The sequence below is a fragment of the Pseudomonas sp. BS3767 genome (assembly GCF_900099665.1).
In the GTDB taxonomy this organism is placed as follows: Bacteria; Pseudomonadota; Gammaproteobacteria; order Pseudomonadales; family Pseudomonadaceae; genus Aquipseudomonas; species Aquipseudomonas cerasi.
The window spans coordinates 227,795-285,267 of the sequence record NZ_FNCX01000004.1; the positions used below are offsets into that span (position 1 = coordinate 227,795).

Annotated in this window: 51 protein-coding genes and 1 riboswitch (2 of these 52 running past the window's edge); of the genes, 21 read left to right on the forward strand and 30 right to left on the reverse strand. The window is 61.3% G+C overall.

What is annotated here, in order from left to right; all coding sequences use genetic code 11:
• The 5 genes from BLR16_RS14045 to hemE all read left to right on the forward strand — a co-directional run.
• Positions 1–376, forward strand: the final stretch of a protein-coding gene (locus tag BLR16_RS14045; protein WP_003432141.1) for an SPOR domain-containing protein. The gene continues 1,253 nt to the left of window position 1, outside the view; 376 of the gene's 1,629 nt are visible here — the last part of the coding sequence; its start codon lies beyond the left edge, outside the window; its stop codon occupies positions 374–376.
• A gap of 356 nt (positions 377–732) precedes the next feature.
• On the forward strand, positions 733–5,178 hold the full coding sequence (gltB, locus tag BLR16_RS14055) for a glutamate synthase large subunit (RefSeq protein ID WP_092194323.1): 4,446 nt from the start codon (positions 733–735) through the stop codon (positions 5,176–5,178).
• A 121-nt stretch (positions 5,179–5,299) separates the two neighbouring features.
• Positions 5,300–6,718: an FAD-dependent oxidoreductase gene (locus BLR16_RS14060; protein WP_010438787.1), complete on the forward strand. Its 1,419-nt coding sequence runs from the start codon at positions 5,300–5,302 to the stop codon at positions 6,716–6,718.
• A 424-nt stretch (positions 6,719–7,142) separates the two neighbouring features.
• Positions 7,143–10,403 (forward strand): dermonecrotic toxin domain-containing protein, encoded by a 3,261-nt coding sequence (locus BLR16_RS14065; protein WP_074806684.1) that lies wholly within the window; start codon positions 7,143–7,145, stop codon positions 10,401–10,403.
• Positions 10,404–10,542: 139 nt separating this feature from the next.
• Positions 10,543–11,607, forward strand: coding sequence for a uroporphyrinogen decarboxylase (gene hemE, locus BLR16_RS14070; RefSeq protein WP_003366016.1), 1,065 nt, complete (start codon positions 10,543–10,545; stop codon positions 11,605–11,607).
• Between the two features lie 60 nt (positions 11,608–11,667).
• Here the strand turns inward: hemE and BLR16_RS14075 are convergent, their stop codons facing one another.
• The 4 genes from BLR16_RS14075 to BLR16_RS14090 form a co-directional block, all read right to left on the reverse strand.
• On the reverse strand, positions 11,668–13,143 hold the full coding sequence (locus tag BLR16_RS14075) for an N-acyl-D-amino-acid deacylase family protein (protein ID WP_092194325.1): 1,476 nt from the start codon (positions 13,141–13,143) through the stop codon (positions 11,668–11,670).
• 3 nt (positions 13,144–13,146) lie between these two features.
• Entirely contained in the window at positions 13,147–14,007 is an 861-nt protein-coding gene (locus BLR16_RS14080) for a MurR/RpiR family transcriptional regulator (RefSeq protein WP_003432135.1), read from the reverse strand.
• Complete coding sequence (locus BLR16_RS14085) at positions 14,008–15,357, reverse strand: GntP family permease (RefSeq protein WP_003366023.1); 1,350 nt, start codon at positions 15,355–15,357, stop codon at positions 14,008–14,010. It lies immediately after the preceding gene.
• A 290-nt stretch (positions 15,358–15,647) separates the two neighbouring features.
• Entirely contained in the window at positions 15,648–16,916 is a 1,269-nt protein-coding gene (locus BLR16_RS14090) for an MFS transporter (RefSeq protein ID WP_074806878.1), read from the reverse strand.
• A gap of 115 nt (positions 16,917–17,031) precedes the next feature.
• Between BLR16_RS14090 and BLR16_RS14095 the strand changes: the two genes are divergently transcribed.
• Entirely contained in the window at positions 17,032–17,922 is an 891-nt protein-coding gene (locus tag BLR16_RS14095; RefSeq protein ID WP_003316669.1) for a LysR family transcriptional regulator, read from the forward strand.
• Between the two features lie 747 nt (positions 17,923–18,669).
• Here BLR16_RS14095 and BLR16_RS14100 read toward each other — a convergent pair.
• The 18 genes from BLR16_RS14100 to BLR16_RS14185 all read right to left on the reverse strand — a co-directional run bounded on the left by BLR16_RS14100 (position 18,670) and on the right by BLR16_RS14185 (position 34,163).
• Positions 18,670–19,896, reverse strand: coding sequence for a beta-ketoacyl-ACP synthase (locus tag BLR16_RS14100; RefSeq protein ID WP_058397759.1), 1,227 nt, complete (start codon positions 19,894–19,896; stop codon positions 18,670–18,672).
• Positions 19,896–20,624, reverse strand: coding sequence for a 3-oxoacyl-ACP reductase FabG (gene fabG / locus BLR16_RS14105; protein ID WP_003366033.1), 729 nt, complete (start codon positions 20,622–20,624; stop codon positions 19,896–19,898). Before fabG ends, BLR16_RS14100 begins: the two co-directional genes overlap by 1 nt.
• Entirely contained in the window at positions 20,621–21,076 is a 456-nt protein-coding gene (locus BLR16_RS14110) for a hotdog family protein (protein ID WP_003366036.1), read from the reverse strand. Before BLR16_RS14110 ends, fabG begins: the two co-directional genes overlap by 4 nt.
• Positions 21,073–22,269, reverse strand: coding sequence for a beta-ketoacyl-[acyl-carrier-protein] synthase family protein (locus tag BLR16_RS14115; RefSeq protein ID WP_003366038.1), 1,197 nt, complete (start codon positions 22,267–22,269; stop codon positions 21,073–21,075). The genes BLR16_RS14110 and BLR16_RS14115 overlap by 4 nt, the downstream gene beginning before the upstream one ends.
• Entirely contained in the window at positions 22,266–22,748 is a 483-nt protein-coding gene (locus tag BLR16_RS14120) for a hypothetical protein (protein WP_003366040.1), read from the reverse strand. The genes BLR16_RS14115 and BLR16_RS14120 overlap by 4 nt, the downstream gene beginning before the upstream one ends.
• A complete protein-coding gene (locus BLR16_RS14125) occupies positions 22,745–23,479 on the reverse strand; it encodes a class I SAM-dependent methyltransferase (protein WP_003432126.1) in 735 nt (244 codons plus the stop codon). Before BLR16_RS14125 ends, BLR16_RS14120 begins: the two co-directional genes overlap by 4 nt.
• Positions 23,476–24,723 carry an NAD(P)/FAD-dependent oxidoreductase gene (locus BLR16_RS14130; RefSeq protein ID WP_074806689.1) on the reverse strand — a complete coding sequence of 416 codons (1,248 nt, stop codon included), beginning with the start codon at positions 24,721–24,723 and terminating at the stop codon, positions 23,476–23,478. The genes BLR16_RS14125 and BLR16_RS14130 overlap by 4 nt, the downstream gene beginning before the upstream one ends.
• Before the next feature lie 54 nt (positions 24,724–24,777).
• Entirely contained in the window at positions 24,778–27,141 is a 2,364-nt protein-coding gene (locus tag BLR16_RS14135; protein ID WP_161437903.1) for an MMPL family transporter, read from the reverse strand.
• A complete protein-coding gene (locus tag BLR16_RS14140; RefSeq protein WP_003432120.1) occupies positions 27,125–27,739 on the reverse strand; it encodes an outer membrane lipoprotein carrier protein LolA in 615 nt (204 codons plus the stop codon). Before BLR16_RS14140 ends, BLR16_RS14135 begins: the two co-directional genes overlap by 17 nt.
• The gene (locus BLR16_RS14145) at positions 27,736–28,185 is read right to left on the reverse strand and encodes an acyl-CoA thioesterase (RefSeq protein WP_003432118.1); all 450 of its coding nucleotides are present in this window, start codon (positions 28,183–28,185) and stop codon (positions 27,736–27,738) included. The genes BLR16_RS14140 and BLR16_RS14145 overlap by 4 nt, the downstream gene beginning before the upstream one ends.
• Positions 28,186–28,250: 65 nt before the next feature.
• Positions 28,251–29,198: an LpxL/LpxP family acyltransferase gene (locus tag BLR16_RS14150; protein ID WP_074806695.1), complete on the reverse strand. Its 948-nt coding sequence runs from the start codon at positions 29,196–29,198 to the stop codon at positions 28,251–28,253.
• On the reverse strand, positions 29,195–29,929 hold the full coding sequence (locus BLR16_RS14155) for a glycosyltransferase family 2 protein (RefSeq protein WP_003366060.1): 735 nt from the start codon (positions 29,927–29,929) through the stop codon (positions 29,195–29,197). The genes BLR16_RS14150 and BLR16_RS14155 overlap by 4 nt, the downstream gene beginning before the upstream one ends.
• A complete protein-coding gene (locus tag BLR16_RS14160) occupies positions 29,922–31,604 on the reverse strand; it encodes an acyl-CoA synthetase family protein (protein ID WP_044308757.1) in 1,683 nt (560 codons plus the stop codon). Before BLR16_RS14160 ends, BLR16_RS14155 begins: the two co-directional genes overlap by 8 nt.
• A 10-nt stretch (positions 31,605–31,614) precedes the next feature.
• The gene (locus BLR16_RS14165) at positions 31,615–32,160 is read right to left on the reverse strand and encodes a COG4648 family protein (RefSeq protein WP_003432112.1); all 546 of its coding nucleotides are present in this window, start codon (positions 32,158–32,160) and stop codon (positions 31,615–31,617) included.
• The gene (locus tag BLR16_RS14170; protein WP_003432110.1) at positions 32,157–32,411 is read right to left on the reverse strand and encodes an acyl carrier protein; all 255 of its coding nucleotides are present in this window, start codon (positions 32,409–32,411) and stop codon (positions 32,157–32,159) included. The genes BLR16_RS14165 and BLR16_RS14170 overlap by 4 nt, the downstream gene beginning before the upstream one ends.
• A gap of 9 nt (positions 32,412–32,420) precedes the next feature.
• A complete protein-coding gene (locus BLR16_RS14175; RefSeq protein WP_003316688.1) occupies positions 32,421–32,681 on the reverse strand; it encodes a phosphopantetheine-binding protein in 261 nt (86 codons plus the stop codon).
• On the reverse strand, positions 32,656–33,468 hold the full coding sequence (locus BLR16_RS14180; RefSeq protein ID WP_044308707.1) for a lysophospholipid acyltransferase family protein: 813 nt from the start codon (positions 33,466–33,468) through the stop codon (positions 32,656–32,658). Before BLR16_RS14180 ends, BLR16_RS14175 begins: the two co-directional genes overlap by 26 nt.
• Positions 33,444–34,163 carry a beta-ketoacyl synthase chain length factor gene (locus BLR16_RS14185; RefSeq protein WP_003366073.1) on the reverse strand — a complete coding sequence of 240 codons (720 nt, stop codon included), beginning with the start codon at positions 34,161–34,163 and terminating at the stop codon, positions 33,444–33,446. The genes BLR16_RS14180 and BLR16_RS14185 overlap by 25 nt, the downstream gene beginning before the upstream one ends.
• Positions 34,164–34,471: 308 nt before the next feature.
• On the opposite strand from BLR16_RS14185, the gene BLR16_RS14190 reads away from it, so the two are divergent.
• Positions 34,472–35,251, forward strand: coding sequence for a ParA family protein (locus BLR16_RS14190; protein WP_003432106.1), 780 nt, complete (start codon positions 34,472–34,474; stop codon positions 35,249–35,251).
• Positions 35,252–35,437: 186 nt separating this feature from the next.
• Here the strand turns inward: BLR16_RS14190 and BLR16_RS14195 are convergent, their stop codons facing one another.
• The gene (locus BLR16_RS14195) at positions 35,438–35,842 is read right to left on the reverse strand and encodes a PAAR domain-containing protein (protein ID WP_003366077.1); all 405 of its coding nucleotides are present in this window, start codon (positions 35,840–35,842) and stop codon (positions 35,438–35,440) included.
• A gap of 262 nt (positions 35,843–36,104) precedes the next feature.
• On the opposite strand from BLR16_RS14195, the gene mdcA reads away from it, so the two are divergent.
• The 9 genes from mdcA (at position 36,105) to madM (ending at position 43,414) form a co-directional block, all read left to right on the forward strand.
• The gene (gene mdcA / locus BLR16_RS14200; protein ID WP_003432104.1) at positions 36,105–37,781 is read left to right on the forward strand and encodes a malonate decarboxylase subunit alpha; all 1,677 of its coding nucleotides are present in this window, start codon (positions 36,105–36,107) and stop codon (positions 37,779–37,781) included.
• Positions 37,781–38,656, forward strand: a complete 876-nt coding sequence (locus tag BLR16_RS14205) for a triphosphoribosyl-dephospho-CoA synthase (RefSeq protein WP_003432101.1) — start codon at positions 37,781–37,783, stop codon at positions 38,654–38,656. Before mdcA ends, BLR16_RS14205 begins: the two co-directional genes overlap by 1 nt.
• A 1-nt stretch (position 38,657) precedes the next feature.
• A complete protein-coding gene (locus BLR16_RS14210; RefSeq protein ID WP_003366083.1) occupies positions 38,658–38,957 on the forward strand; it encodes a malonate decarboxylase subunit delta in 300 nt (99 codons plus the stop codon).
• The gene (locus BLR16_RS14215; protein WP_065350810.1) at positions 38,950–39,801 is read left to right on the forward strand and encodes a biotin-independent malonate decarboxylase subunit beta; all 852 of its coding nucleotides are present in this window, start codon (positions 38,950–38,952) and stop codon (positions 39,799–39,801) included. Before BLR16_RS14210 ends, BLR16_RS14215 begins: the two co-directional genes overlap by 8 nt.
• Complete coding sequence (gene mdcE / locus BLR16_RS14220; RefSeq protein WP_044308705.1) at positions 39,798–40,598, forward strand: biotin-independent malonate decarboxylase subunit gamma; 801 nt, start codon at positions 39,798–39,800, stop codon at positions 40,596–40,598. The genes BLR16_RS14215 and mdcE overlap by 4 nt, the downstream gene beginning before the upstream one ends.
• Positions 40,592–41,230 (forward strand): malonate decarboxylase holo-ACP synthase, encoded by a 639-nt coding sequence (locus BLR16_RS14225; protein ID WP_003366089.1) that lies wholly within the window; start codon positions 40,592–40,594, stop codon positions 41,228–41,230. The genes mdcE and BLR16_RS14225 overlap by 7 nt, the downstream gene beginning before the upstream one ends.
• Entirely contained in the window at positions 41,227–42,162 is a 936-nt protein-coding gene (gene mdcH / locus BLR16_RS14230) for a malonate decarboxylase subunit epsilon (protein WP_003366090.1), read from the forward strand. Before BLR16_RS14225 ends, mdcH begins: the two co-directional genes overlap by 4 nt.
• Before the next feature lie 69 nt (positions 42,163–42,231).
• Positions 42,232–42,648 carry a malonate transporter subunit MadL gene (madL, locus tag BLR16_RS14235; RefSeq protein ID WP_003366092.1) on the forward strand — a complete coding sequence of 139 codons (417 nt, stop codon included), beginning with the start codon at positions 42,232–42,234 and terminating at the stop codon, positions 42,646–42,648.
• A gap of 1 nt (position 42,649) precedes the next feature.
• Complete coding sequence (gene madM / locus BLR16_RS14240; protein ID WP_003366094.1) at positions 42,650–43,414, forward strand: malonate transporter subunit MadM; 765 nt, start codon at positions 42,650–42,652, stop codon at positions 43,412–43,414.
• 66 nt (positions 43,415–43,480) lie between these two features.
• On the opposite strand, the gene BLR16_RS14245 is transcribed toward madM, so the two are convergent.
• Positions 43,481–44,407 (reverse strand): LysR family transcriptional regulator, encoded by a 927-nt coding sequence (locus BLR16_RS14245; protein ID WP_044308702.1) that lies wholly within the window; start codon positions 44,405–44,407, stop codon positions 43,481–43,483.
• Positions 44,408–44,561: 154 nt separating this feature from the next.
• Between BLR16_RS14245 and BLR16_RS14250 the strand changes: the two genes are divergently transcribed.
• Complete coding sequence (locus BLR16_RS14250; RefSeq protein ID WP_074806705.1) at positions 44,562–45,176, forward strand: PAQR family membrane homeostasis protein TrhA; 615 nt, start codon at positions 44,562–44,564, stop codon at positions 45,174–45,176.
• 106 nt (positions 45,177–45,282) lie between these two features.
• Here BLR16_RS14250 and BLR16_RS14255 read toward each other — a convergent pair whose 3' ends face one another.
• Together BLR16_RS14255 and BLR16_RS14260 are read right to left on the reverse strand one after the other, a co-directional pair.
• A complete protein-coding gene (locus BLR16_RS14255; protein ID WP_003366101.1) occupies positions 45,283–46,002 on the reverse strand; it encodes a 16S rRNA (uracil(1498)-N(3))-methyltransferase in 720 nt (239 codons plus the stop codon).
• Between the two features lie 134 nt (positions 46,003–46,136).
• Positions 46,137–47,543 carry an adenosylmethionine--8-amino-7-oxononanoate transaminase gene (locus BLR16_RS14260; protein WP_074806708.1) on the reverse strand — a complete coding sequence of 469 codons (1,407 nt, stop codon included), beginning with the start codon at positions 47,541–47,543 and terminating at the stop codon, positions 46,137–46,139.
• A 209-nt stretch (positions 47,544–47,752) separates the two neighbouring features.
• Between BLR16_RS14260 and BLR16_RS14265 the strand changes: the two genes are divergently transcribed.
• The 3 genes from BLR16_RS14265 (at position 47,753) to BLR16_RS14280 (ending at position 51,129) form a co-directional block, all read left to right on the forward strand.
• Positions 47,753–49,627: a flavin monoamine oxidase family protein gene (locus BLR16_RS14265; RefSeq protein WP_074806711.1), complete on the forward strand. Its 1,875-nt coding sequence runs from the start codon at positions 47,753–47,755 to the stop codon at positions 49,625–49,627.
• A gap of 347 nt (positions 49,628–49,974) precedes the next feature.
• Entirely contained in the window at positions 49,975–50,523 is a 549-nt protein-coding gene (locus BLR16_RS14275) for a cytochrome b (RefSeq protein ID WP_002551706.1), read from the forward strand.
• Positions 50,524–50,550: 27 nt separating this feature from the next.
• On the forward strand, positions 50,551–51,129 hold the full coding sequence (locus BLR16_RS14280) for a YceI family protein (protein ID WP_002551707.1): 579 nt from the start codon (positions 50,551–50,553) through the stop codon (positions 51,127–51,129).
• 277 nt (positions 51,130–51,406) lie between these two features.
• On the opposite strand, the gene BLR16_RS14285 is transcribed toward BLR16_RS14280, so the two are convergent.
• From BLR16_RS14285 to ahcY, 3 genes are all read right to left on the reverse strand, one after another.
• Positions 51,407–53,296, reverse strand: a complete 1,890-nt coding sequence (locus BLR16_RS14285) for an RNA helicase RhlE2 (RefSeq protein ID WP_003366109.1) — start codon at positions 53,294–53,296, stop codon at positions 51,407–51,409.
• Positions 53,297–53,607: 311 nt separating this feature from the next.
• Positions 53,608–54,453 (reverse strand): methylenetetrahydrofolate reductase [NAD(P)H], encoded by an 846-nt coding sequence (gene metF / locus BLR16_RS14290; protein ID WP_003346344.1) that lies wholly within the window; start codon positions 54,451–54,453, stop codon positions 53,608–53,610.
• A 150-nt stretch (positions 54,454–54,603) separates the two neighbouring features.
• Positions 54,604–56,013 (reverse strand): adenosylhomocysteinase, encoded by a 1,410-nt coding sequence (ahcY, locus tag BLR16_RS14295; protein WP_074806714.1) that lies wholly within the window; start codon positions 56,011–56,013, stop codon positions 54,604–54,606.
• Between the two features lie 23 nt (positions 56,014–56,036).
• Positions 56,037–56,147, reverse strand: a riboswitch (S-adenosyl-L-homocysteine riboswitch).
• Positions 56,148–56,367: 220 nt separating this feature from the next.
• Here ahcY and BLR16_RS14300 point away from each other — a divergent pair.
• The gene (locus BLR16_RS14300) at positions 56,368–56,763 is read left to right on the forward strand and encodes an acyl-CoA thioesterase (protein WP_003316713.1); all 396 of its coding nucleotides are present in this window, start codon (positions 56,368–56,370) and stop codon (positions 56,761–56,763) included.
• A 159-nt stretch (positions 56,764–56,922) separates the two neighbouring features.
• Here the strand turns inward: BLR16_RS14300 and otnI are convergent, their stop codons facing one another.
• Positions 56,923–57,473, reverse strand: partial view of a 2-oxo-tetronate isomerase gene (gene otnI, locus BLR16_RS14305; protein WP_074806717.1) — the 3' portion only. Its footprint extends 235 nt past the window's final position; 551 of the gene's 786 nt are visible here — the last part of the coding sequence; the start codon falls outside the window, past its right edge — the gene reads right to left on this strand; it ends in the stop codon at positions 56,923–56,925.

Consider the following 57,473-nt stretch of genomic DNA (forward strand, 5'->3'; position numbering starts at 1 on the left):
GGTCGCAACAGCCAAGCCTGCCCCGACTCCGGCTCCGGCTGCCAAGCCTGCTGAAAAACCGGCAGCGGCGGCGGCCAAACCGGCTGCCGGCGGTAGCTGGTACAGCAGCCAGGCACCCGGTCACTACGTGGTCCAGATCCTCGGCACCAGCTCCGAAGCGACGGCTCAGGCCTACGTTGCAGAGCAGGGTGGCGAGTATCGTTATTTCAAGAAAACCCTGCAGGGCAAGCCGCTGTACGTCGTGACGTACGGCAACTTTCCTGACCGTGCTGCCGCCCTGGCAGCCATCAAGGTATTGCCAGCCAAGGTTCAGGCTGGTAAACCTTGGCCTCGTACTGTCGCCAGCGTCCAACAAGAGCTCGGCGCCACTCGTTGAAGTCGCAGCGGCCCTACACGGGCCGCCCGCCGACCTACCTGACTTAACCCGCCTGAGCGCGCCGCATGTCGGCGCGCCTTGCGGCGTCTGCGTTACAAGCGCCTTACAGTCTCCCGTCGCGTCAGTCAGATTCACGAAGAAATACTTTGACTAGCACAGCGACCCGTTTTAAAACTTTCATAATTGCGACATTGATTATCAGCCAGTCGTCGTTAAATTTGTTAGCCCTTGTGTCGCTGTGTACAATGACCTCCGTTTTGCCTGTCCGAAGCTGGCGCACGTTCGGCGTGACAGGTAATTGGTTGAATTAAAAGGAAATTTGCCTCGAATAGAGGCAGCCTGGTGAGAAAGTGTCTATGAAAGCAGGTCTGTACCAACCAGATGAATTCAAGGATAACTGCGGCTTCGGCCTGATCGCTCATATGCAGGGCGAGCCCAGTCATCACCTGTTGCAGACGGCCGTTCAGGCCCTGACCTGCATGACCCACCGTGGCGGTATCAACGCCGACGGCAAGACCGGCGACGGTTGCGGTCTGTTGATTCAGAAGCCCGACGGCTTCCTGCGTGCGATCGCCAAGGAACACTTCGCCGTCGATCTGCCCCGCCAATACGCTGTGGGCATGGTGTTCCTCAATCAGGACGACGCCAAGGCCGACGCCGCACGCGAAAACATGAACCGTGAAATCCTCGCCGAGGGCCTGGATCTGGTGGGCTGGCGTCAGGTGCCGATCGATACCAGCGTTCTGGGTCGTCTGGCGCTGGAGCGCCTGCCGAAAATCGAGCAGGTATTCATTGGCGGTGAAGGCCTGAGCGATCAGGAATTCGCCATTAAGCTGTTCAGTGCGCGTCGCCGCTCGTCGGTGTCCAACGCCGCAGATACCGATCACTACATCTGCAGCTTTTCGCACAAGACCATCATTTATAAAGGCCTGATGATGCCGGCCGACCTCACGGCCTTCTTCCCGGACCTGAGCGACGAGCGTCTGCAGACCGCTATCTGCGTGTTCCACCAGCGTTTTTCCACCAATACCCTGCCGAAATGGCCGCTGGCGCAGCCGTTCCGCTTCCTCGCCCACAACGGCGAGATCAACACCATTACCGGCAACCGCAACTGGGCGCAGGCGCGACGCACCAAGTTCACCAACGATCTGATGGACCTGGACGAGCTGGGCCCGCTGGTCAACCGCGTGGGTTCTGACTCGTCGAGCATGGACAACATGCTCGAGCTGATGGTCACCGGCGGCATCGACCTGCTCCGTGGCGTGCGCATGATCATTCCGCCTGCGTGGCAGAACGTCGAGACCATGGACCCGGACCTGCGGGCGTTCTATGAGTACAACTCCATGCACATGGAGCCGTGGGACGGCCCTGCGGGCGTGGTCATGACCGAAGGTCGTCATGCGGTCTGCCTGCTCGACCGCAACGGCCTGCGCCCGGCGCGCTGGGTCACCACCAAGAACGGCTACATCACCCTGGCGTCGGAAATCGGCGTATGGGACTACAAGCCTGAAGACGTCATCGCCAAGGGCCGCGTCGGCCCTGGGCAGATCTTTGCCGTGGACACCGAAACCGGTCAGATCCTCGACACCGACGCCATCGACAACCGCCTCAAGTCGCGTCATCCGTACAAGCAATGGCTGCGCAAGAATGCCCTGCGCATTCAGGCCACCATGGAAGACAACGACCACGGTTCGGCTTTTTACGACAGCGAGCAGCTCAAGCAGTACATGAAGATGTATCAGGTCACGTTCGAAGAGCGTGATCAGGTGCTGCGTCCGCTGGGTGAGCAGGGCCAGGAAGCCGTAGGCTCGATGGGTGATGACACGCCAATGGCCGTGCTGTCGCGTCGTGTGCGTTCGCCTTACGACTACTTCCGCCAGCAGTTCGCGCAGGTGACCAACCCGCCGATCGACCCGCTGCGCGAAGCCATCGTCATGTCGCTGGAAATCTGCCTCGGTGCCGAGCGCAACATCTTCCAGGAATCGCCGGAGCACGCCTCGCGCGTGATCCTCAGTTCGCCGGTCATTTCGCCAGCCAAGTGGCGGTCGCTGATGAACCTGGAGCGTCCGGGCTTCGAGCGTCATATCATTGACCTGAACTACGATGAAAGCCTGGGTCTTGAAGCCGCTGTGCGCAGCGTTGCCGACCAGGCCGAAGAGGCCGTGCGTTCCGGTCATACGCTGATCGTGTTGAGCGACCGACACATCGCACCGGGCAAACTGCCGGTGCACGCTTCACTGGCGGTCGGCGCGGTTCACCACCGTCTGACCGAACAGGGCCTGCGCTGCGACAGTAACATTCTGGTCGAAACCGCGACGGCGCGTGACCCGCACCATTTCGCCGTGCTGATCGGCTTCGGCGCCTCGGCGGTCTATCCGTTCCTGGCTTACGAAGTGCTGGGCGACCTGATCCGTACCGGCGAAGTGCTGGGCGATCTGTACGAAGTCTTCAAGAACTATCGCAAAGGCATCACCAAGGGCCTGCTCAAGATCCTCTCGAAGATGGGCATCTCGACCGTTGCGTCCTACCGTGGCGCGCAGTTGTTTGAAGCCATCGGCCTGTCCGGGGAAGTCTGCGATGTCAGCTTCCGCGGTGTGCCGAGCCGCCTGAAGGGCGCGCGCTTCGTCGACATCGAAGCCGAACAGAAGGCGCTGGCTGCCGAAGCCTGGAGCCCGCGCAAGCCGATCCAGCAAGGCGGCCTGCTCAAGTTCGTGTTTGGTGGCGAATACCACGCCTACAACCCGGACGTGGTCAGCACTCTGCAGGCTGCCGTGCAGCAAGGCGACTACAGCAAGTTCAAGGAATACACCTCGCTGGTGGACCAGCGTCCGGTGTCGATGATTCGCGACCTGCTGCAGGTCAAGACACTCGATCAGCCCTTGAACATCGACGAAATCGAGCCGCTGAGCGAAATCCTCAAGCGCTTCGACTCGGCCGGTATTTCGCTGGGTGCCTTGTCGCCCGAGGCCCACGAAGCGCTGGCCGAGGCGATGAACCGTCTGGGCGCGCGCTCCAACTCCGGTGAGGGTGGCGAAGACCCGGCTCGTTACGGCACGGTCCGCAGCTCCAAGATCAAGCAGATCGCGACGGGCCGCTTTGGCGTGACGCCCGAGTACCTGGTCAATGCCGATGTGCTGCAGATCAAGGTTGCGCAGGGCGCCAAGCCGGGCGAGGGCGGGCAATTGCCGGGCGGCAAGGTCAATGGGCTGATCGCCAAGCTGCGTTATGCGGTGCCGGGTGTGACGCTGATTTCGCCGCCACCGCACCACGACATCTATTCCATCGAAGACTTGTCGCAGCTGATTTTTGACCTGAAACAGGTCAACCCGGCGGCGCTGGTGTCGGTCAAGCTGGTGGCAGAAGCGGGCGTCGGCACCATTGCCGCCGGTGTCGCCAAGGCCTACGCCGACCTGATCACCATTTCCGGTTACGACGGTGGCACCGGTGCATCGCCACTGACCTCGATCAAATACGCCGGCGCACCGTGGGAGCTCGGGCTGGCCGAAACTCACCAGACCCTGCGCGGCAACGACCTGCGCGGCAAGGTTCGGGTACAAACGGACGGTGGTCTGAAAACCGGCCTGGACGTGATCAAGGCTGCCATCCTCGGGGCCGAAAGCTTCGGCTTCGGCACCGCGCCGATGATCGCGCTGGGCTGCAAATACCTGCGTATCTGCCACTTGAACAACTGCGCCACCGGGGTAGCGACCCAGAACGAAAAGCTGCGCAAGGACCACTACATCGGCACCGTCGACATGGTGATCAACTTCTTCACCTACGTGGCAGAAGAAACCCGCGAATGGCTGGCCAGGCTGGGTGTTCGCTCGCTGGAAGAGCTGATCGGCCGTACCGACCTGCTGAACATCCTGCCGGGCGAAACCGAGAAGCAGCAGCATCTGGACCTGACACCCTTGCTGGGCAGCGACCATATTCCGGCCGACAAGCCTCAGTTCAGCCTGGTGGATCGCAACCCGCCGTTCGACAAGGGCCTGCTGGCCGAGAAGATGGTGGAGATGGCCAGGCCGGCCATCGAGTCGCTCAGCGGCGGCGACTACGAACTGGAGATCTGCAACTGCGACCGTTCGATCGGCGCGCGCATCTCCGGCGAAATCGCCAGACTGCATGGCAACCAGGGCATGAACAAGGCACCTGTCACCTTCCGCTTCAAGGGCACTGCCGGCCAGAGCTTCGGGGTGTGGAACGCCGGTGGCCTGAACATGTATCTGGAAGGCGATGCCAACGACTACGTCGGCAAGGGCATGACCGCTGGCAAGCTGGTGATCGTGCCGCCCAAGGGCAGCCCGTTCAAGACCAATGAAAGCGCGATTATCGGTAATACCTGCCTGTACGGTGCAACTGGCGGCAAGCTGTTTGCAGCGGGCACGGCTGGCGAGCGTTTCGCTGTGCGTAACTCCGGTGCCCACACTGTCGTTGAAGGCACTGGCGATCATTGCTGCGAATACATGACGGGTGGTTTCGTCTGCGTACTGGGCAAGACCGGCTACAACTTCGGTTCCGGCATGACCGGTGGTTTCGCCTACGTGCTCGACCTGGACAACACCTTCGTTGACCTCGTCAACCATGAACTGGTCGAGATCCAGCGTATCAGCGGCGAATCGATGGAGGCTTACCGCACTCACCTGCAAAGCGTCCTGAATGAGTACGTCGCGGAAACCGACAGCGAATGGGGCCGTAATATCGCGGAAAACCTGGACGATTACCTGCGTCGTTTCTGGCTGGTCAAGCCCAAGGCTGCCAACCTGAAATCGCTGCTCTCCAGCACTCGGGCCAACCCGCAATAACAGCAGCTGCGAGCGGCGAGCTTCACGCCGCACGTTAACAGCAGTGCGCCAATTGCCTGCGATCATGATTCCCGCAGCTTCAGGCTTGTAACCTGAAGCTGCTGCAAAGAGGCTCCAGAGAATGGCTGAACGTCTCAGTAACGACTTCCAGTTCATCGACGTCGGACGTAAAGACCCGAAGAAGAAACTGCTGCGTCAACGCAAGAAAGAGTTCGTGGAAATCTACGAGCCTTTCAAGCCCCAGCAGTCTGCCGATCAGGCGCACCGCTGCCTGGGCTGCGGCAACCCGTACTGCGAATGGAAGTGCCCGGTGCACAACTTCATTCCCAACTGGCTCAAGCTGGTCGCCGAGGGCAATATCCTCGCGGCTGCGGAGTTGTCGCACCAGACCAACACCCTGCCGGAAGTCTGCGGCCGCGTGTGCCCGCAGGATCGCCTGTGTGAAGGTGCCTGCACACTGAACGACGGTTTTGGTGCGGTGACCATCGGTTCGGTCGAGAAGTACATCACCGACACTGCTTTCGCCATGGGCTGGCGTCCGGACATGTCCAAAGTCGTGCCCACCGGCAAGCGCGTCGCGATCATCGGCGCAGGGCCTGCGGGCCTGGGCTGTGCCGACGTGCTGGTGCGTGGCGGCGTGACCCCGGTGGTGTTCGACAAGAACCCGGAAATCGGCGGTCTGCTGACCTTCGGCATCCCGGAATTCAAGCTGGAGAAATCCGTGCTGAGCCATCGCCGTGAAGTGTTCACCGGCATGGGCATCGAATTCCGGCTAAATACCGAAGTCGGCAAGGATGTCACCATCGATCAACTGCTCGAAGAATACGATGCGGTGTTCATGGGTATGGGCACCTACACCTACATGAAAGGCGGCTTCCCCGGTGAGGATCTGCCGGGTGTGCACGATGCGCTCGACTTCCTGATCGCCAACGTCAACCGCAACCTGGGTTTCGAAAAGGCGCCGGAAGACTTCGTCGACATGAAGGGCAAGCGGGTCGTGGTTCTGGGTGGTGGTGACACGGCGATGGACTGCAACCGCACCTCGATCCGCCAGGGCGCCAAGTCAGTGACCTGCGCCTACCGCCGCGACGAAGAAAACATGCCTGGCTCGCGCAAGGAAGTGAAAAACGCCAAGGAAGAAGGCGTGAAGTTCCTCTACAACCGTCAGCCTATCGCCATCATCGGCGAGGGCAAGGTTGAAGGCGTGAAAGTGGTCGAGACGCGCCTGGGCGAACCGGATGCCCGTGGTCGTCGCAGTCCCGAGCCGATTCCTGGCTCCGAAGAGATCATCCCGGCAGAAGCCGTGGTCATCGCCTTCGGCTTCCGCCCAAGCCCGGCGCCATGGTTCGAGCAGTTCACCATCAGCACCGACAGCCAGGGCCGTGTCGTGGCCCCGGAACAGGCGCAGTACAAGCACCAGACCAGCAACCCGAAGATATTCGCCGGTGGCGACATGGTGCGCGGCTCCGACCTGGTGGTGACCGCTATCTTCGAAGGCCGTAATGCGGCTGAAGGGATTCTGGATTACCTGGGCGTCTGAGTCTGGTGTTGCCGGGGTGTGTCGTTACTGACGCGCACCCCGACAACAAGCGTCTACCCTTCGTATGCACTGTGCCAATGTCTCTGACATCCCGCCCGGCACTTACTCTCTGGACTCGGTGTAACTCGCTCAGGAAGAGCGCTTCCACCGGGGAATGCAGTGATGAATAGTCGTTTTTGCCTGTTTCCTGCGCTTTGAATGCGTCAGGCGCGTGTGCGCTCGACGTGGCGGGTTTGAGATCTTCTGAAACAACCCCGATTCTCCGATCACGACCTGTTCGTAAGGGGCGCGATACTCGATTGTTAACGCCTTGTTTCTGCCCTCGGTTTCTGCTTTCGGAAGGCGTTACGCTGTTGCGCTTTCATCGGGATGCCAATTGCCGTGCAGGCACTCCCGCCATCCATGTCGCTATAAGGAAATAGCCATGTTGAAAGCCGCCCCCATGGGCAAACTTGCTCTATCCAAAGAACAGAAACTTCTCGGTCCGGACAGGTTCACGCCCAGTACGGTTGCCGTACGCGAACACCGGGCTCGAGAACGCGCGGACCGGATAATCGACCAATTCATCGGGCGCTTTACAGAGAAGAACTTTTTCCCTGAAGGCGGTGAAGATGCGTTATTCGCCTTGCTGGTTCAGTTGCCTGACTGGCCTGCCGACCTGTCTATCAGGATTCACAACGAAAACGACGAAGTGCTCGCGGTCTTTTTGAAAGGCAGCGATGAAAGCGCCGTTCAAGGCAGCATCGTCCTGATGCAAAACGCCGATGCCTATATCGTTCCGGATGATGTTCCGGTCTCCAATGATGAGCCGTTGCTGCACTGGGTGTTCAGTCAGTTGCCGGCAGGTTCCAGTGTCGGCATGGGTGGCAACTTTCCCGGCAGTCACAGTGATGACGGACGAATCGTTACCCTGCGCGAGCAAATAGCGGGTCTGGCAAATGACCAAAGGCCGCTGTTATTCGATGCACTGGTGGCGGCCGATGAGGGCGCCTCGAAGGGGCAACTGGATACCCGCACACGCAATCCTTTCCTGCCACTGTGGGTTCGTCAGCAGACTCTGCTTTCTGCGGTCCTGAGCGAGCTATGCGCTTTATACCCGGATGTTCCGGCCGGTCGTCTCGAAGGACTGTTGGAGCAGATGCCGCTGACAGAGCAGGAAGAAGCTGACTTTCTGGATAATGTTGTTCTGCCGGAGTCTTTCGACGAGGCGATGAGCATTTCTCTGGATGAGTGGAGCAGCAGTCTGGCTATCGACGGCCTGTCGCGAACGCGGAGCTTCAATACCTACACGGATGAGCTGGCCCGCAAGATCATCAGAGAGTTGCTGACTGCCGAATCGGGGCGAGAGCTGGTGATCTTCGAACCCGGCGAGAGCGAGTATTTTCCGGAAGACCCTGACGATACCCGTATCGTTCTGCTGCATGACGGCTACGGCAACTACAGTGCTCGGGACACCGAAAGCGGCGGGTTTTTCTCATTCAAGCCGGGTACCGACAGCTTCTATCTTGCGATCAGTTCGCAATTGAAAGCCGAAGAGCGTTTTGCGCTGGGCATGCAGTTCGAGCAGGATGTGAAAGGCATTCGCGACGTTCTGACCCGGCGTGCCATTGAGAAAAATCGCGGCTGGTTCGACCCTGAGCAACCCACTGAAATCGAAAACGATTGTCTGCCTGACTGGTTCGCGAACGCGACCGATGTCGAAAAACAAAGCTGGAAAGTGGCGGTGCAGGACTACAGCCAGGCGTTGCTCGAAGCCCAGGCACCTGACCTGCCGGATCCTTCCGTTTACGGACAGCCTGACCGGTTGCGTAACTACGCGCGGGGAAAGCTACAAGAGCGAATTTTGCTCGACCACGGCATTACAGTGGATCCTGACCGCATCAGCGTTCATACCACCAGCGTCGAGATTGATCCGGGCATCGGCATTGATATCGATTATGAATATGTCGGCCCTTCCGAGCTGGAGCCGCATTACGAAACGCAAGAGCGCAGCCTTACAGATCTGTCGCTGGAAAACATTGCACTCACCAATATCAACTTTCTACTCACCGGTCGCGCGTTTGACGATCAGGGGCAACTGCTCAGTTTCCTCAACGCCGGTTATCTGTTCGGCCTGATTCGTGAGCTGAACATTGGTGAAGATTACTCAAGGTATCTCAGCATAGTCCTGTCCACGTCGGCGGCAGGACAATGGCACCGTGAGTGTTATGCACGCGTCATGCGCGCACAAATGCGCCTCGACGCGATCGAGGCGAAAATGGCGGGAGACTTTCTGGGCGATGGCGGGCTTCCTCCCGAGCTGGCGAACAGAGGCTACAAATGGGTTGCCGCTGTGCTCGATCACCCAGTTGACAGTGATGATCGCGCGACGGTGGAGGGGCATCGTATTCAGGTCAGCCAGTTATCCATCAATGGTGTGTCATTGAGCGGTGTATTGGTGATCGGCACCGAGTCGCGCTCCAGCGTCGCCAACGTGGTGGTTTTTACCCCGCAGGCTCCTGACGGCATGTGCTTCCGGGAAATGAGCGATACGCAGGAGTTCCGGCAGCGGATATTGCTTGAGCCCGAATTGCTGAACTACCTGGTGGGCAGGGCACCTTTGGCCTCACAGGCCGATGTCAGGCAGGTACTGACCGCTGGCCGTGACACGCTGTTCATGGAACTGCAGCCGTGTACCGGGAGTTTTCTTGAGGTGGTCTATGAGTCTGAAGTCGCGCGGGTCATTTCTGCTGTCGATGAACAGACCAATACCAACTGGGAAACCTATTGGGAAAGTGCCTGGGAAATCACCCAAACCGTTGGCGACATCCTCCTCACCTTCACACCTTTTAAAGTGCAACTGCCGATCGCTGCCCTTCGCAGTTTTTACGCTATCTGGCAGGGCGTTGGAAAGAAGTCCAGCGAACAGGGGAGTGCCCCGTTGTATTTGGTTCAGGCGGCATTGTTGCTGGCCGATGGGCTGACGTTGTCAAAAGGGCGGCGGGTCAGAACATCTTCTACGGCAACAGTTGGCCGCTCTGTGCTCGATCCGAAAACAGCGGTATCCAAAACGCCTGTCGGGCTGAAAGCGCGCAGTGACGGGATTTACCGGGGTATCCATGAGAAGGCTCAAGAAGGTGTACCGAGTCGCTTTTACGCCGTGCAACAGGAAAAAGTCTATGCCGTCAGATACGACTCAGATTGTGCGGCATGGCGGGTTATTGATTCGCGGCGACCGGATGCGTATTACCAACTGCCGATCCAGCTCGACGATCAAGGTGTCTGGGTACACGCGTCGGCCGGTTTGCGCGGTGGCGGCAGACACCGGATAACCAAGCTGCCCACGGAAACAGGGAACGGTACGGATACACCGGGCAAGAGTGCTGGAAAACTCAGGTACAAAATACACATGAGTGATTTTTTCAACGCTGCCGAATTCAAAAGAGCGGATAAGGAGATACAGGCCAAAGACCTGGAAGCCTCAGTCAGGAATGCTGTTGAGAAGTACGTTCTTGATGGCGCTGCTCACCTGCATAGATGGAAACCCACTGCAAAAAATAAACTGGATAAAAACGCAAAGTTTTTTTTCCTGGACTTGCCCTCCATTGGCGATAGCACCGGGAGAGGGGATTGGCGTCTGGTGCTCAAGCGTGTGGAAAAAGGCCTGCTCGAGCCTTTCGATATCCTCAACCATAAGCAAATGTGACGGAAATCAGCCGGTTCTGAAGGCGCATGCCCGTGCATAACGACAGCAAATCGGCACGATAGACAAAAGGCACGGCTCTCGCCGTGCCTTTTGCGTCGAGCTCTGAGAAAATGCCGGCACTTTTATTGCGGATGCCGACATGACTGCCCTGAAGAACGACCGTTTCCTTCGCGCTTTGCTCAAGCAACCCGTAGACGTCACGCCGGTATGGATGATGCGTCAGGCAGGTCGCTACCTGCCGGAATACCGCGCCAGCCGCGCCAGTGCCGGGGACTTCATGAGCCTGTGCAAGAACCCGCAGTTCGCCTGTGAAGTCACTTTGCAGCCGCTGGATCGCTACCCGCTGGACGCGGCGATTCTGTTCTCCGACATCCTGACCATTCCCGATGCGATGGGTCAGGGGCTGTACTTCGAAACCGGCGAAGGCCCGCGCTTCAGGAAAACCGTCAGCACGCTGGCTGACATCGAAGCGTTGCCGATCCCCGATGCGCAGCAGGACCTGGGCTACGTGATGGATGCGGTCAGCACCATTCGCCGCGAACTCAACGGTCGCGTACCGCTGATCGGTTTCGCCGGCAGCCCGTGGACGCTGGCGACCTACATGGTCGAGGGCGGTTCGTCAAAAGACTTCCGCAAATCCAAGGCCATGCTCTACGACAACCCGCAAGCGATGCACCTGCTGCTCGACAAGCTGGCGCAGTCAGTGACCTCCTACCTCAATGGCCAGATTCTGGCCGGTGCGCAAGCCGTGCAGATCTTCGACAGCTGGGGCGGCAGCCTGTCTTCGGCGGCGTATCAGGAGTTCTCGCTGGCCTACATGCGCAAGATCGTCAACGGCCTGATTCGCGAAAACGACGGGCGCAAGGTGCCAGTGATCGTGTTCACCAAAGGTGGCGGTCTGTGGCTGGAAAGCATTGCCGACATCGGTGCGGACACCCTCGGGCTGGACTGGACCTGTGACATCGGCGAAGCGCGTCAGCGTGTCGGCAGCAAGGTTTCGCTGCAAGGCAACATGGACCCGACCGTGCTGTACGCCCGCCCGGAAGCCATCCGCCAGGAAGTCGCACGCATCCTTGCCAGCTACGGCAGCGGCACCGGGCACGTCTTCAACCTCGGCCACGGCATCACCCCTGAAGTCGACCCGGCCAATGCCGGCGCGTTCATCAATGCGGTGCACGAGTTGTCGGCGCAGTATCACCAGTAATTGCCGAGCCAACGAGGCGTCGATGCCTCAAGACGCATCGATTGATTTAAGCGCCGACGACTACGTCGGCGCTTTTGCATCCGCAAAGCCCTGCCGCAGCGAACCGCTGCGTGGCAGGAATCTACCTTGGCGCTCGCCTTGCGCCTTGCCTTCTGCGTAGCTCAGGCGACCGTTGACCCAGACACCGTCGATGCCCTGCGCCGCTCGCTGAGGGTCTTTGAAATCCGCCACGTCGCGCACGGTTTGCGGGTTGAACAACACCAGATCCGCCCAGTAACCCTCGCGAATAAGGCCGCGTTCGTGCAAGGCGAAGCGCGCGGCTGACAGCCCGGTCATTTTGTGTACGGCGGTGTGCAACGCAAACAGCCCCTTGTCGCGGCTGAAATGCCCAAGCACCCTTGGGAACGCGCCCCACAGGCGCGGATGAGGAAACGGGTCTTCCGGAAGGCCATCGGAGCCGATCATCGCCAGCGGGTGAGACATGATGCGTTCGACGTCGCCCTCATCCATGCCGTAGTACACCGCACCCGCAGGCTGTAACTTGCGTGCGGCGTCCAGCAATGACAGCCCCCAGTCGGCGGCAATGTCCTGCAGATCCCTGCCGCCCTGATCCGGGTGTGGCGTAGACCAGGTGATGGTAATGCGAAATGCGTCAGTCACCTGTTTAAGGTCCAGCGTTGAAGAACTGGCCGCATAGGGATAGCAGTCGCAGCCTACCGGATGGTTCTGCGCGGCCTCTTCCAGGGCCGTCAGCAGTTGCGGGCTGCGTCCCCAGTTGCCGGCACCGGCGCATTTCATGTGCGAGATGATGACCGGTGAGCGCGCATGGCGACCTATATCGAATGCTTCTGCCATAGCCTCAAGCACCGGCTCGAATTCGCTGCGCAGGTGGGTGGTGTAAATCGCGCCGAACGCGCTGAGTTCCTCAGCCAGTTGTTTGACCTCGCTGGTTTCGGCCGAGAACGCCGAAGCGTAGGCAAGGCCGGTCGACAACCCCAGCGCGCCCGCTTCCAGGCTGTCGCGCAACTGCTCGCGCATCGCGGCGATTTCTTCCGGGCTGGCGCTGCGCAACAAGTCATCCATGTGGTTGCTGCGCAAGGCGGTATGGCCGATCAGGGCCGCCACGTTAACGGCGGGCCGGGCGTTTTCAACCGCCGCGCGGTAGTCGGTGAAACGTGGATAGACGAACGCCGCGGCGTCGCCCAGCAGGTTCATCGGGTCGGGCGGATTGCCGCTCAGCGAGACCGGCGCCGCGCTGATCCCGCAGTTGCCGACGATGACGGTCGTCACGCCCTGGCTGATTTTCGGCAGCATCTCGGGTTTGCGGATGACCACCGTATCGTCGTGGGTGTGCACATCGATAAATCCGGGGGCCAGCACGCGACCGGCCGCATCGATTTCTTCCCGGGCACTGGCACCGGTCAGACTGCCGATGCGCTGGATGCGCCCCTCGCTGATCGCCACATCGGCGCGTACCCCCGGCGTGTCACTGCCGTCGATGACCAGTGCGTTGCGAATGATCAGGTCATAAAGCATGGTTCAGTCTCCCAGCGGCAGGCCATCTTCACCGCCACGGTATTCATCCAGCGCAAGCTTGATCCGGCGCAGCCGCTCCTGATTGTCTTCAGGGCTCGCCAGCGCCAGTTCAGTGGCCAGCACATCGATGGTCAGCAGCATGCCGTAACGCGCTGCGGTAGGTTTATAGATGAAATTGGTTTCAGCAATTTGCAGCGGCAGCACGACCTCGGCCAGTTGTGCCAACGGTGAGTCAGGCAGCGTGATGGCCAACACGCGGGCACCATAGCTGCGGGCCAGGGTCACGGCGTCGAGCAGTTCCGGTGTACGCCCGCTGAGCGAGCAGACAATCAGGCTGTGTTGCGGGCCAAGCGTAGCGGCGACCATGCGCATCATCACCGGGTCGCGGCAGGCGGCCACCGGGTAACCCAGGCGCACCAGCCGGGTTTGCAGTTCCTCGCTGCACAGGCTGGAGCAACCGCCCATGCCGAATGTGTGAATCATGCGTGCGTCGGCGACACAGGCGATGGCGGCGGCAAAGCGTGTTGCATCGAAGCCTGCCAAGTGCTGGCGCAGGGTCGCTTCGATGTCGTCGACGATCCGGGTGAAAAACGCCGACTGCTCCGGCGCCGGTTCAGGATGAAGGAAGCGGCTGCCGACGCCGCTGGCCTGGGCCAGTTGCAGGCGCAAATCGCGCAGATCCCGACAACCGATGCTGCGTGCGAAGCGTGACAGCGTCGCACTGCTGACCTCGGCGCGGCTGGCCAGCTCATCCAGACTGGCACTGGCCGCGAAGGCGATATCGCTGAGCAACAGCCTGGCGATTCGTCCCTCTCCCGCGCTGAGGGAATCCTGACGGGCACGTATCTGGTACAGAATGTCCACTCAAAGCACCTGCGCCAGGCCCAGCGTCAGGGCAAAAGCGACGACAGAAATCAGCGTCTCCAAGACCGTCCAGGTCTTGAACGTTTGCGCGACGGTCATGTTGAAATACTCCTTGATAAGCCAGAAACCACCGTCGTTGACGTGGGAAAAGATCACCGAGCCTGCGCCCGTCGCCAGCACCAGCAATTCGGGGTGCGGGTAACCCAGCCCCAGCGCGACAGGCGCAACAATGCCCGACGCCGTGGTCATCGCCACCGTCGCCGAGCCCGTTGCAACGCGCATCAGTGCCGCAAACAACCAGCCCATCAGCAGGGGTGAGAGATGAAAGTCCTGCGCCAGACCAACAATCTCGTTGGTCACGCCGCTGTCGACCAGAATACGGTTCAAACCGCCACCGGCACCGACCAGCAACGTGATGCTGGCGGTCGGTGCCAGGCACTCATTGGTGAATTTCAGGATCGAGTCGCGGTTGAAACCCTGAGCGATGCCCAGCGTCCAGAAACTCAACAGGGTGGCCAGCAGCAGGGCGATCACCGAGTTGCCGATGAACAGCAAAAAGCCATTGAACGCACTGCCCGGTGTGCTGATCAGGTTGGCCCAGCCACCCAGCAGCATCAGCACCACCGGCAGCAGAATCGTGGCCATGGTCAGGCCGAAGCTGGGCAGCTTCTGGCGTGGTTCGCGGTCGAGAAACTGCTTGGCCAGCGGGTTTTCAGCTGGCAAGTGGATGCGCGGCACAATGAATTTGGCATACACCGGACCGGCGATGATCGCCGTGGGGATGCCGATCAGGATGGCGTAGAAGAGCGTTTGCCCCACCGACGCCTGATACGCCTGCACCGCGAGCATCGCAGCAGGGTGTGGCGGCACCAGCGCATGCACCACCGAGAGACCGGCGACCATCGGCAGGCCGACCATCAGAATCGACACCCCGACACGCCGGGCCACGGTAAAGGCAATCGGCACCAGCAGAACGAAGCCGACTTCGAAGAACAGTGGCAAGCCCACCAGAAACGCAATGCAGACCATGGCCCAGTGCGCGTTACGTTCGCCAAAGCGGTCGATCAGAGTGCGCGCCACCTGCTCGGCGCCGCCAGACTCGGCCATCATCTTGCCAAGCATGGTGCCCAGCGCCACGACCAGCGCGATATGCCCCAGCGTCTTGCCAACCCCCGCTTCATAGGAGGCGACCACGCCACTGGCCGGCATTCCCGCGACCAGGGCCAGACCGACCGAAACAAGCGTAATGACGATAAACGGATTGAGGCGGTAACGCGCGATCAGCACGATCAAGGCGATGATGGCGACAGCGGCGTAGACCAACAGCGAAATACCGGGAGACGGCGACATAGCGGCGGTTCCTTGCAGAATGGGTAGGCGAGAGCGCAATACCGACAGCTGAAGCCGTCAGCCTGAAGGCGACTCGGGGGTACTCGGCAGGGATGACGCAATAAGGTGGAGCAGGGGCGTTTCAGGGCGATCACAGGTATTCATTGTTTTTATCTCTGCTTTCGTGATGAAAATAAATTACACGAAAACGAAATATAAACAAATATATGAAAATAAATTTCTTGGAAGGGGTTAGGTGGCTGATGGGAGTGCCATTGCGTCCCCCCCATCCGCCTGCGTCTGCCGGGTGACTAAACCTTCGCCCCCAGCGGCTGCAACCTTGCCAGCCGCAGCGCTACCCCGAGGGCGATCAGCAGCAACACGCCGATAAACAGCCCGATGCCGTTCCATCCCGCGTAGTGCCAGAACACGCCGCCGCCGGTTCCGGCTACGCTCGAGCCTGCGTAGTAACAGAACAGGTACAGGGACGCGGCCTGGCCTCTGGCGGTGGTGGCCCTGCGTCCGACCCAGCTGCTGGCCACCGAATGTGCGCCGAAGAAGCCGAAAGTGAAGATCAGTACGCCGACGATCACCAGCGGCAGCGGGGTGAACAGGGTCAGCAGCAGGCCGGCCAGCATCATCACGATCACGGCCCAGAGCACCTGTCGGCGGCCAAGGCGGTCAGCCAGCGAGCCGATCTTTGCCGAGCTGTAGATGCCCGACAGGTACACCACGGAAAACACCCCGACCACGGCCTGGCTCAGGTTGTAGGGTGCGCTCAGAAAGCGGTAGGCGATGTAGTTGAACAGCGTGACGAATGCGCCCATCAGCAGAAAGCCGGTCAGAAACAACAGCGGCAAGCCTGCATCGCGAAACTGCACCACAAACCCGTCGAGCAGACTGCGAGGGTGCAGCGAGCGCGGGCGGAAGTTGCGCGAGGCCGGCAGGATCCTCCAGAACACCGCTGCGGCGATCAGCGCCAGCCCGCCAACTACCAGCATTGCCGCATGCCAGCTGACATAGTCGATCATCACCCCGACGATCAGCCTTCCGCTCATACCACCGACGGCGCTGCCGCCGATATACAGCCCCATCGCCAGACCCAGATGGGTGGGGTGGATCTCCTCGCTCAGGTAGGTCATCGCCACTGCGGCCAGGCCGCTCAGTGACAGGCCTACCAGGGCGCGGGTAATCAGTACGCCCTCCCAACTGGGCATCAAGGCGCTGGCGATGGTGAACAGCGACGCACAGAACAGCGCCATGACCATCACCGGCTTGCGCCCCAGCCGATCGGATATCGGCCCGGTGATCAGCAGGCCGATGGCGAGCATTGCCGTGGCGACGGACAGGATCAGGCTGCTTTGTGCCGCCGTCAGGGAGAACTCGTTGGACAGCGTCGGCATCATCGGCTGAACGCAGTACAGCAGGGTAAAGGTCGAAAACCCGCCAGCGAACAGCGCCAGAGCAGTGCGTTTGAAAAGCGGCGTGTTCTTTTCGATGTAGGTATCGCCGGGCAGTGTCGACGACTGTACGGACGGGGTGTTCAGGTCTGGGGTGGGCGGGGCGACGGCAGGGTTCACAAAGACCTCAGGGCACGATTGAGCAGGCGATGAAAAAATCATATAGCTCGCTAATCATTCCATCCAATATATTGTTCGACCTGTTTGATAGGTAAAACGACTTAATGGAGGCCGCATGGAATTGCGTCATCTGCGTTACTTCATCGCGGTTGCCGAAGAGCTGCATTTTGGCCGCGCCGCGCAGGCGCTGGGTATTTCGCAACCGCCGCTCAGCCAGCAGATTCAGACGCTGGAGCAGGAACTGGGCACGCGCTTGTTCGAGCGCACCAACCGGCGCGTCGAGTTGAGCGAATCCGGGCGGCTGTTTCTCGACGAAGCACGGCTGGTGCTGGCGCAGGTCGACAAGGCCACTGACGTGGCGCGGCGTGCGCAATTGGGTGAGATCGGCGAGCTGAAGATCGGCTTTACCTCGTCTGCGCCGTTTACGTCGAGCATTCCGCAGGCGATTTTTGCTTTCCGCCAGGCCTACCCGGACGTGCACCTGACCCTGACCGAGATCACCAGTCAGGAAGTGGCGGCAGGTCTTGAAGACAAAACCATTCAGGTCGGCATCATGCGCCCGCTGGCATTGCCCGATTCACTGGTGGTGTTCGAATTGCTCAGTGAACCGCTGGTGGCGATCATGCGTGCCGACCATCCTCTGGCGGCAGAAAGCGAGGAGGGGATCTACATGGCAGCGTTGGCCGCCGAGCCGTTCGTGTTCTTCCCGCGCACCTACGGCAGCGGCATCTACGCGCAAGTCCTGAGCCTGGCGCGCGCCGCAGGGTTCAGCCCGCTGATCACCCAGGAAGCGGGCGAAGTGATGACCATCATCGGCCTGGTTGCAGCAGGATTGGGCGTCACCGTACTGCCTGCGTCCTACCGGCGAATGCGCATCGACGGCGTGGTCTACCGCAACGTCCTCGACCCCGGCGCAACCAGCGCGGTGTGGCTGGTGCAACGCAAGGACGAACAATCGCCCATGGCCAAGGCGTTCACCGAGCTGTTAACGCGCAATGTGGGGTGATTCAAAGGTGCTGATGATAGGACGCAGAGCGTCCAGAACGGCATGCGACGCAGAGCGCCGCACGATAGTTGAGATTCTGGCCGCAGGCCGTGGGAGCGAGCTTGCTCGCGATCTGCCGGGAACCGGCAGCAAGACCGGTGAATGCGGTGGGCCGGGCCGCTGAGCGTCCAGAACGGCATACGAAGCGGAGCGCCGCACGATAGTTGAGATTTTGGCCGCAGGCCGTGGGAGCGAGCTTGCTCGCAATCTGCCGAGAACCGGCAGCAGGACCGGTGCATGCGGTGGGCCGCTGAGCGTCCAGAACGGCATACGACGCAGAGCGCCGCACGATGGTTGAGATTCTGGCCGCAGGCCGTGGGAGCGAGCTTGCTCGCGATCTGCCGGGAACCGGCAGCAAGACCGGTGCATGCGGTGGGCCGGGCCGCTGAGCGTCCAGAACGGCATACGAAGCGGAGCGCCGCACGATAGTTGAGATTCTGGCCGCAGGCCGTGGGAGCGAGCTTGCTCGCGATCTGCCGGGAACCGGCAGCAGGACCGGTGTATGCGGTGCATCAGGCATGGCCGGGCCGCTTCTCAGCCGGTCATAACCTCCCGAACGTCCTGCGGGCAGCAGCCCTCTCTTGTAGGCATGTTGATACCTAAAGATCGGACGCAGAGCGACCAGAACTGCATTCCCACGCAGGAGGGTGGGAACGACAAGTGTGTGGACTGGAGCATGAGGAGCGGCAGGCGTCTCAGAGAACACCCTTAGCGCCAACGCCTGAAGATCAGCGAGGTGTTCACGCCGCCAAATGCGAAGTTGTTGTTCATCACGTATTCGTTGCTCATGTGCCTTGGTTCGCCGACGATGTAGTCCAGTTCACCGCACTGTGGGTCGATGTCGACCAGGTTGAGCGTATGGATATAGCGATCGCTGTTGAGCATTTCGATGCTGAACCATGACTCCAGCGCGCCGCACGCTCCCAGCGTGTGGCCGAGGAAGCTTTTCTGCGAGCTGAGCGGCATGCGCGGGCCGAACAGGCTGCTGGTGGCCAGGGTCTCGGCGATGTCGCCCTGTTCGGTGGCGGTGCCGTGGCCGTTGACGTAACCGATGGCGTCGGGCGGCAGGTTGGCGTCTTCGAGGGCCAGCTCCATCGCGCGGCGCATGGTGGCCTGCTCGGGGCGAGTGCTGTGCGCGCCGTCGGCGTTGCTGCCGAAGCCGACGATCTCGGCGTAGATGTGCGCGCCACGTGCCTGGGCATGCTCAAGCTCTTCAAGCACCAGCATGCCGCCGCCTTCGCCGATCACCAGGCCGTCGCGTCCGCTGTCGTAGGGGCGTGGCGTGCTGTGGGGCGCATCATTCTTGAGGCTGGTGGCGTACAGCGCGTCGAACACCATGGCCTCGGTCGGGCACAGCTCTTCAGCCCCGCCCGCCAGCATCAGCGGCAGACGGCCGAACTTGATCGCCTCGTAGGCATAGCCGATGCCCTGACTGCCACTGGTACAGGCGCTGGAGGTCGGAATCAGGCGTCCGGTCAGGCCGAAGAAAATGCTGATGTTGGCAGCGGTGGTGTGCGGCATCATCCGCACGTAGGAGTTGGCGTTCAGGCCCACAGCCACCGAGTTGATCAACATGTTGCCGAAAGCCTTGATCTCGTCGGTGCTGCCGGTGGACGAGCCGCAGGCCGTGCCCATGCGGCCGTCGCGAATGATCGGGTCATTCAGCAGCCCGGCGTCGATCAGGGCCTGCTCCGCAGCCGCCACGGCCAGACGGGACACGCGGCCCATGCTGCGCAGTTGCTTGCGCGTCCAGTGCCCCGGCACGACGAAATCGTCGATGGGGCCAGCCAGGCGGGTATTGAGCTCGGCAAAACGGTTCCACTCGTCCATCCGGCGAATGCCGCTGCGATTGGCCGTGAAGCTGGCATCGATAGTCGGCCAGTCGCTGCCCACCGAAGTGATGCCGGACATGCCGGTCACTACCACACGCTTCATCAACACAGTCCCCCATTGACGGCCAGAACCTGACGAGTGATGTAGCTCGCTTCGGCCGACATCAGAAAATTCACGGCCCCCGCCACTTCCTCGGGCGTGCCCATGCGTTGTGCCGGAATCATTTTCATCAGTTCGTCAACGGGCACGTTCTCGTCGAGCATGGCCGTATCGATCAGCCCCGGCGCGACGCAGTTGACGGTGATCTTGCGTTTGCCCAGTTCGATGGCCAGCGCCTTGGCGGCACCGATCAGCCCTGCCTTGGAAGCGCTGTAATTGACCTGGCCGCGATTGCCGATCAGCCCTGAAACCGAGGTGATGCAGACGATGCGCCCTGCTGCACGACGGCGAATCATCGGCATCGTCAACGGGTGCAGGACATTATAGAAACCGTCCAGGTTAGTACGCAGCACCTGATCCCAGTCATCGTCGCTCAGCGCCGGAAACGCGCCGTCGCGGGTCAGCCCGGCGTTGAGTACCACGCCGTAATAGGCGCCATGCGTCTCCACATCCTGTTCCAGAATTGCCTTGCAGGCGGCACGGTCCGAGACATCGAATTGCAGCACGCGTGCCTGACGGCCCAGCGCAACGACTTCGGCCTGCACGGCTTCGGCTTCGCTGCGGCCAGTGCGGCAATGCAGGATCAGGTCGTATCCGGCCTGCGCCAGACGCAGGGCGATGGCGCGGCCGATGCCACGGCTGGAGCCGGTGACCAGTATCGATTCAGTCATGCCGGGGCTCCTTCAGCCAGGTAGTCAGCAGTGTTGGGCGGGCAATATACATTGAGTCGGGCAAAAGCCTCGATACCCGGGCCGGTGAGGGTGCATTCGAACATGCCCATGCCGTTGTCGTCCTGCAGGGAGCGCACGGCATGGATGTGCAGTTCACTGCCCAGTGGGAAGCGTGTCACGTTGCAATCGAACTTGCGGCTGCCAAGCAGAAAACCCAGCTTGACCGCTTCGCCGTTGTTGCGCGCCTTGCAACCGGCATAGGCCGCGACGCTCTGCGCCATCAGCTCTATGCCCAGCCATGCGGGCAGGCTGCCGTCGGCTTGATTGAACAGGCCGTCGGCGCGTACGGTCAGGCAGGTTCGAATCTGTTCTTCGTCAAAGCTCAGCACCTGATCGATAAGGATCATGTCGCCGGCATGGGGGATGAGTTCGGCGAGCGGCCACTCGGTCATGGGGCATCTCCGATAATCAGGCTGATGTTGTTGCCACCGAAGGCAAACGAATTGCTCATCATGTAACGAGCGTTTTCAGGTGTCAGGCGCGAGCCTGCGTGTGTCCATTGCAGCGCAGGCAGCAGTGGATCGGCCTCGCTGTCCCACAGGTGCGGGGGCAGGGCCCGTTCGGCATTCTGCGGTGCCAGGCTCAGCCAGCAAAACGCCGCTTCCAGCGCGCCCGCTGCGCCCAGGGTGTGGCCGCTGAGCGGTTTGGTCGAGGAGCAGGGCACGCCGTTCGGAAATACGCCCTGCACGGCCAGGCTCTCCATCGCGTCGTTGTGCGGCGTGGCGGTGCCATGCAGGTTCAGATAACTGATCTGCTCCGCCTCGAGTCGCGCATTGCGCAACGCTTGCAACATTGCATCGCGCGCACCACGGCCGGTGGGTTCGGGGGCCGAGATGTGGTGAGCGTCGCAGCTGGCACCTGCACCCAGCAGGGCAATCGAGTGCCTGCTGTCGGCTTCGCGAGTCATCAGGAACAGTGCGGCCGCCTCGCCGATATTGATCCCGTTGCGGTTGCTGGAGAACGGATTGCAGAGCTGCGGCGACATGGCCTCGAGTGCCGAGAACCCCTGCAGGGTCAGCCTGCACAGGCTGTCGACGCCGCCGCACAGCACGGCATCGCACAGGCCCATGTCCAGCGCCCGCCGCGCACTGAGCAATGCCCGCGAGCTGGAGGTGCAGGCTGTCGAGATGACGTAGGCCGGGCCGCTCAATTGCAGCCAGGCGGCGAGAAAATTTGCCGGTGCGCCCAGTTCCTGCTGCCGATAATCGTAATCGTCGGGGAAGGTCCGCTCGCGCAGCCAGACGGCCATGCTCTCGCTCGCTTCATCGATGCCCGAGGTGCTTGTGCCGATGATCACGCCAATCCGCCCGGCGCCGAAGCGGGTGATGGCCTGGCTGATGTCCTCCTCAATCTGCAGGGCGGCGGCCAGCAGCAGCTGGTTATTGCGGCTGCGATGCAAATGCACGGCCGGCGGAATGGGCGGCAGTGCGGATTTGACCGCACCGACCGGCAACGCACGTTCCGGTACCCAGCCGCTTTCGAACACCATGCCCGAGCTGTCACCTGCGAAAAGCCTGCGCGACACCTCTTCACGGCTGTCGCCCAGCGAGCAGATCACGCCCAGCGCGTTGAGATAGGCGGTCATGGCAGGCTCTCGTTGTTCAGCGGTGTGACCTTGTAGCTCAGCCTGTCCTTGAGGCGGATAGTGAATGCGTTGGCCGACTGATATTCGACCAGCCAGCGATCGTCCAGGCGTCGCTGCATGCCCTGGCGGTAAGCCGTCGGGTAGCGGCCATGCATTTCCAGGTCCGGGGTCATGGCGAACATCAGCGCAGCGAACAGCTCGCGAGCTTCGGGATTGGGCGGCAGCAAACCGTCGGCTTGCCATTTGCCGTCGATCAGCAACTGGCGCGCCTGGGGAATGCCCAGCGGGTCCATCATCGACCAGCGCAATCCGCCGTTTTCGCGCTGGATGATCAGCAGCCAGTCCTGATGCTGATCGGCCTGGCGACGCTCGATGTGCAGCTGCATCGGCAATTGCAGGGTCGGTGCGCTGGTCGGCAGCGGGGCTTGTGCCGCACAGCCGCCGAGCAGCAGGAAGGCTAAAAACAGTATGCGAATCATGATGCTTCTACTTCCAGGGGTTTGCGGGCCACGACATTGACCAGCGTTTCCTCACGTTGCCCGAACGGCCTGGGCTTTTGCAGTTTCAAGACTTCGAGCAGGCCGAAGTCCCTGGCACGGCTCCACCACAGGTAAGGGTACGAAACATTCGGTGCATCGAACTCGAAACCCTGGTCGCGGATCATCTGCAGATACTGCGCCGCGCTTTTCTGAACGTGCATCGGATGGCGGAACAGCCAGCGAATCACCCAGGTGTCGATGTACGCTTCGGTCGACTCGGCAAACAGCAGGTAGCCGCCCGGTTTGAGTACCCGGTAAAACTCGGCCAGCGCTTGTTCCTGCTCCACCAGATGATGGAAAGTCTGGTGGCAGAACAGCAAATCGACGCTGGCGTCGGGTACTGGCAGAGCTGCGCAGTCGCTGCCGATCAGCTCGACCTCTACGCCTCTGGCCCGCGCCTCTTCGCGACTCATCTCGAGGCTGTGCGGATCGGCGTCGACACCGATGAGCCTGGACGGCTGAAAAACCTTGTTCAGATGCTGGAACGAGCGGCCTTGCCCGCACCCGGCGTCGAGCAACACCGGCGCAACCGGCGGCGGGCTGGCGAACAGGCTGCGCAAGTCATCTATCGCCACGCGCAGCACGCGGTACTGCCAGATGTTGCTGCGCAGAAACCACAGGCCGAAGCGGGTTTCCTCGACATAACTGTCACTCAGGAACGGTCGACTCATGAACCACCGTCCGCGCAGATTTCCGAAAGTGTGCGCAGGCGGCGCTTGGGCTCGCTGACAAACGGATTGCGTTCGTCCCAGGCATAACCGGCCAGAATCGAGCTGATCATGCGGCGGATGTCCGGAGCGCTGCCGGGGTAGAAAATCACGCTCTGGAACGTACCGTCATACCAGCCCTCGACATAGGCACGAAAGGTGTCGACGCCACGTTTCAATGGCACCGCGAACTCGCTTTCCCAATCCACGTTTTCGCCCTGCAACTGGCGGCTCAGCACGCCAGCCGCCATGCTCGCCGAACGCATGGCGATGGTCACGCCTGACGAAAACACCGGGTCGAGGAATTCCGCCGCATTGCCCAACAGCGCAAAGCCTTTGCCGTGCAGGGTCTTGACGTTGGCCGAGTAGCCACCGATGGTTCTCGCTGGCGTATCCCAGACTGCGTTTTTCAGCACGCTGGCCAGTTGCGTTGTTTCATCGATAAAGGCGCGCAGGCAGGCATCCAGATCCTCGGGCTTGTCCTTGAAGCGTTCAGCCGAGGCGACCACGCCTATCGAACAGCGGCCTTCGCTGAACGGGATCGACCAGAACCACACATCGCTGTGCTGCGGATGGATGCTGACGAGAATCTTGCGGCGGTCGAAGGGCGGGCTTTCGATGCGGTCTTCGATATGGGTGAACACCGCCTGGCGCACCGGAAAACCCGACGGCGCTTCCAGATCCAGCAAGCGCGGCAGCACACGGCCATAGCCGCTGGCGTCGAGTACGAAGCTGGCCTGCACGCTGTATTCGCTGCCGTCCTCACGCCTCACACGCAAAACCGGCTGCGGACCATCGAAGTCGGCGCTGACGATCTCTTCCTGATAGCGGATGTCCACGCCTTGCAGCGCAGCCTGATCGGCGAGCAGTTTGTCGAACTCGCTGCGCTGCACCTGAAAGGTCGTCGGCTTGCCGTTGCTGAACGTATCGCTGAAGTCGAAATCGCTGTATTGCTCGCCACGCGCGAAAGCTGCGCCATTTTTGGGCTGGAAACCGGCGGCCTGCACGGCCTCCAGCATCCCGGCTTCTTCGACGAAGTCCAGGCAGTGGCACAGCAGGCTTTCACCGATGGAGAAGCGCGGAAACAGCTGGCGCTCGATGATCAGCACGTCATGGCCCTGGCGTTTGAGCAGGGCAGCCGCTATTGAACCGGCCGGGCCGGCACCGATGATGACGACCTGACGAATTTCCCTATCAGTGATGGGCACAGGTATTCCTTTTCGGTTGGGCGGTGGCTGGGAGTGACGACAACGCTGCAAGACTCATGCGTGTGGCCCTTCAGCATTGGCTGGCGAATGAAGCGCTTTACGCGGGCTGGCCCAGGGCGCCAGCAGGAAGCTGAACGCCAGCCCCAGACTGACCGACAGGCCGAAGTTGCTGATCGCCGGTGTGCTGGAAACGGCCAGCAGGCCGAACGACAGCCAAGTGGTGACCGCTGCCAGCAGCGTGCCCAGCAGGCTGACTGCCGCGCCGCCTATCTGCTCGCGCATCAGGATGGCGTAATCGACGCTGATCGCCGTGACCAGCAACAGGCCGAACAGGCTGAACAGAGTCAGCGGCTGACCGAGCCAGCCCAGGCTGGCGAGGCTGCACAGGGCCGCCAGCAGGGGCAGGGCGACGATGCGCAACGCACCGCCGAAGCCAAACGGAGCGATCAGCAGCAGGACGATCAGTACGCACGATGCCAGCTTCAATTCCGCTGCGCTGATCTGCGTGTGGGCAAACACCTCGTTGAGCTCACCCAGGCGGTCGACCAGTTGCACGCCCTCCAGTCCTATGGCCTGCACGCGCAGCAACGCCATGCTGTTCATGCCACGCAGGCTGACGATGCTGGCTACCTGAGCGTCGCCTTCGGCATCTTCGCTGGCGCCCAGCCAGAGCGTGCGCCACGGTTCGCTGAGCGGGCCTTGAAGCGCCTGATCAATGTCTTGCGTTGGCAGTGCCTGCAATTGCGCGAGTTCGGTTTTCAGTGCGTTGGCCGGAACGCCAAGCTGTACCAATGGCTCCCAGTGTTGCGGCAATTTGCCCAGTGCATCACGGGTCAGTTGCTGCTCGGCAGGCGAATCCAGCAACTGGTTGAGTGCCATGTAGCCCTGCAGCTTGTCCATGCTGACCAGCTGTTCGAGCCGTTGGGTCAGTTCGGACTGCCGATCCAGCAACTGCTGTTGGTCCTTGCCGCGCACCAGAAAAAACTGGCTGGTGGGCTGATAACCGGTGATCCGTGCGATGGCCTGGGCTTCATCGGTCAACGCCTGAGGTGCTGCCACCCATTGGCGGATATCGTTCTTGGTGGTCAGGTGCCAGAGTCCGCCGCCACAGAAGACCAACAGCAGCACCAGCAGGATCGGTGTGCTGATGCGCAGCAGCAAGGCGGCGCGGCAATCGAGCATCAATTGCGCCATTTTCAGCGGCCACTGGGCAGGGCTGATCTCGACTTTTGCGAGCAGCGCGGGCAGCAGGCACACCGCCGTCAGGTAGGCGCCGATCAGGCCGGCCGCCGAGAACACCGCAATTTGCGTGAGTGCCGGAAACGGCGTCCAGGCCAGCGCCAGGTAGCCGATGCAACTGGTGATCAGGCTCAGGCTCAGGCCCGGCAGGGTCAGGCGCAAGACGGGCCAGCTGCGCCAGGGTTTGAGGCTCCAGCTCTTGGACAGGTAATGCAGCGGGTAATCCACCGCCACCCCGATCAGGCTCGAGCCCAGCACCAGCGTCATGACGTGCATGCTGCCGAATATCGCAACGCAGGCCACCGCGCCGAAGAGCATGCCGACCACCACCGGCACGAATGCCAGCAGCACGCTCCAGCGGCGGAAGGCGAGTAACAGCAACAACAGGATACCGACCGTTGCGCCACCGCCGACCCAGGTGATTTCCCGGCTGGCCTGCTTCTGCCCGTCGGCAGCGTAAAGCAGCCCGCTGGCCGCGAGCAATTGACCACCCGCCTGACTGGCCTGCACCCGCGCTTGCGCCAGCAGGTCCGCGACCTGGCCGGGCAGGTGCATGTCGAAGGCATCGGTTCGGGTTCGCGAACGCAGCAGTACCCAGCTTTTACCCTCGGCGCTGGCCACCAGCGCGCCACTGGCCAGGTCCGCCTCGACCGAGCCCTGCTTCGGCAGGCCGTTCTGGATACGTCCGGTCAGCCCCAGCCAGTCATCCTGGCCAGGCACCAGGCTGAACCCGGCAAACGGGTCGAACAGCGTCTGTACGCGCTGTTCGATGAAGGTTTTCGGGTCGTCGATCAGCAGTGTGCGGTCCGCTGTCGGCAGCATGGCGATGCGCCCTTGCAGCAACTGGGTGCGCAACGCGGGCAGATCGGCCTGCAGCGACCACTGGACCTTCTCGAACAGGCCGGTCGACTGCCATTGTTCAGCCAGATTGCGTGCCAGTTCGACGGCCTTCTGCCGATCGCTGTGGCCCACCAGCACCAGCATTTCGCGGTTGAGCGGTTCCTGCATGCGCTTTTCGGCGCTCACGACCAGTTCGTCGTTATCGGTGCCCGGCACCAGCTCCATCAGGTTGGCCGACAGCGGCGAGCGGTCGTGCCACTGCCAGCCCGCGAGCGCCAATACGCCCGCCAGAATCAGCAGGAACAGTCGCGGCAACAGCCGCTCAGTCTTTGAAGTCATTACGCTGCGCATCGGTCAGGGTCGGGGCACTGCTGCTGTCGATCATTTTCAGGACCGTGCTGTCGCCCTGGGTTTCCAGCAGCTCGATACGCTGCACCAGTTCGCCACCGTCGATGTTGATCTGTTTGAACACTTGTTGCAGCAGCATCGAACGCGGCGTCAGGGTGAGGTGCCAGGCATTCGCCTCGCCCTTGAGCTGCAAGTCGAAATCCCGCTGCAGACCGCTGCTGTCGCCTTGCAAGACCGCCAGGAACAGACGGTTCTGCTCGGCGCCGGCGTTCTTGTTCGGCACCGGCTTCCAGGTGCTGACATTGCCATCGGCTTCACGACGGGCAATACCGTCGGCATTGATGCGGTAATCCTGTTTGAGCGGTGTTTCCAGCAGCCAGAGCAGCCCGAAATCCCTGGCGAGCACGAAGCGGCCCTTGCTGAGCAGCGGTTGCGGCAGGGCGCGCAGGTGTTTTTCCTGAACGAAACGACCCTGCACCACGGCAGGCTTGGCGAGCTGATCGCTCAGTTGTTGCAGATCGAACGCCTGCGCCAGAGAAGAAAGGCACAGCAGACCCAGCAGAATCAAGGTACGAAGCGGGCGGTTCATGGCGAGGCGCTCTCTATTGTGCTCTCAAGGGCAGTTTCGACGGCATCGATGAACACCTGCGGCGAGGCCAGTTGCATTTCCCGGCTCTGGCTGTCGACGGCGACCTGCACAGTGCTGGCGCGGGTCAGGCGCTCACCGGTGTGTGCATCGGTGATCAGGTAATTGATCTTCAGACGGTTCTCCCACTCCACCAGACTGGCGCGCACGTTCAGTGTCTGACCGAACACGGCGCTGCGCACATAGCGCAATTGCAGATCGATCACCGGCCAACCATAACCGGATTCGAGCATCTGCATGTAGTTATGGCCGATATGATCGAGCAGCGCGCAGCGCGCCACTTCGAGGTACTTCACGTAGTGCCCGTGCCAGACGATGTTCATCATGTCGACGTCGAAAAACGGCACGACGATTTCAGTGTCGATGTGCAGGAAACCCTTACTGCGCATGTAACCTCCTGTGGCGATCCGCGCTGATTTTACAACGCAGCACATGACCGCCGAGCGCGATCAGCTCATGAGCCTGATTCATCGGCAGACTTCCAGAATGGGTAGAAATTGAACCACTGCTGCGGCGCTTCCAGGCAATAGTGCCCAAGACGCTCGGCATAACACGTGGCCCACTGCTCGATGACCTGGGCACGGTCGCTGCGCCGCCACTCGATGGCGTCGGCGAACGGTTCGAGAATCACCCGATAGCCCTTCGCACCCTTGAGGCAGAAGAACAGGTTGACCGGGCACTTGAGCAGCCCGGCCAGCAGCCAGGGGCCTTGCGGGAAGTTGGCCGGCTGACCGAGAAAGTCGACCTGCACATTGCGCCCGCCATGCAGCGCGACGCGGTCACCGGCGATGGCCAGCCACTCGCCTTCGTCCAGACGCTGGCTTAATTGCAGCATGATGGCCGGGTCCAGCTCGCTGACCTGAATCAGGCGCAGATGGGTCGCGCCGGCTTCACCGAGCAGGCGATTGAAGCGTTCGGCATGTTTGGTGTGCACCAGCACGTTCATGGTGACCTTTTCGCCGAGTTCGGCCAGCGCTCGGCACACTTCAAGGTTGCCCAGGTGCGCACCGACCAGCATCTGTCCGCGTTGGCCACGCAGGTTCTGGCGCAGCAAGGCCTGGTCGACGATCTCGATCTGATCGATACCCAGCCTGCCGTTCCACACGTCGAGCTTGTCGAGCAAGGCATCGGCGAATGCCATGAACTGCCCGAACACCCGGCGCTGGCTGGGCCGCAGTTCGGGTTTGCCGCTCCAGTCCGCCAGGTGCTGCTGGTATTGCCAGATGCTGTGCCGGGCACGTCGGCCGAAGACAAGGAAATACAGGACGATGCCATACAGCACCGGGCTGAGCAGGCGCCGACCGAGCACCCGCATGCCCCAGGCGGTGAGTTTCATGAGCATGAAGCTGCCGCGCTCCTGATGACTGGCCCAATGCTCCTTGGGCGACTTGTCGATGCTCATGGCCGCCACCGTCGCCACAGGAGCATTGGCAGGCGTAGCAGCATGCCGAAGAACAGCTTGGCGTGCATTTTCGAAATCAGGGCGTTGTCATGAAACAGGCGGAAATGCGACAGGCCGTCCTGCGGGTAATGAACGCGGGTCGGCAGCCAGCGCATCGGCTGGCCGCGCCAGGACAGGCGCACGAGCATTTCCGAGTCGAAATCCATGCGTCTGCCGATCTGCACGCTGTCGATCAGCGCCAGGACCGGGGCCAGTGGATAGAGGCGAAAGCCGCACATGGAATCGCGAATGTGCAACGACAAGGTATTGATCCACACCCAGACGTGGGTCAGGTAGCGTGCATACAGACGGCCTTTGGGCACGCTCTCGTCAAACTGCGGATAACCGCAGATCAGCGCATCCGGATGCTGGCGCGACTGCTCCAGAAACACCGGAATATCACTCAGATCATGCTGGCCATCGGCATCGACCTGCAACGCATGGCTGAAACCCAGCCGGATCGCCTCGCGAAAGCCGGCCATTACCGCGCCGCCCTTGCCCTGATTGACCGGCAGGCGCAGCAGGTGGATAGCCTCACCCTGCGCCAACTGCTGTAACACGGCTTCGCAGGCCGGACTGCTGGCATCGTCCACCAGAATGCACGGCAACCCGGCGTTGCGCACGGCCTTGACCACGTTGGGCACGGCCAGCTCGTGGTCAAACACCGGAATGATCACGCAAGGCTTATGCATGGTCGTCCTCCAGGAGGATGCGGCCACTGGAGCAGGGCGCGTTGTCGGCGTTGCGAAAGGCGAAGTGCAGCTTGGAGCGTGTCGCATCGAAGCGCAGTGTCAGCGTGAGGCGATCACCGGGACGCACCAGTTGCTGAAATTTGAGCACCTCCATACCGGCAAATCCGCATGGCAGGTCGAGCAGTCGCTGGCCCAGGCTGATCGCCCAGTCGACTTGCACCACGCCCGGCAAAATCGGCGCCTTGGGAAAGTGGCCGCTGAAAAACGCCAGATCGGGCGGGACGCTCAATTGCAGGTGCAGCTCGCCTTCGACGTTCTGTTGCTCAAGCACTTCCGGCTGTTTCGAGCGTGGCGCCAGCAGCAGCGCCTCGACCTCTGCCTGAGGCAGCTTGCCCTGGGCGTTGAGCGGCATCTGCCGCAGCAGACGCCAGCGACGCGGCAGGGCGATGGTTTCGCAGTGCGGTTGCAGGTACTGCCGCAAGGCTTCGGTGAGCGCCCGACGGCCCTGATTGCGCAGGACCAGCAAGCCCGCGTCGCTCAGCACCAGCAGCGCGCCCAGCGAGGCACGGTTTGCCTGCACCACGCCAAGGCGCGCTTCACTCACCCACGGGTGAGCCGCGAGGGCCTGCTCGATCAGCGGCAAGGACACGCGCTTCTCTTCGAGTTTGACGATGCGGTCGAGCCTGCCCAGCAGTTCGAAGCGCCCGTCTGCACCGATCAGCGCCGCATCGGCGGTCTGCTCGACATGGCCGGGCGGCAGATAGGGCGAGCTGATGCGCAGCGCCCCTTGCGCATCCTGACTCAGCTCTACGCCGTCGAAGGCCTGCCAGCGTTGCCCGCCCTGACGCCAGGCGATGCCGCCGGTTTCCGAGCTGCCGAGAATTTCCGTCGGCCACTGACCGAGGCGTTGCTGCAGGCTCTGTGCGGCTTCGGCCGGCAATGCGCCGCCGGAAGAGAACACCCGGCGCACGGCGGCAAGACCCGGCCAGTCGAGATTGTCGCCCATGCGCTTGAGCAGCGCAGGGCTGGCGACCCAGGCGAATGACGGGTATTCACGGCTGGCGCGTTGCAGGTCTTCGGCGAACGGCAACTGACGGCGCACGAACGGGCGTGCCGCGCACAGCGGCCAGAGCAAACGAAACAGCAGCCCGTAAATATGTTGCGTCGCCACGCTGCCGATCATGCATGCCGCGCCGAGCTCCGCGCCCCACAGCTGTTCCAGCCCGCAGACTTCGTTGGCCAGTTGCCGCAGGTGTTTTTCGATCAGTTTGGGCTCGCCGCTGGAGCCGGAGGTGCACAGGCTCAGCCGGCACTGGTCGAGGTCCAGCGCTGCCGCGGGGAGAGGCGCGGCATGCAGGTCGCTCAGGTGGGTGTCACCCGGCAGGTCAGTCAGCCACAGGTCGACCTGATTCGCCCAGCGCTCGCGGGTCTGGCCCTGCAAGTCGGCGGGCAGCAACACGTGCACACCTGCGCGCCAGGCCGCGAACAACGCAATGGCCAGGTCGGCGGCATCCTCGAGGTGCACTGCAAGGCGTGTGATGCCGCGCGCGTTCAGCCCCGCAGCCACGCCGAGCGCCTGATCACGAAACTGCGCGTGGTCGAGGGTCGGGGCCAGCGTCAGCAGCCGGTCGGGCAGCGCATCGAGCAGCAGGTGTTCCAGGTTCAACCAGTTCATGCGATCCATTTCATTTGCCGCCCGCTGAGGGTGGGCGGACGATCCATTCAACAGCGAATAGCACGCCCATCAGGCCGTAGGAAATCAGGCCGGTGTACAGCGTCCACCATGACAACGGTGCCCACAGTGTCAGGATGGCTGACGTGAGGCCGTTGACGAGAAAGAACAGGCACCAAATCTGCGTGACTTTACGTGTATAGCGGATACCCGCCTCAGGCAGATCGGGACGGTTCAGGCGCGCCATCTTTTCCACGATCGGCGGGCCGTAGACCAGGCTTGAGCCGAACAGGCCGAGCATGAAGGTGCTGACCAGTACCGGGTACCAGCGCAGCATCATGTGACTGTCGAGGGCGCCGAGCACCGCGCAAAAGATCAGCGCTACAATCGCCATCGCCAGGCTGCCTTGCCTGCGCTCTCCGGTCAGGGCGCGCGCCAGCCACAGGCTGCCCAGTAGCAGCGCGAACTGCCAAGGGGCGAAATGCTCGGTCCCCCAATAGACGGCGAATGGATAGAGCACGCCGGCCAGCACCAGAATCAGGCCAATCAGCCGCTTCATTCGGCGGTGTTGACCAGTTTGTAGACGGCCTCTACCACGTCATTCACGGTCCTCACCGACTTGAACTCTTCAGCCGCAATCTTTTTGCCGGTCTTGCGTTTGATGTGATCGATCAGGTCCACGGCATCGATACTGTCGATTTCCAGGTCCTGATACAGGTTGGCTTCAAGCGTGACTCGCTCAGGCTCCAGTTCGAACAGTTCCACCATTGCGGTGCGCAGGATTTCGAAGATGTCTTCACGGGTTTGCATGTTCAATTCTCAGGCCGGTTGTCTGGCGCTGACGAAGGCCGCAAGGCTGTCGACGCTGGCGAAATGGTTACGGGTGTCCTTTGCATCGGCATCGATCCTGATGCCATAACGCTTCTGGATGGCCAGGCCCAATTCGAGCGCATCCACCGAGTCCAGTCCCAGTCCTTCGCCAAACAGCGTCATATCGTTGCCGATATCTTCCGGGGTGATGTCTTCGAGGCCCAGGGCATCGATGATCAACAATTTAATGTCCTGGTGCAGATCGCTCATCTGAGGCGAGCTCCTTGGTGAAATAGTCATGCAGGTAATCGTTGAGCTTGCGGGACGCCAGGGGCGGTGGGCCTAGCGCACTGAAGGCGGTTGGTTCTATATCGGCACCAACGCGCAAAGTGAAGTGCACGCGGCGTTGCGGAATGCGATACCAGGGCTCTGCCTTGGTCAGGGTGGTCGGCTGGACCTTGATCGTCACCGGGGTGATGACGCTTGCGCCACGCAGCGCAATGGCGGCCGCGCCGCGGTGAAAGACCGGCGGCTGGCCTGGCTGGGTGCGCGTGCCTTCCGGGAAAATGATCAGTGTCTGGCCGCTTTGCAGGCGCTCTACGGCGGCGTCGAGCATGTCCATGCTGCCGTCGTTGCTGATGTAACCGGTGGAGCGCACAGGGCCGCGGGTGAACGGGTTCTCCCACAGGCTGCGTTTGACCACGCAGTTGGCGTCACGCACCAGCCCGATCAGAAACACGACATCGATCAGTGACGGGTGGTTGGCGATGATCATCTGCCCTGGGCGACCAAGCTTTTCGGCGCCTTGCACGTCATAGGTCAGCACCCGCATGCGCGCCATGATGCGGATGAACAGCCAGAACAGGCGGCTGATGGTCCGCCGCGCGCGGCGCTGATGGCTGGCCACACTGCCAGGCAGGCAACTTAATACTGGAAAAACGAACAACCGCAGGCATAAACCGCTCAACCCGAACAGGGCAAAGCTGATGCCTGTTGCCAGCAGACGCCAGTAATAGGCGTCCCGACCTTTTTTCAGTGACTGCGTTGCCAGTTCCATAACCGGTTATTCCAAGGGTGCAGGCAGACGGATTGATCAGTGTGCAAGGCCCGCAGCAGGTTCAGGGCATGGGGCCACTGAGTGCGCTTGGTGCCTTGCGTATCGGTGTTCAGAGACAGTTGCCACTCATTCCCCGGCGTCAGCAGCAAGCCGACCGCGTAGGGAAAGGGCACGTCATCAATCCATTGGGCATAGGCTTGCGGCGGCTGTTCTTCAGTCACCACAAGCAATACTGCTTCTGCTCCCTCGGCCAGCAACGCTGCGGCCTCGAATGCTCCATACTCCAGCCCGTCGCCTGTGGCGGCCAGGGCTGTCATCTCACTTGTTTCACCGCGCATGATCGACCACAGACCAATGATGGCGTTATGCACTGAAAGGCTGAACTGGGTCGGTGAAAGCGGCTCGTTGGCGGCCAGATCACGCAGGATTTCAAAGGTCCTCGGGGTTTCTCCGTGGCGCGAGACAAACACCAGCGGGACGCGCTCCAGCCCTTCAGTCAATGGCCAGCCGACGGCAAACGCCATTCTCGCCATGCGGCCCAGGCGGCGGCGTTGCATCGCAGGAAGAAAAGACACGTCTGGCGCTGCATCACTGGTTTCCAGCAGCGTCGGATCGAGGCTCCATCGCTGCCAGTCTTCCGCGCTCGCCAGGCCCGGCGCCCAGGCTTGCCATCGTGCAATGTTGAAGGTGATCAAGGCTTCTCTTCCCGCCCCTGCGGGCTTGTTTCTCGCTACATCGATATCAGGTCGATATCAGCCTGGGTGCGGTAATTGACCGAGTGCGCGCATTATCCTGATGGGGCTCATTACTAGCAAATTTGTTACATAAAAACCGTTTACAGGCGTGTATTTTAAGGTTGAAGTCGTTTTTCTGTATGACAACCGGCCAGCAACTGTTTTGCGTTAAGCTCACCGTTGTCACATGCACTGTCTAGACTCGATTTCCTCTTACGGTCGTTATCGGCCACTCCTGCTGTTTCTTCATCTTTCAAGGAATCCAAAGCATGCGTCGCGTGGTATTCAATCAGAAGGGCGGTGTCGGCAAATCGAGCATCGCCTGCAATCTGGCTGCAGTCAGCGCTCACGAAGGCTATCGGACGTTATTGATCGATCTCGATGCCCAGGCCAACTCGACTCAGTACCTCACCGGCCTGACCGGTCAGGACATTCCGATGGGGATTGCCGAGTTCTTCAAGAACACGCTGTCCGGCTCACCGGTCGCCAAAAAGAACCACGTCGATATCTACGAAACACCGTTCGACAACCTGCACGTGATCACGGCGACTGCAGAGCTTGCTGACCTGCAGCCCAAGCTCGAGGCCAAGCACAAGATCAACAAGCTGCGCAAACTGCTCGACGAGTTGAGCGAAGATTACGAGCGTATCTATCTGGATACGCCGCCAGCACTGAATTTTTATGCGGTTTCGGCGTTGATCGCCTCTGATCGGGTGCTGATCCCTTTCGACTGCGACAGCTTCTCGCGACAGGCGCTGTATGGGTTGATGCGCGAGATCGAGGAGTTGAAAGAGGACCACAACGAAGATCTTCAGGTTGAAGGCATCATCGTCAACCAGTTCCAGCCCAGAGCCAGCCTGCCGCAGCAGATGCTCGACGAACTGATTGCCGAAGGCCTGCCGGTGCTGCCGGTCTATCTCAACGCCTCGGTAAAAATGCGCGAGTCGCATCAGGCCAACCTGCCGCTGATCCACCTCGACCCACGGCACAAACTGACGCAGCAGTTCATGGAACTGCATCACTTGCTCGAGACCAACGCCCATCCGTGATGGGCATACCTATACGGAGCCTTGGCGCTAGAGTTGAAACGCAAGTCATGTGGGAGCGGGCTTGCTCGCGAAGGGGCCGGTACAGACCCCGATAGCAGGGCGTTTAAACCAGCGCATTCGTGAGCAAGCTCACTCCCACAAAGCATGTGTATGCTGAATACGGAGCATGGGCACGAGATTCGCAACTCAACATGGCTGCGAAAGAGGCCTGAGTACTTCGGGCGTATAGCTGCCGTCTCTCAATGAGCGCGCCAGATGTTCGGCATAGAGTCGCGCTGTCGAGGCCAGTTCTTCGGGGATGGCGACGGTTGCGTCCATGTCGGCCCGGACGTGCTCCTGCGAGGTGGTCAGCGTGTTGCTGCCGGGTGCGCAGCCACACTGCACCTCATGACCCTGAGTAGCGACCGCCACAAGTTCGTCGATGTAGGTGGGGTTTCCCTGGGCGATGAAGCCAATCTGCCTGCAGGCCGGGCACCACACCGGGTCACCCATGCGCGCCACACGACGCAGTTCGATGACTTCGCTTGCCGATGCGGCCAGCACGAAGCCGCCGGTGGTAGTGAGATCGCCTTCCCTGACTATAAATGACATTGCGCTACTGCCTCTGGTTTACGGAAAACCTCAAGGCTAGGCGCAAACACGGATTCCGATAGCACCCCGAGCCCTTTAAAGACCGGTCCTACGCAATTACCAGCCGGGTGTTTCGAGCATGTTGCATGCGCGACGACGCACCCGGCGAAACGTCCGTTTCCCCATCGTTACTCCAGCCGTAATGATTCGACGCGCTGCTTGATTGATGCCTGACCGCTATCGCTCCTAAGGTGGCCGACGACAGCAAAATCGTGGAGCGATCATGACAACAACAACTTCCCCCGACGCACGCTGGACACGTCGTCGCAGCGAGAAGCAGCGGCGTCTGGAGCAAGTGCGGGCGTTGGCCGATGGTGTGGTGTTGCCGACCGGCAATATCGTCGCCGCGCTGGAGGCCCTGCTGGTTTCCGGCGACCGCGTGGTGCTTGAAGGCAACAATCAGAAGCAGGCTGACTTCCTCTCCCGCGCGCTGGCCAAAGTCGATCCGGGCAAGGTGCATGACCTGCACATGATCATGCCGAGCGTCGGCCGCGCCGAGCACCTTGACCTGTTCGAACAAGGCATCGCGCGCAAGCTGGACTTCTCGTTTGCCGGCACGCAAAGCCTGCGCATCAGTCAGTTGCTGGAAGACGGCCTGCTGGAAATCGGCGCGATCCACACCTACATCGAACTCTATTCACGGCTGGTGGTGGACCTCATCCCCAACGTGGTGCTGGCGGCAGGCTTCATGGCCGACCGCGCCGGCAACATCTACACCGGGCCCAGTACCGAAGACACCCCCGCACTCATCGAACCGGCGGCATTCAGCGACGGCATCGTTATCGTCCAGGTCAATCAGCTGGTCGATGACGTCAGCGAGCTGCCACGGGTGGATATCCCGGCCTCGTGGGTCGACTTTGTGGTGGTCGCCGACAAGCCGTTCTACATCGAGCCGCTGTTCACCCGCGACCCGCGCCACATCAAGCCGGTGCATGTGCTGATGGCAATGATGGCGATTCGCGGCATCTACGAGAAACACAATGTCCAGTCGCTGAACCACGGCATCGGTTTCAATACCGCCGCCATTGAGCTGATTCTGCCGACCTACGGCGAGTCGCTGGGCCTGAAGGGCAAGATCTGCCGCAACTGGACACTCAATCCGCACCCGACATTGATCCCGGCCATCGAAAGCGGCTGGGTCGAGAGCGTGCATTGTTTCGGCACCGAGCTGGGCATGGAGAACTACATTGCTGCCCGCCCGGATGTGTTCTTCACCGGACGCGATGGCTCGCTGCGTTCCAACCGCCAGCTCTGCCAGCTGGCCGGGCAATACGCCGTGGACCTGTTCATCGGCGCAACCCTGCAGGTCGATGGCGACGGGCACTCCTCGACAGTCACCCGTGGTCGTCTGGCCGGCTTTGGCGGCGCGCCGAACATGGGCCATGACCCACGCGGCCGGCGTCACGCCACGCCCGCCTGGCTCGATATGCGTCAGCAGCACGATGACGGCCCGGCTGCCTACCTGGAGCGCGGCAAGAAGTTGGTGGTGCAGATGGTCGAAACGTTTCAGGAAGGCGGCAAACCGACCTTCGTCGAAACCCTGGACGCGGTCGAAGTGGCGAAGAAAAGCGGCATGCCGCTGGCGCCGATCATGATCTACGGCGACGACGTGACCCACCTGCTGACCGAAGAAGGCATCGCCTATCTCTACAAGGCGCGCAGCCTTGAGGAACGCCAGGCGATGATCGCGGCAGTGGCGGGCGTGACTGTGATCGGTTTGCGCCACAACCCCAAGGACACCGCGCGCATGCGCCGTGAAGGGCTGATCGCGCTGCCCGAAGACCTCGGCATTCGCCGCACCGACGCCAGTCGTGAACTGCTCGCCGCCAAGAGCATTGCCGACCTGGTTCAGTGGTCCGGTGGCCTCTACAACCCGCCTGCCAAATTCAGGAGCTGGTAATGAGCGCACTTCAATTGGCACCGCAATCGGCCTCGCTGGCAGTACGACTGGCCGATCTGGCCGTCGACGCCTTGATCGACGAAGCCGACCTGTCGCCCAAACCGGCCCTGGTGGACCGGCGTGGCAGCGGCGCGCACAGCGATTTGCACCTGGGGCTGATGCATTCCTCGGCGTTGTCATTGTGGCCGACTTTCAAGTTGATGGCTGACGCCGCCACGCAGTTCGCTGTTGTGGACCGGCCATTGCGTGAGGCACTGGGCAGGCTTGGCCGTGAAGGCGAAGCCACCATGCTGCGCACCACCAGCGGGGTGAATACGCATCGCGGCGCGATCTGGGCGCTGGGTCTGCTGGTGACCGCTGCCGCGCTGGAGGCTCGGGATTGTGCGCCCGATGCCATCTGCGCGCGCGCTGCCGCTTTGGCCCAGATCAAGGACCGCCAGGTGCTCACGCAGAATAGCCACGGTGATCAGGTAGTTCGGCGTTACGGTGTCATGGGCGCCAGAGAGCAGGCGCAGCAAGGGTTCCCGGCGGTCAGGCTGTTCGCCTTGCCACAACTGCAACGCAGCCGTGCGGCAGGCAGCGGCGAACAGAACGCTCGGTTGGATGCGCTGTTGGCGATCATGACTACGCTGGACGACACCTGTGTGCTGCATCGCGCCGGCATCGAAGGGCTGAATGCCATGCAGCACGGGGCACAGCGCGTGCTCGACGCCGGAGGCAGCGCCAGTCTGGCGGGCCGCCGCGCACTGAACGAGCTTGATCAGCACTTGCTGGCCCTCAATGCTTCGCCCGGTGGCGCGGCGGATCTGCTGGCTGCCTGCCTGTTCATCGATGGCCTTGAGCCTGCGCTCGGCCCTGTTTCGAGGAGTGCCTGAAATGGAAACCCTGTCTTTTGAATTTCCTGCCGGACAGCCGCCGAGGGGGCGTGCGCTGGTGGGTGTGGTGGGCTCCGGTGATCTGGAGGTGCTGCTGGAACCCGGTAAACCGGGCACCTTGTCGATTCAGGTGGTGACGTCGGTCAACGGTGCCTCGCTGCGCTGGCAACACCTGTTCGAGCGCATGTTCGAGGGGCAGACCCCGCCTGCGCTGAGCATCGATATTCATGACTTCGGCGCGACGCCCGGCGTCGTGCGTTTGCGCCTGGAGCAAGGCTTCGAGGAGATCGGTCATGACTGATAGCGCACGTTTGCTGAATCAGCACAGTTTCATCGAATTGGGTGCCCGACAGCGCGCCCGCGCCTTGCTGGATGCAGGCAGCTTCCGCGAACTGCTGGGGCCGTTCGATCGGGTCATGTCGCCGTGGCTGGCCATGCAGGGCGTGGTGCCTCAGGCGGATGACGGCGTGGTGGTCGCCAAAGGCACTGTCGATGGTCGGCCAGTGGTCATCGCCGCCATCGAAGGCTCGTTTCAGGGCGGCAGCATGGGCGAAGTCGGCGGCGCGAAAATGGCCGGCGCGCTGGAACTGGCTGCCGAAGACAACCGCAACGGCATTCCCACCGCCGCGATCGTGCTGCTGGAAACCGGTGGTGTGCGTTTGCAGGAAGCCAATCTGGGCCTGGCCGCGATTGCCGAGATTCATGCCGCGATAGTCGATCTGCGTCAGTACCAGCCGGTGATCGGTGTGGTGGCAGGCAGCGTTGGCTGCTTTGGCGGGATGTCCATCGCCGCAGGGCTGTGCAGTTACCTGCTGGTGACTCAGGAGGCACGTCTGGGCCTGAACGGTCCGCAGGTGATCGAGCAGGAAGCCGGCATCGAAGAATACGACTCCCGCGACCGTCCGTTCATCTGGAGCCTGACCGGTGGCGAGCAACGCTTTGCCAGCGCTCTGGTGGATGGTTTTGCTGCCGATGATGTCGCCGATGTCCGCCAGCAGGTCAGCGGCTGGCTCAAACAGGGCGTGCCCGACACGCATCGCAGCAGTCAGTACCCACTGTTCCTGCAGCGACTGGCAAGCCTCGACACTGAGCCGCAAATTGATCCGCAAAGCGTGCGCACTCTCTATCAAGGAGCCCGGTCATGAGTCATTCACAGCGGGGTTTGAACTGGTTCAACGCCTTGAGCGCAGGCGCCCGTGAGGTCACTGGCCTGCCTGCCTCACTCAAGGTCGCCGACGGTTTTCTCGGCGAGCAGGCGGTGCGTTTTGTTGCAGTGATTGCCGATACCGACAACCGCTTTCCCCGGGCGCGTCAGGGCGAAGTCGGCCTGCTGGAAGGCTGGGGCCTGGCCAAGGCGGTGGACGAGGCCATCGAGCAGGATCGCGACCGCGCCGAAAAACGTGCATTGATTGCCATCGTCGACGTGCCGAGCCAGGCCTACGGGCGTCGCGAGGAGGCGCTCGGTATCCATCAGGCATTGGCCGGAGCTGTGGACAGTTACGCGCGAGCGCGTCTGGCGGGACATCCGGTGATCGGTCTATTGGTGGGCAAAGCCATGTCCGGCGCATTCCTGGCCCACGGCTATCAGGCCAATCGATTGATCGCGCTGCGTGATCCCGGCGTGATGGTGCATGCGATGGGCAAAGCCTCGGCAGCCCGCGTAACCCTGCGCAGCGTCGAGGACCTGGAAAAGCTCGCCGCCAGCATCCCGCCGATGGCTTACGACATCGACAGTTACGCCAGTCTCGGTCTGCTGTGGGAAACCCTGGCGGTCAGCCAGATCGAACAGCCCGCTGCAGATGACCTGATTCAGGTGCGCAACGTGCTGAGCAGTGCGATCAAGGACGTGCAGGCCCGCGGCGTCGATCTGAGCAGCCGTCTGGGTGCGAGCAACCGTGCGGCGTCGGCCAATGTGCGTCAGTTGCTGCGGGCGCAATGGTGATCAGCAACACTGGCGCAGTGCTGCCCCATGATTTGTTGTGGGGCATGCCGCTGTCTGCGTTGCCTGACGACGCGCCCAAATGGGCGGTCGAGGCCGTGCTGGCCGGGCAACCGGTGGTGGTCCGGCGTCAGGCAATGCCCGCCGGGCAGGTGGCGGTGGGCTTGCGCGGTCGCGGTCGGGAGCAACGCTATGCCGCAAGCATGTCGTTGGCCGACGTCTGCCGAAGGGTCATGCCCGAGCAGTTGATCGAAGCCCCGACCGAGAGTCTTCAGCAATGGCCGGCGTTGCAGGCGTTGCGCCAGATCCGTCCGGTCATGGAGGCGCTGGAGCTGGACTGGGGCGTCGGCGGCAGTGCCGGATTCGAGCTGGCCAGCGGTATTGCGGCGTTGCATCAGGACAGCGATCTGGACCTGATTCTGCGCACCCCGGGGCGCCTGAGTCGCCGCTGCGCCGCCGAGCTGGTCGAGGCGCTGGAAACCTCGGTCTGTCGGGTCGACGTCCAGCTGCAACTCGAACACGGTGCCGTGGCGCTGCGTGAGTGGGCGCGGCCAACGGGGCGGGTGCTGCTCAAGACCGTTAGCGGCGCGCGGCTGGTTACAGACCCTTGGCACCTGGCTCAGGTGTGCGCATGAGCAGCCTGTGGGTGTTTCCCGGCCAGGGCGCCCAGCAAGCCGGCATGCTGCATCAGTTGCCGGACGAGGCCGTGGTGCGCGATTGCCTGCAGGAGGCGGCCGATGCACTGGGCGAAGACGTGCTTGCGCTGGACACCGCCGAGGCACTGCAAGCCACCCGTGCCGTTCAGCTTTGCTTGCTGATCGCTGGCGTCGCATGCGCGCGCGTGCTGCAGGCGCGTGAGTGTGTGCCGGACTACCTGGCAGGGCTGTCCATCGGCGCTTATCCGGCTGCGGTGATTTCGGGGGCGCTGGCTTTTGACGACGCCGTGCGCCTGGTCGCGCTGCGTGGCGAGCTGATGCAAGGCGCCTGGCCGCAGGGTTACGGCATGACCGCGCTCATCGGTCTGGACCAGACGCAGGTAGAAGCGCTGATCGCGCAGGTACACAGCGCGAAGGCACCGGTATTTCTCGCCAATATCAACGCCGACAACCAGATGGTGATCTCCGGCAGTGCCGAGGCGATGCATCAGGTCGGTCAACTGGCCAAGGCTGCCGGAGCGGCAGCGGTCAAGCGTCTTGCGGTCAGCGTGCCGTCACATTGCGCCTTGCTGGACGCTCCCGCGCAACAACTGGCCGAGGCCTTTTCAAGGGTCGCGCTAACGGCACCCAGAATACGTTACCTGAGCGGCAGCACGGCGCGACCTGTGCGCAATGCCGAGAAGCTGCGTGACGACCTGGCGTTCAACATGTGTCGGGTCATCGACTGGCGCAGCACCGTGGAAACCGCCTGGGAGCGGGGCGTGCGCCTGCACATCGAATTGCCGCCCGGCAGCGTGCTGACCGGGCTGGCGCGCAAGGTATTCCAGCAGGGCACCGCGCTGGCTTTTCAGGCTGCGCGCCTGGACAGCCTGGTTGCGCTGTCGCGCGAGGAGGGTCGCCGCACCCCATAGAGCCGCCGTGCAGCTGCTACGAAGGACAAAAACAACAACTTCAGCAATGCAAACAGAGGAATAACAACAATGATTATCTATGGTGTTGCACTACTGGCCATCTGCACGCTTGCGGGCGTGATTCTCGGCGATATGCTCGGCGTTCTGCTGGGCGTGAAATCCAATGTGGGCGGGGTCGGGATCGCCATGATCCTGTTGATCTGCGCGCGCCTGTGGATGGAAAAACACGGCGGCATGAGCAAGGACTGCGAAATGGGCGTGGGTTTCTGGGGCGCGCTGTACATCCCGGTGGTGGTGGCGATGGCCGCACAACAAAACGTTGTAACCGCACTCAAGGGCGGGCCGGTGGCGGTGTTGGCCGCTGTGGGTTCGGTGGTGCTGTGTGCCTGCACCATCGCAGTGATCAGTCGTACCAATCGCGGCGAGCCGTTACCCAAGGAAGAGCCGCTGCTGACGCCTGAAATCGCCCCGGCTGGAGGTCGCTGATATGTGGGATCTCATCGAGAAGGGACTTGAACATAACGGCCTGATCACCGCATTCGCTTTCGTCGGCATCATCATGTGGGTGTCTGTGGTGCTGTCCAAACGCCTGACGTTCGGCCGGGTGCATGGTTCGGCCATTGCGATCGTCATCGGGCTGATTCTGGCCTGGGTCGGCGGCACCTTGACCGGCGGCCAGAAAGGGCTGGCGGATATCACGCTGTTTTCCGGTATCGGCCTGATGGGCGGGGCGATGCTGCGTGACTTCGCTATCGTGGCGACGGCTTTTGAAGTGCAGGCCACCGAAGCGCGCAAGGCCGGGCTGATCGGCGCCATCGCCTTGCTGCTGGGCACGATTCTGCCGTTTATCGTCGGCGCGAGCATTGCCTGGCTGTTCGGTTATCGGGACGCGATCAGCATGACCACTATCGGTGCCGGGGCGGTGACCTACATTGTCGGCCCGGTGACCGGTGCTGCGCTGGGTGCCACCTCCGATGTGATGGCGCTGTCGATTGCCACCGGCCTGATCAAGGCGATTCTGGTGATGGTCGGCACGCCCATGGCGGCGCGCTGGATGGGGCTGGACAATCCGCGCTCAGCGATGGTTTTCGGTGGTCTGGCGGGTACTGTCAGCGGCGTTACCGCAGGGCTGGCGGCAACCGACCGGCGTCTGGTGCCTTATGGCGCGCTGACCGCTACGTTCCACACCGGTCTGGGCTGCCTGCTCGGGCCATCGGTGCTGTACTTCATCGTGCGCGCCATCGTCGGCTAGGCGCTGTACTAAAAGTGGCTGCGCTCGGTGATGCTTCGTTCGCCGACTTTTCGTACAGAGCCTAGGTCAGGTCATCTGTTCCAGCAGCCGGTTGGTGTACATCCGGCACTCGGCCAACAGCGCGAGCAGGTTGGGATCGCGCTGTTTGGACTTGAGAAAAACAATGCCGATGTGCTGCTGCATCCGGTAGCGGCTCTGCAACGGGATCAGGCGCACGCGGTTTTCATAGACCGCGGCGATTCTTCCCGGCAGCAGTGCATAGCCGACGCCGGAGCTGACCATGCTCAGCAGGGTGAAGATGTCATTGACCTGCATCGCCACCTTGGGCTCGAAACCGGCCTGCCGGAACACGCGGATCCCGTCGCGGTGTGTGGCAAAGCCTTGGGTCAGGGTGATGAACGTCGCTTCGCGCAGATCGCCCAGGTCCACTTCAGGGTGTTCGGCGAACGGCGAGTCGGTGGGGACGGCGAGAAAGATGTCGTCGGAAAACAGCGCCAGATGCTCGCAGTCCGGGTCGTTGGTGCTCTCATCCAGTGACACCAGCATCGCATCGACTTCCATGTTCTTGAGCTTGTAGAGCAGGTCCATGTTCGAGCCCAGAATCAGGTCGATATTCAGCTCGCTGCGGCGGATCTTCAGGCCCATGATCAACTGCGGCACGGTCTTGACGGTCAGCGAATACAACGCCCCCAAGCGAAACCGCGCCGCTGAGAAGCCTGCCGCCTGACGGGTCAGTTCTACCGTGGCGAGCACGTCCTGGACCAGCTTCTGCGCACGCTCTTCAAGTACATACGCGCTTTCCAGCGGCGTCAGGTTGCGGCCCTCATGCTTGAACAGCGGGCAACGCAACGCACTTTCCAGCGAATGAATGGCGCGGTGCACGCTGACGTTACTGGTCTGCAGCTCCTCCGCTGCACGTGCCAGATTGCCGGTGCGCATGAAGGCCAGGAATATTTCCAGTTTCTTGAGCGTCAGTTCGTCATCGATCTGCATGTCGTGGCGCTTATGGTTGAGGTGCGCTGATTGTGCACAACTCATGCGTCGATAGCTGCTTAAAATATCCGTCACTGACACGGGTGTTGCGGTTTGTTTCAATAACCCGGAGTCTCTGTTTCCAGTGTTTTCGCCACAAGAGGGTATCGAGCGGATGTACTACGGAGAAAAATTCAATGCCTGGTCGCACTTGGTCGGCGCTGTGCTGGCAGCCGTCGGTGCGATCTGGCTATTGGTCATGGCCAGCCTGCATGGCGATGTCTGGAAAGTGGTCAGCATGGCCATCTATGGTGCGTGTCTGGTGACGCTGTACAGCGTCTCGACGGTCTACCACAGCGTCAAGGGACGCTCGAAATCGATCATGCAGAAGGTCGACCACTTTTCGATCTACCTGATGATTGCCGGCAGCTACACCCCGTTCTGTCTGGTGACATTGCGCGGCGCATGGGGCTGGACCCTGTTCGGAATTGTCTGGGGGCTGGCGCTGATCGGCATCCTGCAAGAGATAAAACCGCGCTCCGAAGCGCGAATCATGTCCATCGTGATCTACGCCGTGATGGGCTGGATCGTGCTGGTGGCCGTCAAGCCACTGATGGCTGCACTCGGTGTATCGGGGTTCATCTGGCTGGCCGGAGGCGGCGTGCTGTATACCGTCGGCATCCTGTTCTTCGCCTACGACCAGATCCGCCACTTTCACGGTATCTGGCACCTGTTCGTCATCGGCGGCAGTTTGATGCACTTCGTGGCGATTTGTTTTTATGTGCTGTGAAAGTGGCCAGGTTCAGGCCTCAATGGCTGGGTAAATGCAAATCCTTGTGGGAGCGAGCCGGTGTCTGATTCTGAGCGTGCAGCGCGTTTGAGGACTCATCAAATGATCAAAAATCGCCCCACAGCTGTTGCGCCACGCTGAGCGCGACCACGGGAGCGGTTTCAGTGCGCAGCACGCGCGGGCCGAGGCGTGCGGCGTGGAAGCCGGCGTCTTGCGCCTGATCGACTTCCGCATCGTTCAGACCGCCTTCCGGACCAATCAGAAAGGCCAGGCTGGCAGGCTTGTCATGACTGGTCAGAGGTTCAGCCACCGGGTGCAGGACCAGTTTCAGGTCGGCCTCGGTGTGCTTGATCCACTCGGCCAGCGGCATCGGCGCATGAATCACCGGCACCACGGAGCGGCCACATTGCTCGCAGGCGCTGATTGCGATCTGCTGCCAATGCGCCTGACGCTTCTCGGCACGTTCGTCCTTCAGGCGCACCTCGCAGCGTTCGCTGACAATCGGCGTAATTTCGCTGACGCCCAGTTCGGTGGCCTTTTGAATGGCCCAGTCCATCCGCTCGCCGCGCGACAGGCCCTGACCGAGATGAATGCGCAGGCCTGACTCTTGCTGCCCGGCAAAGCTTTCGGTGAGCTGCACATGCACGCGCTTCTTGCCGACTTCCAGCAAGGTGCCGCGAAACTCCTGGCCCGAACCGTCGAACAGTTGCAGCGCGTCACCTTCGGTCATGCGCAGCACGCGGCTGATGTAATGCGCCTGGGCCTCAGGCAGTTCATGCTCGCCCAGACTCAGCGGCGTTTCAGTAAAAAAGCGGGACAGTCTCATGGTGTGTCTCGGTTCTGGTGTTCGTTTTGTGATGACGCATTCGCGAGCAAATGAAGGTCGCCCGGACAGGCCACCGCCAGTGGGAGCGAGCTTGCTCGCGAAGGCGCCAGTCCGGCTGCATTTAATTCCAGCCTTTAACCCGGATCCCTGAAGTCCGGATGAAAGTTCTCGCGCACGGCAACGCTGACGCTGCTACGTGTTGCGATATCAATGCCTTCGCTGGCCACTTCGGCGAGGAAGTCGATTTGCTCCGGCGTAATCACATAGGGCGGCAGGAAATACACCACGCTGCCCAGTGGCCGCAGCAGTGCGCCACGCTCCAGCGCATGCTGGAAGACTTTCATGCCGCGGCGTTCCTGCCACGGGTAGGCGGTTTTGCTCGCCTTGTCCTGAACCATTTCGATGGCGATGGCCATGCCGGTCTGACGCACTTCCGCGACATGCGGATGATCGGCCAGGTGCGCGGTGGCCGTCGCCATGCGTTGCGCCAGGGCCTTGTTGTTTTCGATGACGTTGTCCTGCTCGAAGATATCCAGGGTCGCCAGCGCCGCCGCACAGGCCAGCGGGTTGCCGGTGTAGCTGTGCGAGTGCAGAAACGCACGCAGGGTCGGGTAGTCGTCGTAGAACGCGTCGTACACATCATCGGTGGTCAGGCAGGCCGCCAGCGGCAGGTAGCCACCGGTCAGTGCCTTGGACAGGCATAGGAAATCCGGACGGATGCCGGCCTGTTCGCAGGCGAACATGGTCCCGGTACGGCCGAAACCGACAGCGATTTCATCGTGGATCAGGTGCACGCCATAGCGGTCGCAGGCGTCGCGCAGCAGCTTGAGGTAGATCGGGTGATACATGCGCATGCCGCCCGCGCCCTGGATCAGCGGTTCGACGATCACCGCCGCAACGCTGGCGTGGTGTTCGGTAAGGGTCTGCTCCATGGCGACGAACATGTTGCGCGAATGCTCTTCCCAGCTCATGCCGTCCGGGCGGTGGTAGCAATCGGGGCTCGGCACTTTGATGGTATCGAGCAGCAACGCCTTGTAGGTTTCGGTGAACAGCGGTACGTCACCGACCGACATCGCCGCCATGGTCTCGCCGTGGTAGCTGTTGGTGAGGGTGACGAAGCGTTTCTTGTCCGGCTGGCCGCGATTGAGCCAGTAATGAAAGCTCATTTTCAGCGCGACTTCGATGCAAGACGAGCCGTTATCGGCGTAGAAGCAGCGGGTCAGGCCCTCGGGCGTGAGTTTGACCAGCCGTTCGGACAGTTCGATCACTGGCTGATGGCTGAAGCCGGCGAGGATCACATGCTCCAGCTGGTCGACCTGATCCTTGATGCGCTGATTGATGCGCGGGTTGGCGTGTCCGAAAACGTTGACCCACCAAGAGCTGACAGCGTCCAGATAACGCTTGCCCTCGAAGTCTTCAAGCCATACGCCTTCACCACGCTTGATCGGTATCAACGGCAGATTTTCGTGGTCTTTCATCTGGGTGCAGGGGTGCCACAGGACCTTCAGGTCACGCTGCATCCACTGGTCATTGAGGCCCATTTTCAATCTCCGGGTAGCGACTCGCCTGATGCGAGGACGAACAATCGCGCAAGCCTATGCAATGCCCGGCTGCGGAACAACCTTTGATGCAGTTTTAACGGGCGATGGACATTGCTGGCGGCTATTTGATGGCTCGCGTATCCTGCGCAGCGAGTCGATGTGTCGGGCTGACTTGCCCTATCTTCCCTATGTTTTCTGGAGTTCGCCGAATGCTTTCTGGTTGGCTGCGCGCCTGTGCGCTGATAGTGGCAGGGTTGGTCAGCGTTTCGACGCTCGCCGATGAAAAACAACGAACCGCCATTGTCGTCGGTGGTGGTCTGGCAGGTTTGACTGCTGCCTATGAACTGCAGGCCAAAGGCTGGCAGGTGACGGTGCTGGAAGCCAAGCCGAGTCTGGGTGGACGCTCCGGTCTGGCGACCAGCGAGTGGATCGGCAACACCAAGGCTCAGCCTGTGCTGAACCGCTACCTGGACAGCTTCAAGCTGGCGACCGTGCCCGCGCCTGAATTCGTGCGCACGCCCAGCTACCTGATCGACGGCGTGTACTTCACCCAGGCTGACCTGGCCGTCAAACAGCCGGCGACCGCCGAAGCCATCAAGCGCTACAACGACACGCTGGACAACCTCGCGCGTTCGGTTGACGACCCGGAAAACCCGGCGTCCAACAGCACGCTGTTTGCGCTGGACCAGATCAACGTCGCCAACTGGCTGGACCGTCTGAACCTGCCTGCTACGGCGCGTCAGTTGATCAATCAGCAGATCCGTACCCGCTACGACGAGCCTTCGCGCCTGTCGTTGCTGTACCTCGCCCAGCAATCGCGGGTTTATCGCTCGGTCGACGAGCGTGACTTGCGTGCTGCGCGCCTGCCCGGAGGCAGTGCGGTGCTGACCCAGGCGTTCGTCAAGCAACTCAAGACCGTCAAGACCAACTCGCCGGTGACGGCAGTCGTCCAGGAGAAGGACAAGGTCACCGTCAAGGCTGGCGCGACCAGCTACACGGCGGATTACGTGGTCATGGCCGTGCCGTTGCGTTCGCTGGGCAAGATTCAGATGACGCCTGCGCTGGACGCTCAGCACATGGGCGCGATCAAGAGCACCAACTACGGCTGGCGCGACCAGATCATGCTCAAGTTCAAGACCCCGGTCTGGGACAGCAAGGCGCGCATGTCCGGTGAAGTGTTCAGTAACACCGGTCTGGGCATGTTGTGGGTAGAGCCGGCGCTTAAAGGTGGCGCCAACGTGGTGATCAACCTGTCGGGCGACAACGCGCGCATCATGCAGGCCTTCGGCGACAAGCAGATGGTCGATCAGGTGCTGATCCGTCTGCATGCGTTCTACCCTGAAGCACGCGGTGCGTACACCGGCTATGAAATCCGCCGCTACAGCGTCGATCCGTCCACTGGCGGTTCTTACCTGGCGTTCGGCCCCGGTCAGATCAGCAAATACTGGCGTCTGTGGGAACGGCCGATTCTGCGTGTAGCCTTTGCTGGCGAGCACACCGACACCTTGTACCCCGGCACTCTGGAAGGCGCCCTGCGCAGTGGTCAGCGTGCAGCCGGTCAGGTGCAGGATCTGGCCGCTGGCAAGTCGTTCGAACCGGTCAAGGTTGCACCGCCGAAAGCACCGGCCCCGGCTTCGCAGAAGTCCGAAGGCAATTTCTTCAGCAATCTGTTCGGTGGTTCCTCCGACAAGCCGGCCGAACCCGCCAAGCCGCAGGCTGACAAGCCAGGCTTCTTCTCGCGCCTTTTCGGTGGTGATGAAGCTCCGGCCCCGGCCCCTGCTCCGGTAGAGAAGGCTGTAGAGCCTGCTCCAGCGCCTGCACCGGCTGCCGCTCCGGCACCCGTGGTTGCGCCGGTTGTCCAGCCTGCCAAGCCATCGGTAAAAGCCGAGCCAGCGAAGAAGCCGGCGACCAAGGCCGAGCCTGCGAAGAAAGTGCAGAGCAAGGAAGCGGCCAGGAAAGAAGCGGCTAAAAAAGAGGCTGCGAAGAAGGAAGCGGCCAAAAAAGAGGCCGCGAAAAAGGCTCAGAGCAAACCGGCTCCCGCCAAGACCCCTGCTGAAGCAGCGCCTGCAGACGCCAATAACTGACCGTCCGATGGCTGACTGAAAGGGATGCGGTTCATACCGCATCCCTTTTTTTATGCGTGCTCGATTCGTTCTATCCCTGTGCTCAGGCCTGATGGTGCCGTTCATCGGCATCGAAAGGCCGATGGTCATTGCAAAGTGTTACTGACGGCAAATTATCGGGATGCTGCTGCAGCGCGGACAGCCTGACACGGCTGAACAGTGGTTCAGGTGTTGAGGGAAGCAAAAGAATCGAGGTACGAACTGCCCACCAGACCTATCGTATTGTTCGATACGTCCGAGCGAAATTTTGCGCTTTCATTCGATAGATAAAAAGCTAGTCTGGTAACACTTCTGACAAGGTACTGGTAATGCAGCTACGTAATTCATCCTCTCGCTACGGTCTGGTCAGCATGGTGCTGCACTGGGGTGTGGCTGCTGTCGTGTTTGGAATGTTTGCGCTGGGGCTGTGGATGGTCGGGCTGGATTACTACGATACGTGGCGCAAGGCGGGCCCTGATCTGCACAAGAGCATCGGCATCACGCTGTTTGCGATCATGCTGATCCGCGTGGTCTGGCGTCTGCTCAGTCCGCCACCGCCGCCGTTGACCAGCTACAGTAAGTTGACGCGCATCGGTGCTGCATTCGGCCATCTGTTTTTGTACGTCGCACTGTTTGCCGTGATGTTCGCCGGGTATCTCATTTCCACCGCCGACGGCGTGGGAATTCCGGTATTCGGCCTGTTCGATGTGCCCGCGCTGGTGTCGGGCCTTCCTGATCAGGCAGAAACGGCGGGCTGGATTCACCTGTATCTGGCCTGGGTCATCGTGATATTCGCGGGGCTCCATGGTCTTGCTGCATTGAAACACCACTTCATCGATCGCGATGTGACCCTCAAGCGCATGCTGGGTCGTAATTGATTGTTCAACCAAAACGGGAATAAAAGCATGTTGAAGAAGTCTCTCGCCGCTCTGGCTCTGGGTACCGCACTGTTGTCTGCTGGCCAGGCCATGGCCGCCGACTACGTTATCGACAAGGAAGGTCAACACGCATTCGTTGACTTCAAGATCAGCCACCTGGGCTACAGCTTCATTCACGGTACCTTCAAGGACTGGGACGGCACGTTCAGCTTCGACGCTGCCAAGCCTGAAGCCAGCAAAATCAATGTCGAGCTGAAAACCGCCAGCCTGTTCACCAACCACGCCGAGCGCGACAAGCACATCTCCAGCAAGGATTTCCTGGACGTTGCCAAATACCCGGAAGCCAAATTCGTTTCCACCGCAGTCAAATCGACTGGCGAGAAAACGGCTGACGTCACTGGCGACCTGACCCTGCACGGCGTGACCAAGCCAATCGTCATCAAGGCAACCTTCAACGGCGAAGGCAAGGATCCGTGGGGCGGCTACCGTGCCGGCTTCAACGGTACTTCGACGCTGAACCTGAACGACTTCGGCATCAAGGGCCCAGGCCCGACGTCGCAGACGCTGGATCTGGACATCAGCTTCGAAGGCGTACAGAAGAAGTAATTGCACGCTTGATCGACAGAACGCCGACCCTTGGGTCGGCGTTTTTGTGGGTGCGATGAAACTTCCTGAGATGACTATCGTGCCAATGCTCCGCGTTGGCATGCATTTCGTGACGCTCTGCGTCACAGATCGGCGCTGCGCCACCCGCTTAAGATCGGACGCGGAGCGTCCAGGGCTTCGCTACCACGCGGAGCGTGGGAGCGATGATCAACATCCTCCGGGCCCACAAACAAAAACGCCCCGAACAGGTCGGGGCGTTTTTAGTGTTGCGTGGCTGTCAGCTGTCGCGGTTGCGGGTCAGCAGGGCCGGTTTTTCACCGCGTGGGCGGCTCGGCAACTGGTCCAGTTGCTCGGCAGACGGGAAACGGTCGATCTTGGATTCCTTGTGCACGATCTTCGGCTGAGGCTGGCCGTCGCGTGGTGCGCGTGCGGCTGGCTCCTGACCTTCACGTGGCAAAGGCTGGTCTTCACGTGCCGGACGACGGCCACGTGGCTGACCATCACGCGAGCGTGGTGCCGATGAACCCGAGCCGTTGCGCTTTGGTGCGCCGCTGCCGGAGCCGTTACGAGCGCCACCGGCAGGACGACCCTGGTTGGCCGGGCGAGCTGCGCCGCCAGCGGCCGGTGCGGCTGCACCAGGCGCGGCAGCAGGGCGACGACCACGGTTCTGACCTTTGCCCTGATAAGGACTCACGTAGTCAGCGCGATTGCCGAAGTTGTCTACTTCGTCGTCGCGAAACTCGTCTGGCGCACGATCGGCTGCCGGACGCGGTATGGCGGGTTGCGATGCACGCTGTTCGCTGCGAGGCGTGCCCTCACGAGGTTTTTTTTCGCGTGGCTGCCTTGCAGGGCGTTCGCCAGTAGCGGATGCAGCGGCAGGTTTTTCCTTGCCTTTATCCTTGCCCTTGTCGCGACGACCACCGTTGTTCTTGTCACCATCGCCACGTGCAGGGCGTGCGCCACGCGAGTTGCGAACATCCGGACGCTCACGCACTTCCGGCTTCTCAGCCTCGACTGCTGTGATGTCGAAGCCCATCAGGTCGCCGTCGGCGATCTTCTGCTTGGTCATGCGCTCGATGCTTTTGAGCAGCTTCTCTTCGTCCGGCGCAACCAGCGAAATGGCCTCACCGGAGCGACCGGCACGGCCGGTACGACCGATACGGTGAACGTAGTCTTCGTCGACGTTGGGCAGCTCGAAGTTGACGACATGCGGCAACTGATCGATATCCAGGCCGCGTGCGGCGATATCGGTCGCAACCATGATGCGGACATCACCCGCCTTGAAGTCGGCCAGAGCCTTGGTACGGGCGTTCTGGCTCTTGTTGCCGTGGATCGCGACAGCCGCAAGGCCGTGCTTGTCCAGGTACTCGGCCAGACGGTTGGCACCGTGCTTGGTGCGGGTGAAGACCAGCACCTGTTCCCAGGCGCCGACAGTGATCAAATGCGCGAGCAGCGAACGCTTGTGGTTGGCTGCCAGGCGGAAAACCCGTTGCTCGATACGCTCGACCGTGGTGTTCGGCGGCGTGACTTCGATGCGCTCTGGGTTGTGCAGCAGCTTGCCGGCCAACGACGTGATGTCATTGGAGAAGGTAGCCGAGAACAGCAGGTTCTGGCGCTTGGCCGGCAGCCGCGCGAGGACCTTCTTGACGTCATGCACGAAGCCCATGTCGAGCATCCGGTCTGCTTCATCGAGCACCAGGATTTCGACGTGGGACAGGTCGACACTGCCTTGACCGGCCAGGTCGAGCAGGCGGCCAGGGCAGGCCACCAGGACGTCCACACCACGGGACATGGCCTGAACCTGAGGGTTCATGCCGACGCCGCCGAAGATGCAGGCGCTGACGAATTTCAGGTCGCGGGCATAGAGCTTGAAGCTCTCGTGCACCTGTGCGGCCAGTTCGCGGGTCGGGGTCAGGACCAGAACGCGTGGTTGACGCGGGCCGTGACGCTGGGATTTGTCCGGAACACCATTGGGAAACAGCCGCTCCAGAATAGGGAGGGCGAAACCACCGGTTTTACCAGTACCGGTCTGTGCCGCAACCATCAGGTCGCGACCTTGCAACACGGCGGGAATGGCCCGCTGTTGCACGGGGGTAGGCTGGGTATAGCCCGCTGCCTCGATGGCGCGGACTAAAGCCTCGGAGAGACCGAGGGAAGCAAAGGACATGAGTAATCCTGTTCTGTTGGAGCTTAAGCTCAAGGGATGTCTTGCCTGGCGCGAATGGCGTGTAAAGACAACGCGATCCCGTCCGGTCCTGCCGGGTCTTCAGTGCATTCCGTGACGTCTGCGCTTGATGAAAATTGCGCTGTTGGCGTGAACGGATGACGATTGCAAGACCGGGCGTCCGGGCGTAAGCCTGGCGGGAAGGCTGGAGTATAACAGAGCGAGCGCAATACGCCGCTTTCCTGCTGCCCAACGGTGTATGAGGCCGCGATCCCCCGGAAATCACCGGTCGGACCGCGGTGCCGCAGCCGTATTCAGCGTGGCAGTTGCAGGTTGTTCCACACCGCCAGGCTCGGTTCTGCCTGGTTCAGCGTGTAGAAATGCAGGCCGGGGGCGCCGCCTTGCAGCAGTCGTTCGCACATCTGCGTGATGACTTCTTCGCCAAACGCCTGGATGCTTTGCACGTCATCGCCGTAGGCTTCCAGCTGTTTGCGGATCCAGCGCGGGATTTCCGCACCGCAGGCATCCGAGAAACGCGCCAGCTTGCTGTAGTTGGTGATCGGCATGATGCCCGGCACGATCGGAATGCTGACGCCCATCTTCTCGACCCGCTCGACGAAGTTGAAATAGCTGTCGGCGTTGAAGAAGTACTGCGTGATCGCACTGTCGGCGCCGGCGTTGGCCTTGTTGACGAAGTGCTTGAGGTCGTCTTCGAAATTGCGCGCCTGTGGATGCATTTCCGGGTAGGCGGCGACTTCGATGTGGAAATGGCTGCCGCTTTCCTGGCGAATGAAGCTCACCAGGTCATTGGCGTGACGCAGCTCACCGCTGGCCATGCCCATGCCGGAAGGCAGGTCGCCGCGCAGTGCCACGATGCGTTTGATGCCCGCATCCTTGTACTGCGCCAACAGGTTGCGCAGGTCGTCCTTGCTGTCGCCCACGCAGGACAAATGCGGTGCAGCAGGGACTTTGATCTCGTTTTCCAGCTGCAGCACGGTATTGAGCGTGCGGTCGCGGGTCGAGCCACCGGCACCATAGGTGCAGGAGAAAAAATCGGGGTTGTACGTAGCGAGCTGACGAGCAACGGTCAGCAGCTTTTCATGTCCAGCGTCGGTCTTGGTAGGAAAGAACTCGAAGCTGAAGCGGCGTTCTTGAGACATGGAGCCGATCTCGTCGTAGGAGCGAACTTGTTCGCGAAAAGGCCGGAACGGCCTTCAGATACTGAGCGTCATCGGGGCAGCGAGTGCTGCCGGTGATGGCTGATCACGCTCGATCCGCTTCTGCGTAAGAGGCGGACCGAGCCTGCTCAATCAGTAGCGATACGCGTGCGGCTTGAACGGACCTTCGACGGTCACGCCGATGTAATCGGCCTGGGTCTTGGTCAGCTTGGTCACAACGCCGCCGAAGCCGCGGACCATTTCCAGGGCCACTTCTTCGTCGAGTTTCTTCGGCAGCACTTCAACGGTCAGACGCTCGGCTTTCTTGGTCGGTGCCAGGTCGGCGTACTTCTGCTCGAAGAGGAAGATCTGCGCCAGAACCTGGTTGGCGAACGAGCCATCCATGATGCGGCTTGGGTGGCCAGTGGCGTTACCCAGGTTTACCAGACGGCCTTCGGCCAGCAGGATCAGGTAGTCGTCGTTCTGTGCGTCGAACGAGCCTGGGCCGGTACGATGGATCTTGTGAACCTGTGGCTTCACTTCTTCCCATGCCCAGTTCTTGCGCATGAAAGCGGTGTCGATTTCGTTGTCGAAGTGACCGATGTTGCACACCACAGCGCGCTTTTTCAGCGCCTTGAGCATGTTGGAGTCGCAAACGTTGACGTTACCGGTGGTGGTCACGATCAGGTCGATCTTGCCCAACAGTGCCTTGTCGATGCTCGCTTCGGTGCCGTCGTTCTCACCGTCGATGAACGGCGAAACCAGCTCGAAACCGTCCATGCAGGCCTGCATGGCGCAGATCGGGTCAACTTCGGTCACTTTGACGATCATGCCTTCCTGACGCAGGGACTGGGCCGAGCCCTTGCCCACGTCACCGTAGCCGATCACCAGCGCCTGCTTGCCGGACAGCAAGTGGTCGGTGCCGCGCTTGATGGCGTCGTTCAGGCTGTGACGGCAGCCGTACTTGTTGTCGTTCTTGCTCTTGGTCACCGAGTCGTTGACGTTGATGGCCGGGATTTTCAACTCACCCTTGGCCAGCATGTCCAGCAGGCGGTGAACGCCAGTGGTGGTTTCTTCGGTGACGCCGTGGATCTTGTCCAGCATCGCCGGGTATTTCTTGTGGATGATCTCGGTCAGGTCGCCGCCGTCGTCGAGGATCATGTTGGCGTCCCATGGCTGGCCATCCTTGAGGATGGTCTGCTCGATGCACCACTCGTATTCTTCTTCGGTTTCGCCTTTCCAGGCGAACACAGGAATGCCGGCAGCAGCGATGGCCGCAGCAGCCTGGTCCTGAGTGGAGAAAATGTTGCACGACGACCAGCGAACTTCGGCACCCAGGGCAACCAGGGTTTCGATCAGTACGGCGGTCTGAATGGTCATGTGGATGCAGCCGAGAATCTTCGCGCCTTTCAGCGGCTGATCACCAGCGTATTTGCGACGCAGACCCATCAGGGCAGGCATTTCGGATTCGGCGATGATGGTTTCGCGGCGACCCCAGGCGGCCAGGGAAATATCGGCAACCTTGTAGTCATTGAATTCTGCGGGCGTCATTACAGCACTCATTGAGAGTCTCCATTCCATAAAAATGCGAATGGGCGCCGTTGTGCGTTTAAGGTTTGCCGGTCGAGGATCGTCCTGGCAAACAACGCCCCATCCGAGCCTGACAGGGAAAACCTGCTGCAGCGCCCCTCGGACAGGTGGCGGGAACGGTATCAAGCGTAGATGACCGTTTTGAAACGTTTGGCAGTATAGCGGTGCTCGCGATTCTACCCAAGGCTTTCTGTCGGTTTAAAGGCCATCCAATTGCCATCTGTCTGTAATAGGGTCGATGCACAGTCGCTATCACGCAGGCATGGGCGCGGGTCGCCGGCTCTGCCATCATGCAGCTATCCATCGGCCAGACGCTCAGGAGTGACCATGAATTTCCACACCCGCAAGTGGGTAAAGCCCGAAGACCTCAACCCCAACGGCACGTTGTTCGGCGGCAGCCTGCTGCGCTGGATCGATGAAGAGGCGGCGATCTACGCGATCGTTCAACTGGGTAATCAGCGGGTGGTCACCAAGTACATCTCTGAAATCAACTTCGTCAGTGCCTCGCGTCAGGGCGACATCATCGAACTGGGCATCACCGCCACGGATTTCGGTCGTACCTCGATCACCCTAAAATGCCAGGTGCGCAACAAGATCACCCGCAAGAGCATTCTGACCGTCGACAAGATTGTCTTCGTCAACCTCGACGAAGACGGTCAGCCTGCGCCGCATGGGCGGACTGAAATCCGCTACATCAAGGACCAGTTCGACGTAGAGGACTGATACCTCTTCAAGATCGGACGCGGAGCGTCCAGAACGGCATGCGACGCGGAGCGTCGCACGATAGTGTTTTCCCGGGCACGACAGTTACAGAATGATCGTTCCTCACGCTCCGCGTGGGAATGCCGTTCACGACGCTCCGCGTCGTCCATCCTGCTGGTTTCAGCCCCTGGCTTGTAACTCGCGCAACCACGCCAGACCCACGCTGGTATCGCCTTTCGGACGGTATTCGCAGCCGATCCAGCCGCTGTAGCCCAGTTCGTCGATGACGTTGAACAGGTGCTCGTAGTTCAGTTCACCCAGGTCCGGCTCATGGCGATCCGGTACCCCGGCGATCTGAATATGACCAATGCCTGCAAAGTCGCGACGCAGCTTGCTGGTCAGGTCACCTTCGACGATCTGGCAGTGGTAGCAGTCGAACTGCACCTTCAGGTTGTCGGCACCCACCAGCTTGCAGATGTTCTGTGCCTGATCCTGACGGTTGAGGAAGAAGCCCGGCATGTCGCGGGTGTTGATCGGCTCGATCAGAATCGTGACCCCTGCGCCCTTGGCTTGCTCAGCCGCGAACGCGAGGTTTTCCAGATAGACCGCCTGATGACGCTCACGCAAGCTTTCATCGGCCAGCAAGCCAGCCATGACATGCACTCGGTCATTGCCCAGCACCTGCGCATATTCCAAGGCCTGCTCGATACCGCTGCGAAATTCTGCTTCAC

Bases quoted from the DNA above. Each gene is read 5' to 3' on its own strand.
- gltB (WP_092194323.1), top strand. From the start codon at position 733: ATGAAAGCAGGTCTGTACCAACCAGATGAATTCAAGGATAACTGCGGC.
- BLR16_RS14060 (WP_010438787.1), top strand. From the start codon at position 5,300: ATGGCTGAACGTCTCAGTAACGACTTCCAGTTCATCGACGTCGGACGT.
- BLR16_RS14065 (WP_074806684.1), top strand. From the start codon at position 7,143: ATGTTGAAAGCCGCCCCCATGGGCAAACTTGCTCTATCCAAAGAACAG.
- hemE (WP_003366016.1), top strand. From the start codon at position 10,543: ATGACTGCCCTGAAGAACGACCGTTTCCTTCGCGCTTTGCTCAAGCAA.
- BLR16_RS14075 (WP_092194325.1), bottom strand. From the start codon at position 13,143: ATGCTTTATGACCTGATCATTCGCAACGCACTGGTCATCGACGGCAGT.
- BLR16_RS14085 (WP_003366023.1), bottom strand. From the start codon at position 15,357: ATGTCGCCGTCTCCCGGTATTTCGCTGTTGGTCTACGCCGCTGTCGCC.
- BLR16_RS14095 (WP_003316669.1), top strand. From the start codon at position 17,032: ATGGAATTGCGTCATCTGCGTTACTTCATCGCGGTTGCCGAAGAGCTG.
- BLR16_RS14100 (WP_058397759.1), bottom strand. From the start codon at position 19,896: ATGAAGCGTGTGGTAGTGACCGGCATGTCCGGCATCACTTCGGTGGGC.
- fabG (WP_003366033.1), bottom strand. From the start codon at position 20,624: ATGACTGAATCGATACTGGTCACCGGCTCCAGCCGTGGCATCGGCCGC.
- BLR16_RS14110 (WP_003366036.1), bottom strand. From the start codon at position 21,076: ATGACCGAGTGGCCGCTCGCCGAACTCATCCCCCATGCCGGCGACATG.
- BLR16_RS14115 (WP_003366038.1), bottom strand. From the start codon at position 22,269: ATGACCGCCTATCTCAACGCGCTGGGCGTGATCTGCTCGCTGGGCGAC.
- BLR16_RS14120 (WP_003366040.1), bottom strand. From the start codon at position 22,748: ATGATTCGCATACTGTTTTTAGCCTTCCTGCTGCTCGGCGGCTGTGCG.
- BLR16_RS14125 (WP_003432126.1), bottom strand. From the start codon at position 23,479: ATGAGTCGACCGTTCCTGAGTGACAGTTATGTCGAGGAAACCCGCTTC.
- BLR16_RS14135 (WP_161437903.1), bottom strand. From the start codon at position 27,141: ATGACTTCAAAGACTGAGCGGCTGTTGCCGCGACTGTTCCTGCTGATT.
- BLR16_RS14140 (WP_003432120.1), bottom strand. From the start codon at position 27,739: ATGAACCGCCCGCTTCGTACCTTGATTCTGCTGGGTCTGCTGTGCCTT.
- BLR16_RS14145 (WP_003432118.1), bottom strand. From the start codon at position 28,185: ATGCGCAGTAAGGGTTTCCTGCACATCGACACTGAAATCGTCGTGCCG.
- BLR16_RS14150 (WP_074806695.1), bottom strand. From the start codon at position 29,198: ATGAGCATCGACAAGTCGCCCAAGGAGCATTGGGCCAGTCATCAGGAG.
- BLR16_RS14155 (WP_003366060.1), bottom strand. From the start codon at position 29,929: ATGCATAAGCCTTGCGTGATCATTCCGGTGTTTGACCACGAGCTGGCC.
- BLR16_RS14160 (WP_044308757.1), bottom strand. From the start codon at position 31,604: ATGAACTGGTTGAACCTGGAACACCTGCTGCTCGATGCGCTGCCCGAC.
- BLR16_RS14165 (WP_003432112.1), bottom strand. From the start codon at position 32,160: ATGAAGCGGCTGATTGGCCTGATTCTGGTGCTGGCCGGCGTGCTCTAT.
- BLR16_RS14170 (WP_003432110.1), bottom strand. From the start codon at position 32,411: ATGCAAACCCGTGAAGACATCTTCGAAATCCTGCGCACCGCAATGGTG.
- BLR16_RS14175 (WP_003316688.1), bottom strand. From the start codon at position 32,681: ATGAGCGATCTGCACCAGGACATTAAATTGTTGATCATCGATGCCCTG.
- BLR16_RS14180 (WP_044308707.1), bottom strand. From the start codon at position 33,468: ATGGAACTGGCAACGCAGTCACTGAAAAAAGGTCGGGACGCCTATTAC.
- BLR16_RS14190 (WP_003432106.1), top strand. From the start codon at position 34,472: ATGCGTCGCGTGGTATTCAATCAGAAGGGCGGTGTCGGCAAATCGAGC.
- BLR16_RS14195 (WP_003366077.1), bottom strand. From the start codon at position 35,842: ATGTCATTTATAGTCAGGGAAGGCGATCTCACTACCACCGGCGGCTTC.
- mdcA (WP_003432104.1), top strand. From the start codon at position 36,105: ATGACAACAACAACTTCCCCCGACGCACGCTGGACACGTCGTCGCAGC.
- BLR16_RS14205 (WP_003432101.1), top strand. From the start codon at position 37,781: ATGAGCGCACTTCAATTGGCACCGCAATCGGCCTCGCTGGCAGTACGA.
- BLR16_RS14210 (WP_003366083.1), top strand. From the start codon at position 38,658: ATGGAAACCCTGTCTTTTGAATTTCCTGCCGGACAGCCGCCGAGGGGG.
- BLR16_RS14215 (WP_065350810.1), top strand. From the start codon at position 38,950: ATGACTGATAGCGCACGTTTGCTGAATCAGCACAGTTTCATCGAATTG.
- mdcE (WP_044308705.1), top strand. From the start codon at position 39,798: ATGAGTCATTCACAGCGGGGTTTGAACTGGTTCAACGCCTTGAGCGCA.
- BLR16_RS14225 (WP_003366089.1), top strand. From the start codon at position 40,592: ATGGTGATCAGCAACACTGGCGCAGTGCTGCCCCATGATTTGTTGTGG.
- mdcH (WP_003366090.1), top strand. From the start codon at position 41,227: ATGAGCAGCCTGTGGGTGTTTCCCGGCCAGGGCGCCCAGCAAGCCGGC.
- madL (WP_003366092.1), top strand. From the start codon at position 42,232: ATGATTATCTATGGTGTTGCACTACTGGCCATCTGCACGCTTGCGGGC.
- madM (WP_003366094.1), top strand. From the start codon at position 42,650: ATGTGGGATCTCATCGAGAAGGGACTTGAACATAACGGCCTGATCACC.
- BLR16_RS14245 (WP_044308702.1), bottom strand. From the start codon at position 44,407: ATGCAGATCGATGACGAACTGACGCTCAAGAAACTGGAAATATTCCTG.
- BLR16_RS14250 (WP_074806705.1), top strand. From the start codon at position 44,562: ATGTACTACGGAGAAAAATTCAATGCCTGGTCGCACTTGGTCGGCGCT.
- BLR16_RS14255 (WP_003366101.1), bottom strand. From the start codon at position 46,002: ATGAGACTGTCCCGCTTTTTTACTGAAACGCCGCTGAGTCTGGGCGAG.
- BLR16_RS14260 (WP_074806708.1), bottom strand. From the start codon at position 47,543: ATGGGCCTCAATGACCAGTGGATGCAGCGTGACCTGAAGGTCCTGTGG.
- BLR16_RS14265 (WP_074806711.1), top strand. From the start codon at position 47,753: ATGCTTTCTGGTTGGCTGCGCGCCTGTGCGCTGATAGTGGCAGGGTTG.
- BLR16_RS14275 (WP_002551706.1), top strand. From the start codon at position 49,975: ATGCAGCTACGTAATTCATCCTCTCGCTACGGTCTGGTCAGCATGGTG.
- BLR16_RS14280 (WP_002551707.1), top strand. From the start codon at position 50,551: ATGTTGAAGAAGTCTCTCGCCGCTCTGGCTCTGGGTACCGCACTGTTG.
- BLR16_RS14285 (WP_003366109.1), bottom strand. From the start codon at position 53,296: ATGTCCTTTGCTTCCCTCGGTCTCTCCGAGGCTTTAGTCCGCGCCATC.
- metF (WP_003346344.1), bottom strand. From the start codon at position 54,453: ATGTCTCAAGAACGCCGCTTCAGCTTCGAGTTCTTTCCTACCAAGACC.
- ahcY (WP_074806714.1), bottom strand. From the start codon at position 56,013: ATGAGTGCTGTAATGACGCCCGCAGAATTCAATGACTACAAGGTTGCC.
- BLR16_RS14300 (WP_003316713.1), top strand. From the start codon at position 56,368: ATGAATTTCCACACCCGCAAGTGGGTAAAGCCCGAAGACCTCAACCCC.